This is a genomic window from Pseudomonas sp. TE3728 (assembly GCF_056279145.1).
The window spans coordinates 5,110,447-5,168,117 of record NZ_JBWBQT010000001.1 but is presented as its reverse complement, the minus strand read 5'-3'; the positions used below and the strand labels follow the sequence as shown (position 1 = coordinate 5,168,117).

Genomic DNA, 57,671 nt, shown 5'->3' with positions numbered 1-57,671 from the left:
TCGCGTGCAAGCCCTCGACGACTGATAGACGGAGCGCTGACTATTTTCGGACTTGCCGATTTACCCCTGATCAGCGTGATTGAATTGTTCAGCGGTCTGTTTTTACTGATCGCCGGTGCCGAATTGATGGTGCGCGCCGCCGTGCGCCTGGCCGCGCGACTGCATGTGCGGCCGCTGATCATCGGCCTGACCATCGTGGCCCTCGGCAGCAGCGCACCGCAGATGGCGGTCAGCCTGCAAGCCACCCTGGCGCAAAACGCCGACATCGCCGTTGGCAGCGTGATCGGCAGCAGCATCTTCAACATCCTCGTCACCCTCGGGCTCTCGGCGCTGATTATTCCGCTGCGGGTTTCGCGGCAATTGGTGCGCCTGGATATTCCGCTGATGATCGGCGCCAGCCTGCTGGTGTTCGTACTGGCATGGAACGAAGAGCTGAACCGGTTCGACGGCATGATGCTGCTGGCCGCGCTGGTGCTGTATCTGGGCTTGCTGCTGCGCCAGTCGCGGCACTCGGCCCGTCCGCCATCGGGCGCACATGACGCACTGCAGGCACCCTGGTTCGGCAGCCTGCTGATGATTGTCGCCGGGCTGGTGATGCTGGTGTTCGCCGGGCACTTGCTGCTCGGCGCCGCGGTGGCGGTCGCGACCGACCTTGGGTTGTCGGAGCGGATCATCGGCCTGACGATCGTCGCCGTCAGCACGTCCCTGCCGGAGCTGGCCACTTCGTTGATCGCCGCGTTGCGCGGTCAGCGGGACATCGCGGTAGGCAACGTAATCGGCAGCAATCTGCTCAACCTCTTGGGCGTGCTCGGGCTGACCGCATTGATCGCGCCGTCGCCACTGTCAGTCTCGCCGAACGCTTTGGATTTCGACCTGCCGGTGATGCTCGGTGTCGCGGTGCTGTGCCTGCCGGTGTTCTATTCCGGCTACCGCGTGACGCGCGCCGAAGGCCTATTGTTCTTGGGTTTGTACCTGGCCTATGGGCTGCACGTGGTGTCGTTCACCACCGGGATGCCACTGGCCGGCAAGCTTGAACACCTGATGCTGTTTTTCTTCCTGCCGGCGCTGGGGGCGTATTTGCTGTTCACCTCGCTACGCGCCTGGCGCCGACAACACCACAAGAGGGAATTGCCATGAGCACTGATAAAAAGTCTGGGGTTGAAGTCCGCCGCCAAGTGATGGGCGACGCTTTCGTCGACCGCGCCTTGGGCAACGCTACCGAGTTCACCCAGCCGCTGCAGGACTTCGTCAACGAACACGCCTGGGGCGGGGTCTGGAACCGTGAAGGTCTGCCGCTGAAAACCCGCAGCCTGATCACCCTCGCCGCGCTGACCGCGTTGAAGTGCCCACAAGAATTGAAAGGTCACGTGCGTGGTGCGCTGAACAACGGCTGCACCGTGGAAGAAATTCGCGAAGCGCTGCTGCATTGCGCGGTGTATGCCGGTGTACCGGCGGCGATCGATGCGTTTCGGGCGGCGCAGGAAGTGATTGATAGCTATCAGAAGCCGGAGTAACCGGCTCGCGTTTGTAGTGTTAGAAAGATTGCTATCGCGAGCAGGCTCGCTCCCACATTTTGATCTGTACCCAAAAAGTTGGACATCAATTCTCAGATCATTTGGAATGCATTCCCCTTGTGGGAGCGAGCCTGCTCGCGATGAGGCCCTGAAGAACACCGCAAAACCTTCGGTTAAATCCACCCACCCCACTGCAACAAAAAGATCCCGACGTTGGTGGTAACTGCCGCCATCAGCGTGGTAATCACGATGATCGCTGCCGCCAGTTCATGATTGCCATTGGCCTGTCGGGCCATGACGAAACTGGCCGCGGCGGTCGGGCTGCCGAAGTACAAAAACAGAATCCCCAATTCCGCCCCGCGAAAACCCCAGAGCCAGGCGCCAAGCGTCGCCAGCACTGGCAGGCCGATCATCTTCACCAGGCTTGAACTCAGTGCCATCGTGCCGCTTTTGCGCATCGCCGCCAGCGACAACGTGCCCCCGATGCAGATCAACGCCAACGGCAAGGTGGTTTGTGCCAGGTACTGGCCGGACGTTTCCAGCCACCCCGGCAAACTAATCTTGAAATACGCAAACGGCGTCGCCGCAAACACGCTGATGATCAGCGGGTTGACCATCACGCTCTTGCAGATGCTCCACGGGTCTGACTTGATCACCGGGCTGTAGACCGCCAGCACGATGGTCGAGAGCGTGTTGTAGAACAGGATCACCAACGCCGCGAGAATGGCCCCAAGGGAAATCCCGTAGTCGCCGTACATGCTCGCCGCCAGTGCCAGACCGATAACGCCGTTGTTACCGCGAAACGCGCCTTGGGTGTAGATGCCCCGGTCTTCCCGCGGGCATTTCCAGATCGCCCAGCCCCAGGCAATCGCAAAACACATCAGCGTGGCAATCGAGAAGTAGATCAGCAGCGCCGGTTGCAGCGCGGCATGCAGGTCGGCATGCAAGATGCCCAGAAACAGCAACGCCGGCATGGTGACGTTGAACACCAGGGCCGACGCGGTATGAATGAAGTTGTCGTTGATCCAGTCGATGCGCTTGAGCAGCGCCCCCAGAAACAGCATGGCAAACACCGGCGCGGTGATGTTCAGGGTTTCGAGGAAAATAGCCAGCATGCCGGGAGAACCTTGGGTGGACGTCGTTAGGGGGCTAATGATAAGCCACTGGGGACTCCGGCGTCTGGTAGACCAGCAGGCGATGAGTAACCTGTGGCGAGGGAGCTTGCTCCCGCTGGACTGCGCAGCAGGCCCATTTTGGGGCCGCTTCGCGCCCCAGCGGGAGCAAGCTCCCTCGCCACAGTCTCAGGTAATCGGCGCAGGATTGAACAAGGTAATGTCGTTATGCAGCTTATGCTGCTCCGCCCACGTCTGTTTCTTGCCGCTGGCCACGTCCAGGTAGTAGTGGAACAACTCCCAGCCAAGCTCTTCAATCGATGCTCGCCCGGTAGCAATTCGCCCGGCATCGATATCGATCAAATCCGGCCAGCGTTGCGCCAGTTCTGTGCGGGTCGACACCTTTACCACCGGCGCCATCGCCAACCCATAAGGCGTACCCCGCCCGGTGGTGAACACATGCAGGTTCATCCCCGCCGCCAACTGCAACGTCCCGCAGACAAAATCACTGGCCGGGGTCGCGCAGAAAATCAGCCCTTTGCGCTTGAATCGCTCGCCAGGGCCGAGCACCCCGTTGATCGCGCTGCTGCCGGACTTGACGATCGAGCCCAGCGACTTCTCGACAATGTTCGACAACCCGCCCTTCTTGTTCCCCGGCGTGGTGTTGGCACTGCGGTCCGCTTCGCCCTTGGCCAGGTAACGGTCATACCAGTCCATTTCCCGCACCAGTTCCTGAGCCACTTCCTCGGTTTCGGCGCGGGACGTCAACAGGTAAATCGCGTCGCGCACCTCGGTGACTTCGGAAAACATCACCGTCGCACCGGCCCGCAGCAACAGGTCCGAGGCGTAACCGAGCGCCGGATTGGCAGTGATGCCAGAGAACGCATCGCTGCCGCCGCACTGCATGCCGAGGATCAGCTCGGACGCCGGCACGGTTTCCCGACGACGCAGATCGAGCTTTTTCAAGCGGGCTTCGGCCAGTTCCATGATCTGCTCGATCATCTCGGTGAAACCGTGGCTGGAGTCCTGCAAGCGGTACAGCCACGGCTCGCTCAAATCCACCGAACTGTCGTTCTCGTGCATCACCTGCCCGGCCTGCAATTTCTCGCAGCCCAGGCTGATCACCAACGCTTCGCCACCCAGGTTCGGGTTGCGCGCCAGATTGCGCACGGTGCGGATCGGGATGTACGCGTCGGTGGCGGTGATCGCCACGCCGCAGCCGTAACTGTGGGTCAGCGCCACCACGTCATCGACGTTAGGGTACTTGGGCAGCAACTCATCCTTGATGCGTTTCACCGCGTGATCCAGCACGCCGGTAACGCACTGCACGGTGGTGGTGATGCCCAGAATGTTGCGCGTGCCGACGGTGCCGTCGGCGTTGCGAAAACCCTCGAAGGTGAAGCCTTCCAGCGGTGCCTGCGCGACCGGCACTTCGGTGGACAGCGGCAGGCTGTCCAGCGGCGGCGCGGTCGGCATGCGCAGTTGATCTTCCTTGACCCAGCTGCCGCGAGGAATCGGCTGCAACGCGTAGCCAATGGTCTGGCCGTAACGAATCACCTGGCCGCCCTCTGAAATGTCCTCGAGAGTGACCTTGTGGCTCTGCGGCACGAAATCCACGGTGACCAAACCATCGGGGAATTCGGTGCCGGCCGGTACGCCCTGATCGTTGACCACGATCACCACATTGTCCCGCTCGTGCAGGCGGATGTAGCGCGGCGAGTCGGAATGTTCAATCAACTGCATGACGCCGCTCCTCAGGAATGCGCTTCGGACAATTTATTGTTGGTTTCAGGACCGCTGACAGGCGGCTCTTTGAGTACCACACGTTTGATCGGGCCAACGATCACCAGATAGCTGAAGACGGCTACCAGCGCGTTGCAACCGACGAACACCAGCGCCCATTTGAATGAACCGGTGGAGCTGATGATGTAGCCGATAACGATCGGCGTGGTGATCGACGCAATGTTGCCGAAGGTGTTGAACAAGCCACCGCTGAGACCGGCGATCTGTTTCGGCGAGGTGTCGGACACCACGGCCCAGCCCAACGCGCCCACGCCTTTGCCGAAGAAGGCCAGGGCCATGAAGCCGACGACCATCCATTCCACGTCCACATAGTTGCAGGCCACGATGCTGCTGGACACCAACAGGCCGGCGATGATCGGCGCCTTGCGGGCGAAGGTCAGCGAGTGACCTTTGCGCAGCAGGTAATCGGAAATCACCCCGCCAAGCACACCACCGATAAACCCGCAGATCGCCGGCAGCGAGGCAATGAAACCGGCCTTGAGGATGGTCATGCCGCGCTCCTGCACCAGGTACACCGGGAACCAGGTCAGGAAGAAGTAGGTGATGCCGTTGATGCAGTACTGGCCCAGATACACGCCGAGCATCATGCGGTTGGTGAGCAGTTGGCGGATGTAGTCCCACTTCGGACCGTCGCCTTTTTTGCCTTTGCCTTTGTCCTGGTCCATGTCAACCATGCCGCCGTTGTCGGCGATGTGCTTGAACTCGGCGTCGTTGATCATCGGGTGCTGGCGCGGGCTGTAGATCACCTTCAGCCAGATCCCCGAGAAGATGATGCCGATCACCCCCATGACGATAAACACGTGCTGCCAGCCGAAGCTGTAAACGATCCAACCCATCAGCGGTGCGAACAACACGGTGGCGAAGTATTGCGCCGAGTTGAAAATCGCAGATGCTGTACCGCGTTCAGCTGTCGGGAACCAAGCCGCCACGATGCGTGCGTTGCCGGGGAAGGATGGCGCTTCTGCCAGGCCCACCAAAAAGCGCAGCATGAACAGCGCAACCACCGCCGTGGACATGCCGAACTCACCGACATACCCCTGCAGCACGGTGAACAGCGACCAGGTGAAGATGCTCAGCGCGTAGATTTTTTTCGAACCGAAACGGTCCAGCAGCCAGCCACCGGGAATTTGCCCGGCCACGTAGGCCCAACCGAATGCAGAGAAGATATAACCGAGGGTGACCGCGTCGATGCCGAGGTCTTTTTGCAGGCTGGAGCCAGCGATTGCGATAGTGGCCCGGTCGGCGTAGTTGATCGTGGTCACCAGAAACAGCATGAGCAGGATCAAATAGCGGACGTGAGTCGGCTTGGTCGATTGCATTGTAGATGTACTCCCACTGATTATTTTTATGCGCGGGTGAATCTTGGTGTTCCCCGTAGGGGCTGTAGGAGCTGTCGAGTGGAACGAGGCTGCGATCTTTTGATCTTCAAAAGCAAAGATCGCAGCCTCGTTCCACTCGACAGCTCCTACAATCCCGCGAGGGTTGCGGTATCGATGCCGATACCGCGGTGTTTCCTGTCAGGAGCCGATGTAGCTGGTCTTCACGACCGTGTAAAACTCTTGTGCATAGCGACCTTGCTCACGTGAGCCATAGGATGAACCTTTACGCCCACCAAACGGAACGTGGTAATCCACGCCGGCGGTCGGCAGGTTGACCATCACCATCCCGACCTGGGAGTGGCGCTTGAAGTGGTTGGCGTACTTCAGCGACGTGGTGGCGATACCCGCTGACAGGCCGAACTCGGTGTCGTTGGCCATGGCCAGCGCTGCCTCGTAATCGGCGACGCGAACGATGTTGGCCACCGGGCCGAAGATCTCTTCGCGGCTGATGCGCATCGCAGCTGTGCTGTCGGCAAACAGCGTCGGCGCGAGGAAGTAGCCTTCGGTGTCGCACGTCACCAGACCACCGCCACTGACCAGACGCGCACCTTCGGACTGGCCGATGTCGATGTACTTCATGTCCTGTTCAAGCTGAGCCTGCGAAACGACCGGACCAATATCAGTGCCGGTTTTCAGCGCGTGGCCAACCTTGATCGACTTCATGCGCTCGGCCACGGCTTCGACGAACTTGTCGTGAATCCCGGCGGTGACGATGAAGCGGCTCGAGGCGGTGCAACGCTGCCCGGTGGAGTAGAAAGCACTCTGTACCGACAGTTCGACCGCTTGCTTGAGGTCGGCATCATCGAGAATGATCTGCGGGTTCTTGCCGCCCATTTCCAGCTGAACCTTGGCCTGACGCGACACGCAGCTAACAGCGATCTGGCGACCCACGCCCACGGAACCGGTGAAGCTGATGCCATCAACTTTCGGGCTCTGCACCAGCGCATCGCCAACCACCCGACCGCTGCCCATCACCAGGTTGAACACGCCGGCCGGGAAGCCTGCGCGGGAGATGATTTCCGCCAGTGCCCAGGCACAGCCGGGTACCAGATCCGCCGGTTTCAGGACAACGCAGTTGCCGTAGGCCAGGGCCGGAGCAATTTTCCAGGCCGGGATCGCAATCGGGAAGTTCCACGGGGTGATCAGGCCGACCACACCCAATGCTTCGCGGGTCACTTCGACGTTGACGCCCGGACGCACCGACGGCAAATAGTCGCCGGACAGGCGCAGGCATTCACCGGCGAAGAACTTGAAGATGTTGCCGGCGCGGGTCACTTCGCCGATGGCTTCGGGCAGGGTCTTGCCCTCTTCCCGGGCCAGCAAGGTGCCGAGTTCTTCGCGACGGGCGAGGATCTCGCTGCCGACTTTATCCAGGGAATCGTGACGTGCCTGAATGCCCGAAGTGGACCAGGCCGGGAACGCGGCGCGAGCGGCGTCGATGGCGGCGTGGACCTGAGCCAGATCAGCCTTGGCGTAATCGCCGATGGTATCGGTCAGCTCGGAGGGGTTGATGTTGGCGCAGTAATCACTGCCCACCACCCATTCGCCATTGATGTAGTTGTCGTAACGCTTTGCATCAGCCACTTGAAGATCTCCTCACGCAAGAAGCCGCTGATTGCTCAGCGGCCTTGGTTTTATCGAGTGTTATTGCGCACCTTGCTTGTCGATCAGCGCGGCGAGCATTTCGTACTCTTCGCCCGTCAGATCGGTCAGCGGCGCACGCACAGGACCTGCGTCGAAGCCTGCAATTTTTGCCCCGGCCTTGACGATGCTCACGGCGTAACCGGCCTTGCGGTTACGGATGTCCAGGTACGGCAGGAAGAAGTCGTCAATGATCTTGCCGACGGTGGCGTGATCTTCGCGAGCAATGGCGTGGTAGAAATCCATCGCGGTTTTCGGGATGAAGTTGAACACCGCCGAGGAGTAAACTGGCACACCCAGCGCCTTGTAGGCCGCAGCGTAGACTTCAGCGGTCGGCAAACCGCCCAGGTAGCTGAAGCGATCACCGAGGCGGCGACGGATCGACACCATCAACTCGATATCGCCCAGACCATCCTTGTAACCGATCAGGTTCGGGCAGCGCTCGGCCAGACGTTCCAGCAAAGGAGCGGTCAGGCGGCAGACGTTGCGGTTGTAAACCACCACGCCGATTTTTACCGATTTGCATACCGCTTCAACGTGGTCGGCAACACCATCCTGGCTGGCTTCGGTCAGGTAGTGCGGCAGTAGCAACAGGCCTTTGGCGCCCAGACGCTCGGCTTCCTGAGCGTATTCGATGGCCTGGCGGGTGGCGCCGCCTACGCCGGCAAGAATTGGCACGCTGGTAGCGCAAGTGTCGACGGCAGTCTTGATGATTTCCGAATATTCGCTGGCCGCCAGAGAGAAGAACTCACCGGTGCCGCCCGCGGCGAACAATGCCGAGGCGCCGTATGGGGCCAGCCATTCGAGACGCTTGATGTAGCCCGCGCGATGGAAATCGCCCTGAGCATTGAAGTCGGTGACCGGGAATGACAGCAGACCGGAAGAGAGGATGGACTTCAGTTCTTGTGGATTCATTATTCGAACACCCTGGGTAGCAACGTTGTGTGAGAAAACCGTTCAGCCTTCGCCGAAGTTGTAGGTCATCGTACAACTTAAAATACAACCGTCAACTGCATTTCATCGCGAGCCGCAAAATTTGCGTCGGAAAAAGTAATCCCTTGACGTAGGAAATTTCTCATCTATGATCCAGACAGCTGTATATACATACAGCTAAATCTGAATCTACCTACGACATATCAAGGAGCTAGAAATGTCAGGTCTATACGCACAACCGAAGGAAAATACCCGACAGATCATCGCCGATCTGGATGATCTGTTTACCGAGCACGGCATCGCCCTTTCTGGCAATGGCGACACTTTGAAGCTGCTCGCGGGCAGCCATCACACTCACAAAAATCAGCAACCCACCTCCCCGAAAAAAACGCTGAAAGGCCCGCAACTGCGGTTCGAGGGAGCTGAACACACCGCTATCGGCGACAGCACCTTGTTGCGTTTCATCAAGGACGCCCCCGCTATTCCAGCCTCACAGGTAGAGCTGCATCTACCCAATGGGTTGGCGCTGACCTACGGCCAGGTCATCGCACTGGGAGGCGATTTTTATGGAATTCCCGATCAACCGATCAACGAAGGCGCGACACTCGCCGAGCGAATCCAGCGCTTTAGCAACGCCTTCAACTCCCTGGCGGTACTGCCGGCCTCAAACGCCGAGGCGAAGTTGATCCTCGGTGTCATGCAGAAAGAAATCGCCGCCATCAATCAAGCGATCAGGGACGGAAAACAGCCTCATGAGGCTTATGACGCCCTAGGTGATACGTTGTCGGAAGAGTGGAACAAGATCACCGGTGGCGGCAGTTTCGTTTCGGCGCTATTCCCTTTGGGGCGTTATCTGAAACTGGCCGCCAACAATGCTGACCACTTTGCCGAATGGGCGTTGCTGGCCTACATCGCCGGGCACACGGCAGCGCTGCTACAAGCAGTGCTGGCCCACAACAGCGGCGATGAAAAGCAGTTGGAACTGGCCTATGCGATGAACGCTTTTGCCGATCACTCTTTGACCGACCTGTATTCCGCCGGTCACCTGCGAGTACCGCGCAAACAGTTGGCGGCAGTGGTCACGCCCAGTGACCTCGGCTCGTTGATTACCCGCTTCATGCACGATGAAGACAGCAAGTTCGGCCTCAACGTGAGCAATGGCAACGGCGATCGCTGGCACGCCTATGGCGACAAGCGCTACTTCGACGCGATCGACAGTGCCAATCGCGCCCAGGTGAATCAGGCCGTTCAGGTGTCTGCGGATGAAGTATTCGCGGCGTACCTCAGCGGCACTGCTCCGTCGGCCGGCAGCTTTGCTGCGTTGAAAAGGCTGCCCGACCTGCAAGCGGTTCTGAACCCGGCCGGCAATTTCTCGCCACTGTTCAAGGTCGAGGGCAACAAGGTATTGCGGCGCAAGGACGTCAACAACCTGAACGATACCGCCACCATGGACGACTGGTGGGGCTGGAGCACGTATCTGCTGCTCAAGGACTACCAACCAACTGGCGTGCTGAATTCAGCGGCCAATGCCTGATAAGGAGATCACTGATGACTATCAAATTGAAACTGGAACTCGCTTCTGGCCAGTCGCTGAAAGGCGCGCCGCTGGAGTTGCTGTCGAAAGGCTTGCCGATTGCCCGGGCGCTTGTGGATGAACGCGGGCATGCGGTTTTCGATGCCAAACCTGGGGCTGCTGAGTTGGCGGTGAGGGTGGATCGTTCGATTTTGAGGACTGGCTGACATATTCCAGGAAGGCCACTGACCTCATCGCGAGCGGGCTCGCTCCCACATTGGATCTGCGTGTGATCGCATTATTGTGATCGACACCAATCCCTGTGGGAGCGAGCCTGCTCGCGATGGCTATCTGTCGAACAACAAATCATTCAACCTGAAACCTATCCCCGCTGCGCCTGCGCCTCTTCATGCGCCTGGCGCAACCGCTCGCGGCTATTCGTCAGGTGCAAACGCATCGCCGCCCGCGCTGCATCCGAATCCTGACGCGCAATCGCATCGTAAATCTCTTCATGCTCACGGCTCAGACGATTCATGTAGTGCTGCTGATCGTCATGGGCCAGGCGCGCGGAGTTCAGGCGCGTTCGCGGAATGATGCTGGTGCCCAGGTGGGTCATGATGTCGGTGAAGTAGCGGTTGCCGGTGGCCAGGGCAATTTGCAAGTGGAACTGGAAATCGGACGCCACGGCATCGCTGGCGTGGGAGACGCTTTCGTTGAGGGCGTCCAGCGCCGCTCGCATCAACGCCAACTGCTCAGGGCTGCGGCGTTGTGCGGCAAGGCCGGCGGATTCCACTTCCAGGCTGATGCGCAATTCAAGAATTGCCAGCACATCGCGCAAGGTCACCACGGTGGCCGGATCAATACGGAAACCGCTCGGGCTCGGGGTATCGAGCACGAAGGTGCCGATGCCATGACGGGTTTCGACCTGGCCTGCGGCCTGCAAACGGGAAATCGCTTCGCGCACCACGGTGCGACTGACGCCATGGGCATCCATGATCGCCGACTCGGTGGGCAACTTGTCGCCACGCTTGAGGTGACCGTCGCGGATCTGCTCGGACAGCACCGTCACCAGTTCCTGAGCGAGGCTGCGGCGCTTGCGAGGGAGGCGAGGTGCGTCGATCGGGTTTTCCATGGTGAACGTCTGTCTCAAAAATTCGGCTGAATCCGCATCATAGCTCAACACGGTTGTACGATCACCGTCGGCGCACATTCCCCTGTAGGAGCTGCCGAAGGCTGCGATCTTTTGACCTTGTTTTTAGATCAAAGTCAAAAGATCGCAGCCTTCGGCAGCTCCTACGGGTGTGTGGTGTTCAGGCGGTCACGGTCTGATCCACCAAGTGGCCATTCTCGATACGCACATGCCGTGGATGGAAGCGCTTCAAGCTGCTGCGATGCCCGACGCTGACGATGCTCAGCCCCGGCAACTCATCGATCAACGCCTGATACAACGACGCTTCATCTTCTTCGTCCATCGCCGAAGTGGCTTCGTCCATGTACAGCCATTGCGGCGCATAAAGCAGCGCGCGGGCGAAGGCCAGACGTTGTTGCTCGCCCGGCGAAAGCATGCGCTGCCAGTGGTTGGCTTCATCCAGACGCGAAACCAGGTGCGGCAAGCGGCAGGTTTCCAGCACGTGGACGTAGCGCTCGTGCGGGTAGGTGTCGCCGGGCTGTGGATAACTCAGCGCCTCGCGCAAGGTGCCAATCGGCAGATAGGGTTTTTGCGGCAGGAACAAATACCGTCCCGTCGGCAGACGGATGCTGCCGTGGCCGGCCGGCCAAAGGTGCCCCATCGCCCGCAGCAAAGTCGATTTGCCGCTGCCAGAACGACCGCTGAGCATGACGCGCTCGCCCTCCTCCACGGTCATGTCGGCGTTGGTCAGCAGATGACGACCGTCAGCGAGGTCGAGGCCAAGGTTGTGCACCATCAACGCCGAGCCTTGATTCTGCACGTCGATGGCTGGCGAACGCTCTTCGTTGTCAGTCATTGCCTGGCGGAAACTCAGCAGACGATCACAAGTGGCACGCCACTCGGCGAGGTCCTGGTACGCGCTGATGAACCAGCTGAAGTTCTCCTGCACGTTGCCGAACGCGGAGTTGATTTGCATCAGCTCACCGAGCTCGATCTTGCCGGCGAAGTAACGCGGCGCAGCGACCATGAACGGGAAAATAATTGCGATCTGGGCATAACCGGAGGTGAAGAAGGTCAGGCGCTTGGACACTTTCATGATGTCCCAGAAATTGTGCCAGACCAGGCCAAAGCGACTGCTCAGACGACGGTTCTCGTTCGGCTCGCCGTTATACAGCGCAATGCTCTCGGCATTCTCACGGACCCGCACCATGGAGAAACGCAGGTCGGCTTCGAAACGTTGCTGGTTATTGTTGAGGCCGATCAAGCGCCGACCGATCACATGCGTCAGCCAACTACCGACCGCGGCGTAAACCAGTGCGCACCAGAACATGTAGCCGGGGATCGTGAAACCAAACACTTCGATGCTGCCCGACACGCCCCACAAAATGATCGAAAACGACACCAGGCTGACGACGTTACGGATCAAACCAAGGCCCAGGCCCAAGGTATTGGTAGTGAACTTGTTGAGGTCTTCGGAAATCCGCTGGTCCGGGTTATCGGTGTAACCGCCCTGCTCCAGCTGGTAGTAATTCTTGTTGCCGAGCCAACGGGCGAAATGCTTTTCGGTGAGCCAGGCTCGCCAGCGAATGGTCAGCATCTGAGTCAGATAAAGTCGGTACACCGCGCCGAGAATCGCCACGGCAGCGATGCCGCAAAAATACAGAATCAACTGCCAGAACGCCGCGTCATCCTTCCTCTGCAGGGCGTTGTAGAAATCCTTGTACCAACTGTTGATCCACACTGAAATCGCCACGCTGAACAATGACAGCGCGATCACCGCGATCAGCAACGTCCAGGCCTTGCCCTTCTCTTCGCTGCGCCAGTAAGGCGTGGTCATCGCCCAGACTTTGCGAAAAAACTGCCCGCGCACAGCATCATTGACCGCGGAATATTCAGCGTTCTGATTCATGGATAAGGCTCGATAAAGAAAAGAACACACACGAGCCGATCATAAATGATCGGCCCGGCTTGTAACGAGGTGTGACAACAATTGTTCAGCGCCGGTTCAGCGACGGACCGGACGCTTCTGCAGTTTGCGCTGCAGCGTGCGGCGGTGCATGCCCAAGGCGCGGGCAGTGGCGGAGATGTTGCCTTCGTGCTCGGTCAATACGCGCTGGATGTGCTCCCACTGGAGGCGGTCCACCGACATTGGGTTTTCCGGCACCAGCGTGTCGAGGTCGGCGTGCTCGGAGAGCAACGCGGCCAGCACGTCATCGGCGTCCGCCGGTTTGCACAGGTAATTGCAGGCGCCACGCTTGATCGCCTCGACGGCGGTGGCAATGCTCGAGTAACCGGTGAGGATCACCACGCGCATTTCCGGGTCGAGTTCCAGCAGTTTGGGCAACAACACCAAGCCAGAATCGCCGTCCATTTTCAGATCCAGGGCGGCGTAATCCGGTATGTCGGCCTGAGCGATGGTCAGGCCTTCTTCGGCGGACCCTGCGGTACTCACGCGAAAACCACGGCGGGCCATAGCGCGAGCCATCACGCGGGTGAAGGTTGCGTCGTCGTCTACCAGCAGCAAATGCGGCAGTTCTTCGCCTTCGACTTGGATCTCGTCACTCATGTTCGTCTCCTCGGGCGACACGGGGCAGGCGCAGCTCGGTAAGCGTGCCACCTTCCTCATGACTGTAGAGTTTCACTGAGCCGCCGGCGCGTGTCACGCTGGCCTTGCTCAAAAACAGGCCCAGGCCGAAACCTTTGCCCTTGGTGGTAAAAAACGGTTTGCCAATCTGCTCGGCAATGGCCAGTGGCACACCGGCGCCATGGTCGCGAATGCTGATGGTCAAGTCCTCGGCATTCCAGTCCAGCGTCACTTGCAAGCCTTCGGGGCACGCATCGGCGGCGTTGTTCAGCAAATTCAGCAGGGCCTGGGTCAGGTCCGGCGGCGGTGCCATGCGCGGCACGGTCCCCTGGCCCAGGCGCTGGAAGCGATAACTGGCTTCCGGACGCATCAAGTGCCAGCGGTTCAGGGCTTCGTCGAGCCAGTCGGTGACGTCCTGCATCTCCACCGCCAAGCGACGATTGGCTTCCGCCGCCCGGACCAACTGCTGCAAGGTCTCTTTGCAGAGTTTGACCTGATCCTGCAGCACGCTCAAATCGTCCTGCAACAGCGGGTCTGGATGGTCCTGGCGCATTTCCTTGAGCAGCACGCTCATGGTCGCCAGCGGTGTGCCCAGCTCATGGGCGGCACCCGCCGCCTGGGTCGCGACGGCCAGCAATTGCTGATCGCGCAGGCCTTCTTCGCGACGAATGGCACGCAATTCTTCCTGACGACGCAGCTCTTCGGCCATGCGGGCGGCAAAGAACGTGATCACCGCCGCCGCCAGGGCAAAGCTCAGCCACATGCCGTAGATCTGCAGGTTTTCCCGGGCGATCGGGAACGTTTCCAGCGGGTAGAACTGCGCCAGCAGCAACGTATAAAGCGCCAGCGCGATACCCGACAGAATCACCGAATAACGCCATGGCAGCGTCACGGCGGCGATGGTCAATGGCACCAGGTAATAAGAGACGAACGGATTGGTCGAGCCGCCGGAGAAGTACAGCAAGGCACTGTGGATAAACAGGTCACAGGCCAGTTGCACGGCGTATTCGAGCTCGGTCACCGGCCACGACGTGCGCAGACGAACCGCCGTGAACGCGCACAGCAGCATCGAGCAACCCAGGGTCATTGCCAGTTGCACCCATGGCAACGGTAACAGGTCGAACCAGTAGGCCAGCCCCACAGAACCGGCCTGAGCGGCCAGCACCAAGGTGCGGATGAACGTAAGCCGCCAGAGGTTCTGACGAGTGGCGGAAGTAATTTGAACGGGGGCGAGCATGAGCTCTCCTGATGAGCGCTCCAGGCGGATCGCACGGAGTATAACCAAGCCGCGGGCCTGAGAGGCAAAAGTGCGGCAAACGACCACAGTGACCAGCCATCTATCTGCGACGAATAACCCTGTGGCGAGGGAGCTTGCTCCCGCTGGACTGCGAAGCAGGCCCAAACCAGTCAGCCGGGGCATCCGGCAAACCGTGCACTCAGGTTTTACGACTGCTGCGCAGCCGAGCGGGAGCAAGCTCCCTCGCCACAAAAGCCCTTCAGCAACTCACCAGCCTTCTATCTGTATAGAAGTTGTAACTGTGCGAACCGGACCATTGAAGCTAGAGTCTGATGGTTTCACGCAGGTTCGGACCTTAACCCCTGCGCATCGTCCAAGGAGCTTTTCATGCACACATTGCGCCGCAGCGCCGCCCTTCTTACCTTAAGCGTTGGCACCGTCGCCAGCCTTCCGGCCCTGGCCGTCGACGAACTGCATTACAACCAGATCTCCCTGCGCGCCGAAGTCAGCCAGGAAGTGGCCCGCGACCTGATGATCGTGACCCTCTACACCGAAGAGCAAAACAGCGACCCGGCCAAACTCGCCGCCGACGTCAGCACCACCATGAACAAGGCGCTGGCACAGGCCAAAGAAGTCAAAGACATCACCCTGCGTCAGGGCAGCCGCAACAGCTACCCGATCTACGACACCAAAGGCCAGAAAATCATCGGTTGGCGTGAACGCGCCGAACTGCGCCTTGAAAGCTCGGACTTCGCCGCCCTCTCCAAGCTCACCGGCGAACTGCTCACCGACCTGAAAATGGGCGGCATGGACTTCGCTATCGCCACCCCAACCCGCAAAGCCAGCGAAGACGCCCTGCTCAAAGAAGCCGTGAGCGCCTTCAAGTCCCGCGCCCAACTGGCCACCGACGCCCTGGGCGGCAAGAGCTACAAAATCGTCAACCTGAACCTCAACAGCAACGGTTATCCACAACCGTACATGCGCGGACCGATGATGATGAAAGCCGCTGCCGGCATGGATTCGGCACCGGTGACGCCAGAAGTTGAAGCCGGGACCAGCCAGGTCAGCATGACGGCGGATGGGGCGATTGAAGTGTTGATGCCTTGATTCGATAAGTCTGTACAAAAAACGACGATCACCGAAGTGATCGCCGTTTTTTATTGCCCATCGTAGGCCAGTCGGCTTTTTTGGCGAACAATCTGCCGCCATCGCGAGCAGGCTCGCTCCCACATTTGATCTGTGTCGTACATAAAATCCATGTACACCCTCAATCCCTGTGGGAGCGAGCCTGCTCGCGATGAACGATAACGCGGTCTACGCCGGATCGACGTTATCCAACGCCCGGTTCACTGCCAACTCCGCGAGCATGATGACCTGTTGGATTGCCATCGCCGTATGGCGCTGCGGGCCGATCAGGTTGTTGGCGAAATCGCTGGCCAGGACACTTGCCGAGGCCAACGATTCACAGGCGTGGGCCAGAAGGCTTTCGGTGCCGGCATCCGGGGCGACCATGAACATGGTGCTGGGGCGGCGGGGTTTTTCGGCGTATTGCGCTGGGGGATCAAGGTAGTAGTCGAGGGCGCGCTTTATGGCTTCGCGGTCTTTGAGTAATTCTTCGGCACACAAAGCTTCGGCGTTTGGGTTGGTTTTATTGAAGTTCGAATCGGAATTATCGTTGTCCATCTACAGCTCCTAATCTCAATTGGAGCCATCACTAGCCATTATGGTCGTGAGGGCTTTCGCCCTACTCATTTCAGGTTTCCACACCTGCTCGCTGGTTTTGCAGCGAGAGCCAAAGATTAGAAGGCCCACTTCCGACCGACAACCTGAAAATTGCGTGGGAAAGGTCTGAGTTCTGGCACACCCGTTAAACATTCAAAAGCGGAACGCGGAGCGTCCCTGGCGGCGTTCCCACGCGGGAGCGTGGGAACGATCAATCTCACGTCTGACGCCGAATGCTCATCTGACACAGATTTACTGTAGGAGCTGCCGAGTGAAACGAGGCTGCGATCTTTTGATCTTAAAAAACAAGATCAAAAGATCGCAGCCTTCGGCAGCTCCTACGCGAGGTTGTGTATACCCGCGATAGATTGGTCGGCTGTCAGGCCGCCTTCGCGGTCAGCCTCGCTCCTACAGTGGAGCGGTGTGCTCCCGCCCCTCGCCACTCGTTGCAAGCCAAGGTGTCCACCGACAAACAACAGCGGGTCAACCTGTACCAGGCACAGCACAAGTGCCGATTAACCGATTGCGAATTCGACAGTGTTCCAGCCACTGCGCAAGGAAGTCACCGACTTCAAGATCAGCCCGTTCGGCCTTACCCCCTTCTATGGAGTGGGTATAAATAAGTAACACCAGGCGCCAACCGGGTGCGCCAGACGCCTCGATTGCCCCGTGTCGGTGCGCGATTTGCACCGTAAAAAACCTGCGCAAACGGTCAAATGCGCGAGTATTTATACATATGCGACATTAAGGTACGTTCGTGCCACTGTTTAAGGTTTGGAGCCATTCAGGATCTTGCATTGGGTATGGCCCCTGCATAAGTATCCGCAGGTCGACTCACGAGGTCGTCCTCTAATTCCAAAAATGACAACAAATCATGAGGCCACCATGCTTAAACACGCGGTCATTCCGTTTTTAGTCGGCGCAAGCTTATTAGCCAGCGCACCTTTCGCCCAAGCGGCGACTAACCTGGTGTTTTGCTCCGAAGGGAGCCCGGCCGGTTTCGATCCTGGTCAGTACACCACCGGAACCGACTTCGACGCCTCTGCAGAGACCATGTTCAACCGCCTGACCCAGTTCGAGCGCGGCGGCACCGCCGTTATTCCCGGCCTGGCGACCAAGTGGGACATTTCCGATGACGGCCTGACTTACACCTTCCACCTGCGCGAAGGCGTCAAGTTCCACACCACCCCGTACTTCAAGCCAACTCGTGAGTTCAACGCCGACGACGTGCTGTTCACCTTTAATCGCATGATTAACAAGGATGATCCGTTCCGTAAGGCGTACCCGACTGAATTCCCGTACTTCACCGACATGGGGATGGACACCAACATCACCAAGATCGATAAAGTCGACGACCACACCGTCAAGTTCACCCTCAAAGAAGTGGATGCCGCGTTCATCCAGAACATGGCCATGAGCTTCGCCTCGGTCCAGTCCGCCGAGTACGCCGCCCAGCTGCTCAAGGAAGGCAAAGCCGCCGACATTAACCAGAAGCCGGTCGGTACTGGCCCGTTCGTGTTCAAGAGCTACCAGAAAGACTCCAACATCCGCTACACCGGGAACAAGGACTACTGGAAGCCTGACGACGTGAAGATCGATAACCTGATCTTCGCCATCACCACCGACCCGTCGGTACGCATCCAGAAGCTGAAAAAGAACGAGTGTCAGATCACCCTGTTCCCTCGTCCGGCCGATCTGAAAGCGTTGAAGGAAGACAAAACCCTGAAGGTGCCTGACCAGGCCGGTTTCAACCTGGGTTACATCGCCTACAACGTGATGGACAAGATCAAGGGCAGCGATCAGCCAAACCCGATGGCTCAGTTGAAAGTGCGTCAGGCACTGGACATGGCCGTCAACAAGCAGCAGATCATCGATTCGGTTTACCAGGGTGCTGGCCAACTGGCCGTCAACGCCATGCCACCGACCCAATGGTCTTATGACACCACCATCAAGGACGCGCCGTACAACCCTGAGAAAGCCAAAGAACTGCTCAAGGAAGCCGGCATCAAGGAAGGCACCGAGATCAACCTGTGGGCAATGCCGGTGCAACGTCCCTATAACCCCAACGCCAAACTGATGGCCGAAATGCTCCAGTCCGACTGGGCCAAGATCGGTATCAAGGCCAAGATCGTCACCTACGAATGGGGCGAGTACATCAAGCGCTCCAAAGGTGGCGAAAACGGCGCGATGCTGATTGGCTGGAGCGGCGACAACGGTGACCCGGACAACTGGCTGAACGTGCTGTTCGGCTGCGACTCGCTGCAAGGCAACAACTTCTCCAAGTGGTGCGACAAGAAGTTCGACGGCATCGTCAAGGAAGCCAAACGCACGACCGATCAGGCCAAGCGCACCGAACTGTACAAGCAGGCGCAACACGTCCTCAAAGATGCTGTTCCAATGACACCTATCGCTCACTCGACGGTGTTCCAACCCATGCGCAACAACGTGCAGGACTTCAAGATCAGCCCGTTTGGCTTGAACTCCTTCTACGGCGTTAGCGTCAGCAAATAAGAAAAGGCAGCGGCGACGTTTTCAGCGACGCCGCTGCTTTTTTCTGCCGAGAAGATAGGAATTTGCCTACATCCTAATCCGCTGTCTGACGCAGCCAGGGGTTAGGACGCGTTGCCTTTTCCTACGAGTCTTTAGGACTCAGCGCATTTACTGCCAGACCCACGGCACCTACCGTCGGGATCTGACCAGCGATTGCGTGGCTATCGGTTTGCTGCCCGTATTGGTTTGAGCTCAATGCAGCCACCCCCTCCCCAGACGGGGACGCGGCGCATTGAATAAACACTACAAAAAGAGGGAGCGTCATGCGCCATACCTTGGTTTTATCCGCATTGCTGGGCACCGGCCTGCTGGCCGTCACTTCCGTTAGCCAGGCCGCCAATAACAGCCTGGTGTTCTGCTCCGAAGGCAGCCCCGCCGGTTTCGACACCGCGCAATACACCACGGCGACCGATAACGACGCCGCCGAGCCGCTGTACAACCGATTGGCAGAATTTGAAAAAGGCGCCACCAACGTCGTACCGGGCCTGGCAACGAGCTGGGATATTTCCGAGGACGGCCTCAAGTACACTTTTCACCTGCGCGAAGGGGTGAAATTTCATACCACCAAATACTTCACGCCGACCCGCGATTTCAACGCCGATGACGTGCTTTTTACCTTCAATCGCATGCTCGATCCGCAGCAACCCTTCCGCAAGGCCTATCCAACCGAGTTCCCGTATTTCAACGGGATGAGCCTGAACAAGAACATCGCCAAGGTCGAGAAGACCGGGCCGCTGACCGTGGTGATGACGCTCAACAGTGTCGACGCCGCGTTCATCCAGAACATCGCCATGAGCTTCGCCGCGATCCTGTCCGCCGAATACGCCGATCAGTTGCTGGCCTCCGGCAAGCCGAGCGACATCAACCAGAAGCCGATCGGCACTGGCCCGTTCGTGTTCAAGAGTTACCAGAAAGATTCCAACATCCGTTACAGCGGCAACAAGCAGTACTGGGACCCGAGCCGGGTCAAGCTCGACAACCTGATTTTCGCCATCAACACCGACGCCTCGGTGCGCGTGCAGAAGCTCAAGGCCAACGAATGCCAGATCACCCTGCACCCACGCCCCGCCGACGTGACCGCGCTGAAAAACGATCCGAAACTGCAATTGATCGAAAAGCCCGGGTTCAACCTTGGTTACATCGCCTATAACGTGCGGCACAAGCCGTTCGACCAGCTCGAAGTGCGCCAGGCGCTGGACATGGCGGTTAACAAGCAAGGCATTCTCAACGCCGTCTATCAAGGCGCCGGTCAACTGGCAATGAACGCCATGCCACCGACTCAATGGTCCTACGACGAGACGATTAAAGACGCCGCCTACAACCCGGAAAAGGCCAAGGAATTGCTCAGGGCCGCCGGCGTCAAGGAAGGCACCGAAATCACCCTCTGGGCCATGCCGGTTCAGCGTCCGTACAACCCCAACGCCAAGTTGATGGCCGAAATGCTCCAGGCGGATTGGGCGAAGATCGGCCTCAAGGTCAAGATCGTCAGCTACGAATGGGGCGAGTACATCAAGCGCACCAAGAACGGCGAGCACGACATCAGCCTGATCGGCTGGACCGGTGACAATGGCGACCCGGACAACTGGCTTGGCACGCTTTACAGCTGCGATGCCATTGGCGGCAACAACTACTCCATGTGGTGTGATCCGGCTTACGACAAGCTGATCAAGCAGGCCAAAGTCGTCACTGACCGTGACCAGCGCACGGTGCTCTACAAACAGGCGCAACAGTACCTCAAGCAGCAGGTGCCCATCACGCCAGTCGCCCACTCGACGGTCAACCAACCGTTGAGCGCCAAAGTCGAAGGATTCAAGGTGAGTCCTTTCGGTCGTAACGTGTTCTCGGGCGTCAGTATCGACCAATAACCGATTAGCCAGAATCGCTGGGGGCGGCTTCCGCCCTCACGCAAGCGTATTGCCGTAATTCGCCAATCCGGCCTATAGCAAACGTTTGCTTTGCGTGAAATGAGTTCAAACCAAATAGCCGGATCACCAAAAAAAGACCGGCATAAAAAAAAGAAAACAAGGAGCTTCACCCATGAAACTGAGCAGCACCGCGTTATTGGCCTTGGCCATCAGCAGCGTGACCGCCACGGCGTACGCAGAATCCCAAAGCCAGGCGTTCACGCCGGTTACCGTTAAAGAGAAAAGTGCCCAGAGTGAAGCCACAGGCTTTGTCGAAGGCCAATCGATCACCGGCAGCACGCGTAACTGGTATGCCAATGAGCAACTGAAACGCGGCGCCACGTTCAGCTACAAGAAAAACGGTGTATCGACCCCGACTGATCGTCGTATCAACTGGGTTCAGGGCACTATCCTCAAGTACAACTCCGGTTTCACCGAAGGCACCGTAGGTTTCAGCACCGAAGTGGCGGCCTACAACGCTATTGCTCTGGATCGTGATCGCAAGGATCTGGCGTCCAATAATGGTGGCGCACCGGGTACTCGTTCTGGCGCGGGCAACAACCGCACACTGACCGAGGAAGGTGGCGACGCCGTCGGCCAGTGGAGCAAGCTGGGCCTGGCCAACGTCAAGGCCCGCGTGTCCAACACCACCCTCACTGCCGGCCGCCAGAACTTCAGCAGCCCGATGGTCGATGTCATCGGTAACCGTGCGTTGCCTTCGAGCTTCCAGGGTGTGAGCCTGCACAGCGAAGAGTTGGAAAACCTGAGCTTCGACGTCGGCACATTCGATCGCAACTCTCCACGAACCGAACAAAGCCAACGCAAGTTCCGCACCGAATACGCCAACGGCATCGTTGAAACCGATCACGTCCATACGGCCGGTATCACTTACACGCCATTTGCCAGCCTGACCACCAGTCTGTGGGGCACCCAGGCTGAAGACCTGTGGAACCAGTACTACTTCGGCGCCAGCCATGTGCTGGGCGACAGCTCGATCCTGAGCCTGACCACTGGCCTGAACTACTACAAAACCCAGGAAGAAGGTAAAGCCCTTATCGGCAAGATCGATAACGACACCTACTCCCTGTCGTTCGGCCTGACCCACCAGGCTCACAGCCTGACCTTCTCTTACCAGGAAATTAACGGTAACGAGTACTTCGACTACCTGCATGAAACCAACGGCATCTACCTGGCCAACTCCCTGCTGTCGGACTTCAACGGCCCGAACGAGAAGTCCTTCCAGATTGCCTACGGTCTGAACATGGCCGAATACGGCGTACCGGGCCTGAAGTTCAACATCTACCAGGCTCGCGGCTGGGGCATCGACGGCACTCACTACACCGGTAACGAAGGCGTAGCAGGCAAGGGTTACGACGGTATCCAGTCCCAGGACGGCGAACACCACTATGAATACGGCATCGGTGCCTCGTACGCCGTGCAGAGCGGTCCGCTCAAGGCCACCGCTATTCGTGCCACCTACACGGCTCACCGCGCCAGCGAAAACCAGGCGGATGGCAGCATCAACGAGTTCCGTCTCGTGACCACCATCCCGTTCAATATTTTGTAAAACCCATGCCGGAGGCTGACTCATGATGAGTCGGCCGTCTGGCTTTTCTGTTCAACCGATTGCAGAGGGCTCTAGATGAAAATGCTTCCCCTACGAGCGGCCATCGCTGCCGCGTTGCTGAGTGTCGCCGTCGGCGTCTCGGCCAAACCCTTGGTGGTCTGTACCGAAGCCAGCCCGGAAGGCTTTGATATGGTCCAGTACACGACTGCAGTCACAGCCGATGCGGTGGCCGAAACCATCTTCAATCGTCTGGCGGACTTCAAGCCCGGCACCACTGAAGTGATCCCGGCACTGGCCGAGTCCTGGGACATCAGCGACGACGGTCTGACCTACACGTTCCACCTGCGCAAAGGCGTCAAGTTTCACACCACCGATTACTTCAAGCCAACCCGCGACATGAATGCCGACGACGTGGTCTGGAGCTTCCAGCGACAGCTGGACCCCAAACACCCATGGCACAAACTGTCGAGCGTGGGCTTCCCGTACTTTGAAAGCATGGGCTTCAAAGAGCTGCTCAAAAGCGTCGAGAGAGTCGACGACAACACGGTCAAATTCACCCTGACCCGCCGTGAAGCGCCGTTCCTGGCCGACATCGCCATGGCCTTCTCCTCGATCTACTCCGCCGAGTACGCCGATCAGTTGCTCAAGGCCAACAAGGCCGGCGACCTGAACAACAAGCCAATCGGCACCGGCCCGTTCGTCTTTCAGCGTTACGCCAAGGATGCTCAGGTCCGCTTCAAGGCCAACCCGGACTACTTCCGTGGCAAGCCACCGGCTGAAGCGCTGGTCCTGGCGATTGCCACCGACAACAACGTGCGCCTGCAAAAGCTCAAGGCCAACGAGTGCCAGATCGCGCTGTATCCGAAACCGGATGACATCCCGAGCATCAAGAAAGACACCAACCTGAAGGTTGATGAACTGAACGCAATGACCGTGTCCTATGTCGCCATGAACACCGCCCGTCCGTACATGAGCGACGTGCGCGTGCGTAAAGCCATCGACATCGCCTTCGACAAGGCTGCGTACGTCAACGCGTTGTTCGGCAAGGGCAATGCGACCGTGGCGGTCAACCCGTACCCGGACACCCTGCTGGGCTACAACCACAAACTGACCAACCCGCCCCGTGATCTGGACAAGGCTCGCGCCCTGCTCAAGGACGCCGGCGTACCGGAAGGCACCACGTTTACCCTGTTCACCCGTAACGGCGGCGGCCCGACCAACCCGAACCCGATGCTCGGCGCACAGATGATGCAGGCCGACCTGGCCAAGGTCGGGATCAAGATCGATATTCGGGTCATGGAATGGGGCGAAATGCTCAAGCGCGCGAAAAACGGCGAGCACGACATGGTGTCCGCCGGCTGGGCTGGCGACAACGGCGACCCGGATAATTTCCTGACGCCTATGCTCAGTTGCGAAGCGGCCAAGAACGGCGAAAACTACGCTCGCTGGTGCAATGAAAAGTTCCAGGCGCTGATCGACGAAGCACGGGCTAAAGTGGACCCGGACGAACGCACGGCGCTCTACGAACAAGCCCAGGCCATTTTCAATCAGGACCAGCCGTGGATCAGCATGGCGCACACCCGTATGTTCACTGCAATGCGCACCAACGTAGAGGGCTATCACATTAGCCCCCTCACCACGAATAACTTCGCCACCACCCAGGTGAAGTAGATAAGAAACGCCCGGCATCGCTGACCCCAGCGCTGCCGGGCACGCCTAACCGGCTGATGAGGTACACCACACGATGTTTAGTTTTATTGCCCGCCGATTGGGGTTATTGATCCCCACGTTCTTCGGCATCACCTTGCTGACTTTCGCGTTGATTCGCATGATTCCAGGCGACCCCGTGGAAGTAATGATGGGCGAACGTAGAGTCGACCCCGAAATGCATGCTCAGGCAATGGAACGCCTAGGTCTGAACAAACCCCTGTATGCCCAATACCTGGATTACATCGGCAAGTTGGCCCACGGCGATCTCGGCGAATCCCTGCGTACCCGTGAAAGCGTCTGGACCGAGTTCAGCTCTCTATTCCCCGCGACCCTGGAACTGTCCATGGCCGCCCTGTTATTCGCCGGCATCCTGGGCCTTCTGGCCGGGGTGATCGCGGCACTCAAGCGAGGATCCCTGTTCGACCACGGGGTGATGGGCATCTCCCTGGCGGGATACTCGATGCCGATCTTCTGGTGGGGCCTGATCCTGATCATGTTCTTCTCGGTGAGCCTGGGCTGGACCCCGGTGTCCGGGCGGATCGACCTGCTCTACGACATCGAGCCGCGCACCGGTTTCATGCTGATCGATACGCTGCTGGCCGATGACGTCGGGGCCTTCTTCGATGCCCTGCATCACCTGATCCTGCCGGCCATCGTGCTCGGTACCATCCCGCTGGCGGTGATCGCGCGGATGACCCGCTCGTCGATGCTCGAAGTGCTGCGTGAAGACTATATCCGTACCGCCCGCGCCAAAGGCCTGTCTCCATCGCGCGTGGTGTTCGTTCACGGCTTGCGTAACGCACTGATTCCGGTACTGACCGTGGTCGGCCTGCAAGTCGGCACGCTGCTGGCCGGTGCGGTCCTGACCGAAACCATTTTCTCCTGGCCCGGCATCGGCAAATGGCTGATCGAAGCCATTGGCGCACGGGACTATCCCGTGGTGCAGAACGGCATCCTGTTAATCGCCTGCCTGGTGATCCTGGTCAACTTCGTGGTGGACATCCTCTACGGCTTTGCCAACCCACGCATCCGTCATCAGCGCTGAGATCAAGACCATGACCACTCTCATTACACCGGTAGCAGTCGATCAAAGCCTGCTGTATCCGTCCCCGTATAAAGAATTCTGGCACGCGTTCTCCAGGAACAAAGGCGCCGTTGCTGGCCTGATGTTCATGCTGCTGGTGATTTTCTGCGCGATCTTCGCGCCGTGGGTTGCACCGCATGACCCAAGCGAGCAATACCGCGACTTCCTGCTGACCCCGCCGTCCTGGCTGGAAGGCGGGCAGATCCAGTTCCTGCTCGGCACCGATGAACTGGGTCGTGACCTGCTGTCGCGGCTGATCAACGGTTCGCGCCTGTCCCTGCTGATCGGCTTGTCGTCGGTGGTGATGTCGCTGATTCCGGGCATCCTGTTGGGTCTGTTCGCCGGGTTCTTCCCGCGCGTGCTCGGCCCGACCATCATGCGTCTGATGGACATCATGCTGGCCCTGCCGTCCCTGCTGCTGGCCGTGGCGATTGTCGCCATCCTCGGCCCTGGTCTGATAAACACCATTATTGCCATCGCCGTGGTTTCGCTGCCGTCTTATGTTCGTCTGACCCGCGCCGCGGTGATGGGCGAATTGAACCGCGACTACGTGACCGCCGCGCGCCTGGCCGGTGCCGGTCTGCCACGCCTGATGTTCGTCACCGTGCTGCCCAACTGCATGGCGCCGCTGATCGTTCAGGCCACCTTGAGTTTTTCTTCGGCAATTCTCGATGCCGCGGCACTGGGCTTCCTCGGCCTTGGCGTACAACCGCCAACCCCTGAGTGGGGCACCATGCTGGCTTCGGCTCGCGACTATATCGAACGCGCCTGGTGGGTGGTGAGCTTGCCTGGTTTGACCATTTTGCTCAGCGTGCTGGCAATCAACTTGATGGGCGACGGCCTGCGCGATGCGCTGGACCCGAAACTCAAGAACGCCGCCTGAGGAGATTCAAATGTCACTGTTAGAAATCAAGAATCTCAACGTTCGCTTCGGCGACGCCAACGCCGTTCCGGTGGTCGACGGTCTCGACATTACCGTGGACAAGGGCGAAGTGCTGGCCATCGTTGGCGAATCGGGTTCCGGCAAGTCCGTGACCATGATGGCGCTGATGGGTCTGATCGAGCATCCGGGGATCGTCACCGCCGATGCCCTGAATTTCGACGGCAAGAACATGCTCAAGCTCAGCAACCGTCAGCGTCGGCAAATCGTCGGCAAAGACCTGGCCATGGTCTTCCAGGACCCGATGACCGCGCTGAACCCAAGCTACACCGTCGGTTTCCAGATCGAAGAAGTGCTGCGCCTGCACCTGAAAATGTCCCGCAAGGACGCCCGCAAGCGTGCCATCGAACTGCTGGAAAAAGTGGAAATCCCGGGCGCCGCCAGCCGTATGGATGCCTATCCGCATCAACTCTCCGGCGGCATGAGCCAGCGTGTTGCAATCGCCATGGCGATTGCCGGCGAACCGAAACTGCTGATCGCCGACGAACCGACCACCGCGCTGGACGTAACGATTCAGGCGCAGATCATGGACCTGCTGCTGGCCCTGCAGAAAGAGCAGAACATGGGCCTGGTGCTGATCACCCACGACCTCGCGGTCGTGGCCGAAACCGCCCAGCGCGTGTGCGTGATGTACGCCGGCCAAGCGGTTGAAGTCGGTCAGGTACCACAACTGTTCGACATTCCGGCGCACCCGTACAGCGAAGCACTGCTCAAGGCGATTCCGGAACACAGCCTGGGCGCCGCGCGCCTGTCGACATTGCCGGGCATCGTTCCCGGTCGCTACGACCGCCCGCAAGGCTGCCTGTTGTCGCCGCGCTGCCCGTACGTGCAGGACAACTGCCGCACTCAGCGTCCGGCCCTTGACCCGAAAAGCAACAGCCTCGCCCGCTGCTTCTACCCGCTGAATCAGGAGGTGGCGTAATGGCCATCGTACTTACCGCCCGCAACCTGACCCGTCACTACGAAGTGTCCCGTGGCCTGTTCAAGGGTCATGCGACCGTGCGCGCCCTCAACGGTGTGTCGTTCGAACTGGAAGCCGGCAAGACCCTCGCCGTTGTGGGCGAATCGGGTTGTGGCAAATCCACCTTGGCCCGGGCCCTGACGCTGATCGAAGAACCGTCCTCCGGCTCCTTGAAAATCGCCGGGCAGGAAGTCACGGGTGCCGACAAGGCTCAGCGCAAGCAACTGCGCAAAGATGTGCAGATGGTGTTCCAGAGCCCGTACGCGTCGCTGAACCCACGACAGAAAGTCGGTGATCAGCTCGCCGAACCGCTGCTGATCAACACCAACCTGAGCGCCTCGGAACGTCGCGAGAAAGTCCAGGCGATGATGAAACAGGTGGGCTTGCGGCCTGAGCATTACCAGCGCTACCCGCACATGTTCTCCGGCGGTCAGCGCCAGCGGATTGCCCTGGCCCGCGCGATGATGCTGCAACCGAAAGTGCTGGTGGCGGACGAACCGACCTCGGCGCTGGACGTGTCGATCCAGGCGCAGGTGCTGAACCTGTTCATGGATTTACAGCAAGAGTTCAACACCGCTTACGTGTTCATCTCCCACAACCTGGCGGTGGTGCGCCACGTCGCCGATCACGTGATGGTGATGTACCTCGGCCGTCCGGTGGAAATGGGCCCGAAAGAGGACATCTACACTCGCCCTCTGCATCCCTACACCCAGGCGCTGTTGTCGGCCACTCCGACCATCCACCCGGACCCGGACAAGCCGAAAATCAAAATCGTCGGCGAACTGCCAAACCCGCTGAACCCGCCGTCCGGCTGCGCCTTCCACAAGCGCTGCCCGTACGCGACCGAGCGCTGCACCACAGAAGAACCGCTCCTGCGCCTGGTCGACACTCGCCAGGTGGCTTGTCACTACGCCGAGCAATTCCTCGACGGCGTGGCGTAAAAACGGCCTGAAAAAAATGAGAGCGAGCTTGCTCGCGAAGTCGGTGCTTCAGTCACCATCTCTGTCGACTGACAGATTGCTTTCGCGAGCAAGCCCGCTCCCACAGGGACCGAGTTGACCAGACCCCTTCCACCAGATTGCGTATCAGTCCGGCGAGGGGTTTTCTTTTGTCCGTGATTTACGTTTGCGTGTCTTCCTCATCCTCTTCCTCATCGGCGTCTGGATCATCATCGCCTGATTCGGTCGCAGCGATCATCAGCTCGCTGTGCACGCCTTGCCCGTTCAAGGCCTGTGTTTCGTGGTTCTCACATTCCGCCCACGCCACCGCCGATGTGCCGAGGGACAGCAGCACCAAAACCTTAAGCAACAACACAATGCGTTGATAAATACTCATAGCCGATTCCATCCTTTTCTTGGGTGACGCTTGCATGCCTGAAGGTACTGAGTGAAATCTAGTTCCGATTGACCGGGTTCTCCAGACAGCACGCTACCGGGTAGCAGAAAATGTCGTGGGCGGGGAGATTGCTTTGGAATAGGGGTTATGCCGAAAAGGTCAAAAACAAAAATCAAAAGATCGCAGCCTTCGGCAGCTCCTACAGGTGTACTTGATTCCGTGTAGGAGCTGCCGAAGGCTGCGATCTTTTGATTTTCCAAAAAAAAGGCGAAGCCCGAAAGCTTCGCCTTTTATATCCCCAAGCACCTTTATCGATTAATGATGCTCACGCGTCGCCCTGAATTTCACATCCGGCCAACGCTCTTCCATCAGCGCCAGGTTGACCCGCGTCGGAGCCAGGTAGGTCAGGTGACCACCACCATCGACCGCGAGGTTTTCCACCGCCTTGACCCGGAATTCCTCGAACTTCTTCTTATCGTCGCAATCAATCCAGCGCGCGGAATAAACAGTGATCGGCTCGTACGAGCACTCGACCTTGTATTCCTCTTTCAAACGGCTGGCGACCACGTCGAACTGCAGCACACCGACGGCACCCAGGATGATGTCGTTGCTGCGCTCGGGGAAGAACACCTGAGTGGCGCCTTCTTCGGCCAGTTGCTGCAAGCCCTGACGCAGTTGCTTGGATTTCAGCGGATCACGCAGACGCACACGACGGAACAGTTCCGGGGCGAAGTGCGGAATGCCGGTGAAGCCCAGGACTTCGCCTTCGGTGAAGGTGTCGCCGATCTGGATGGTGCCGTGGTTGTGCAAACCGATGATGTCGCCAGCGAAGGCTTCTTCCAGCTGCTCACGCTCGGAGGAGAAGAAGGTCAGCGCATCGCCGATCCGCACGTCTTTGCCGGTGCGCACGTGACGCATTTTCATGCCTTTTTCGTACTTGCCGGAGCAGATCCGCATGAAGGCGATACGGTCGCGGTGTTTCGGGTCCATGTTCGCCTGGATCTTGAACACGAAACCTGAGAATTTCTCTTCAACCGGTTCCACGGTGCGCTCGTTGGCGACACGGGCCAGCGGTTTCGGCGCCCAGTTGACCACGGCGTCGAGCACGTGATCGACACCGAAGTTGCCCAATGCAGTACCGAAGAATACCGGTGTCAGTTGGCCGTCGAGGAATTCCTGTTGATTGAATTCGTGGCAGGCGCCCTGCACCAGTTCCAGCTGATCCACGAAGCGGTCGTACTCGTCGCCCAAGTGCGCGCGGGCTTCATCGGAGTCGAGCTTCTCGATGATTTTCACGTCGGTGCGCTCGTGGCCGTGACCAGCGGTGTAGACGATGATGTAGTCGTCGGCGAGGTGATAAACGCCCTTGAAATCGCGGTAGCAGCCGATCGGCCAGGTGATCGGCGCAGCCTTGATCTTCAGGACCGCTTCGATTTCGTCGAGCAGTTCAATCGGGTCGCGAATGTCACGGTCGAGTTTGTTGATGAAGCTGACGATCGGCGTGTCACGCAGACGGCAGACGTCCATCAGGGCGATGGTCCGTGGCTCAACGCCCTTACCGCCGTCGAGGACCATCAATGCCGAGTCCACTGCCGTCAGAGTGCGGTAGGTATCTTCGGAGAAGTCTTCGTGGCCCGGGGTGTCGAGCAGGTTGATCATGTGATCGCGATACGGGAACTGCATGACCGACGTGGTAATCGAGATACCACGCTGCTTTTCCATTTCCATCCAGTCGGAGGTGGCATGGCGGTCGGATTTTCGAGATTTCACCGTGCCCGCAATCGCAATCGCCTTGCCCATCAGCAAGAGCTTCTCGGTGATGGTGGTTTTACCGGCATCGGGGTGGGAAATAATGGCGAAAGTGCGGCGTTTCGCGACTTCGGCGGCCTGTTTGGTCATGGGAAATCGCCTGGCAGGTGATTCAAAAAAGGGCGGCGAGTATAGCTTAAAAAGTAACCTACGAACCACCATCCGTAGGGCTTCCCGAACACCGCACCCCTGTAGGAGCTGCCGAAGGCTGCGATCTTTTGATCTTGTTTTTTTCAAGACCACCGAAGATCAAGATCAAAAGATCGCAGCCTTCGGCAGCTCCTACGGTGGCTAAATGCTGTTAATTATGGAACCTTTTAAAAGGTGGAGGCGTCCACTCCCCTGTTACGGCTATTCGTCAGGGTCGAAAAATCAGCAAGTTAGCCTGACGAGGCTGCGCTTATGGCTCGATTTCATGCCGTTTCACCGGCACTGATAGAGCTGCTTTTCGCGAACACTGTCTTCGGCAGCCAGGAATGGCATTGCCACACGAAGCGGTGTCCGCCGACTGAAAAAAGGAGTCCGCCTGTGGCTATTCGCTATGGCAAGGGGCTGATAGGAGGTGCGGTTGTCGTCGCCCTTCTGGCCCTGCTGATCCACTGGATTGGCATCAACACGATCGAACAGTACCGCGACGATTTGTTGTTTTACCTGCAAGCTCATCTGATTCTCGTCCTCGTTTCCATGCTGGCCGCCCTTGTAGTGGGCATACCCGCCGGTATCTTCCTCAGCCGCCCGACCATGGTTGGCCGCGCCGAACGCTTCATGCAGATCTTCAACATCGGCAACACCGTGCCGCCTCTCGCCGTACTGGCCATCGCCCTGGGTATCCTCGGCATCGGCAGCGGCCCTGCGATCTTCGCCTTGTTCCTCGCCTCACTGTTGCCGATTGTGCGCAACACCTATGAAGGGCTGAAAAACGTCCAGGGTTCACTCAAGGAAGCAGCCGTCGGCATCGGCATGACACCGACTCAGGTGCTATGGCGGGTCGAACTGCCGAACGCCGTGCCGATCATCATTGGCGGCGTGCGCGTGGCACTGGCGATCAACGTCGGTACCGCACCGCTGGCGTTCCTGATTGGCGCCAACAGCCTGGGCAGCCTGATTTTCCCCGGCATCGCCCTGAACAATCAGCCGCAACTGCTGCTCGGCGCGGCCTGCACCGCCCTGCTGGCCTTGCTGCTCGACGGACTGGTGACACTCGCCAGCCGCCTCTGGCTCGAACGCGGCTTGCGCCCGTCTTAAGCCTCGGCAAAGGAATTAACATGAAAAAAATCTGCTTATTTTTAGGCTGCGCCCTGCTGTTCGCAGGATTTGCCCAAGCCGCTGAAAAACCGGTGATCCGCATCGGCGCCCGGGTGTTCACCGAACAAACCCTGCTGGCGGAAATCACTTCCCAATACCTGCGCACCAAGGGTTATGACACCCAAGTGACCGGCGGTCTGGGCAGCAACCTGGCCCGCAGCGCCCACGAAAGTGGTCAGCTGGACTTGATGTGGGAATACACCGGCGTGTCGCTGGTGGCTTACAACCACATCACCGACAAGCTCGATAGCGCTCAGTCCTACGCCCGGGTGAAAGAACTCGACGCAAAAAAAGGCCTGGTCTGGCTCACCCCGTCGAAGTTCAGCAATACCTACGCCCTGGCACTGCCGGAAAACACCGCAAAAGCGTATCCGCAGATCAACACCATCAGCGAGCTGAACACAGTGCTGCAGGCTGAGGCGAAGACCAATCACCTCGTCGCCCTGGACACCGAGTTCGCCAACCGTTCCGACGGTCTCGATGGCATGGTGGATCTCTACGGCATGAACCTGACCCGCAACAACATTCGCCAGATGGATGCCGGGCTGGTCTACACCGCCCTGCGCAATGGCCAGGTGTTTGCCGGTCTGGTCTACACCACCGACGGTCGTTTGAACGCCTTTAAGCTCAAGTTGCTGGAAGACGACAAGCACTACTTCCCGGACTACACCGCCGCGCCGGTGGTGCGTCAGGTTTACCTCGACGCCCACCCGAAACTCGCCGAAGAGCTCAAGCCGCTGGCCGAACTGTTCGACGACGCCACCATGCGCCGGCTGAACGCGCGGGTCGATGTCGATCACGAAAGTCCTTCATCCGTTGCCGCCGATTTCCTGCGCCAACATCCATTGAACTAAGGAGGAAAAGACATGGAATTTCTCAACGCCTTTTCCCATCTCGATTGGCCGCAGGTTTTGCACCTGACCTGGCAGCACATCACCCTGGTTGGCATCGCCGTGACCCTGGCGATTGTGGTCGGCGTGCCGTTGGGCATCCTGATGACCCGCTTCCCGACACTGGCCGGCCCGTTGCAAGCCAGCGCTACGGTGTTGCTGACCGTGCCATCGATTGCGCTGTTCGGCCTGCTGCTGCCGTTCTACTCGAAATTCGGCCAGGGCCTCGGCCCGATGCCGGCGATCACCGCAGTGTTTCTGTACTCGTTGCTGCCGATCATGCGTAACACCTACCTGGCGCTGACCGGCGTGGAACCTGGCATTCGCGAAGCAGCGCGCGGTATTGGCATGACCTTCGGCCAGCGCCTGCGCATGGTCGAATTGCCGATTGCCGTGCCGGTGATCCTCGCCGGTGTGCGCACCGCCGTGGTGATGAACATCGGTGTGATGACCATCGCCGCGACCATCGGCGCCGGTGGCCTCGGTGTACTCATTCTCGCTTCCATCAGCCGCAGCGACATGTCGATGCTGATTGTCGGCGCCGTGCTGGTCAGTCTCCTGGCCATCTTCGCCGACCTGCTTCTGCAATGGTTGCAACGCACGCTGACTCCAAAAGGATTGCTCAAATGATCGAACTTCAAAACCTCAGCAAGACCTTCCAAAGCAACGGCAAAGATGTGAAAGCCGTGGACTCGGTAAGCCTGACCGTCAACGAAGGGGAGATCTGTGTGTTCCTCGGGCCATCGGGCTGCGGCAAAAGCACCACGCTGAAGATGATCAACCGCCTGATCAAGCCAACCTCGGGCAAGATCCTGATCAACGGCGAAGACACCACTGACCTCGACGCCGTCACCCTGCGTCGCAACATCGGTTATGTGATCCAGCAGATCGGTCTGTTCCCGAACATGACCATCGAGGAAAACATCACCATCGTTCCGCGCCTGCTGGGCTGGGACAAACAGAAATGCCACGACCGCGCCCGCGAGTTGATGAGCATGATCAAGCTCGAACCCAAGCAGTATCTGACTCGCTACCCGCGTGAATTGTCCGGTGGCCAGCAGCAGCGGATCGGCGTGATTCGCGCGCTGGCGGCGGATGCGCCGCTGTTGTTGATGGACGAGCCATTCGGCGCGGTCGACCCGATCAACCGCGAGATGATTCAGAACGAATTCTTCGAGATGCAACGGGCATTGAACAAGACCGTGATCATGGTCAGCCACGACATCGACGAAGCCATCAAACTTGGCGACAAGATCGCGATTTTCCGCGCGGGCAAACTGCTGCAGATCGATCACCCGGATACGCTGCTGGCGCACCCGGCGGACGACTTTGTCAGCAACTTCGTCGGCCAGGACAGCACCCTCAAGCGCCTGTTGCTGGTGAAAGCCGAAGATGCAGCGGACAACGCGCCTTCGGTGAGCCCGGAAACGCCAGTGGCCGATGCGCTGGAATTGATGGACGAACTGGACCGTCGCTACGTGGTGGTGACCTGTGCCGAGAACAAGGCCTTGGGCTACGTGCGCCGTCGCGACCTGCACCGTCAGACCGGCACCTGCGCGCAATACCTGCGCGAGTTCAACGCCACCGCGGCGTACGACGAGCATTTGCGCATCCTGCTGTCGCGCATGTACGAGTTCAACCGCTCGTGGCTGCCGGTGATGGATGCCGAGCGGGTGTTCCTGGGTGAGGTGACTCAGGAATCGATTGCCGAGTACTTGAGCTCCGGTAAGTCTCGTGGGGGCAAGACCAGTATTGTTTCGCCGGCCGAGACTGCTGTCGCCTGATCTGACGTCTTCGCGGGCAAGCCTCGCTCCTACAGGTTCTCCGCCGTACCTGTGGGAGCGCGGCCAAGTTGTTCAATCAGGAGGAGATAGCCTGATCGGCGGGAATGAACTGGAAGATCGCATCAGCAGTGGTCGTTTGCGGAAACGTTATACGGATCATCGGGATCCAGATGCCGGTTTGCGTCTTGAAGTCTCGCTGGTCATATTGCGCCCCCGCCTTACCGGCATCGTTGATATAGAAAACCGCCTCGACCGGGAGGGTTTTACCCATATTCTGAGCCCATTTGGCCATGCGGAATTCGTTCTGCGTATTGAATGCAAAGGTGCCACCCATCCCCTGTGCTTTAATCGCTTCATTGAAGGCAGTGGTTGCCCCCTGGTCTAAAGCGTCGCGAACATCAAATCCGCACAATTTGCCATACTTGGACGGATGGCTATTGTAATGAGTCATGTATTGAGCTGCGGTGTTAATGCCTTGAGACTGACAGGGCCTTCCGGAAGGAACGCCGGGAACTTGTCCGCACCCCCTGTTGTTCTCGACTGTTTGTTGCCCCATCCACCGGAAAGAAACAGAGTATTTCCGGATCCATCTTATCGACAGGAGAAAAAAATATCGGATAAAAAATAAAGCCATTATTGTAGCCAAACACCAGTTTGTTAAACTTGGCATCCGCCCGCAGATAGGAAAACGAAACCCCGGTAGCTGCGGGATTCGGGTTCCAGAAGTGAAATTGGGTGGAGTGTTGGGTGGCACGTAACAGCACGCCCGAACACAGGAAGGCCGGTGCAGAAGGGTTATTGCCGCACATGTTCGCCTTATTGCGGTAACGTTCCGTGAGGTATTGCGCGGTCACCGGGCCGGATGCCGCGCCTAATGTACCAACCGCGGAAGACTGGATAACTTGCTCATCGGAACCCTGCACCTTGACCGGTGCAACTTCTTGAGTCGCACAGCCAGCCAGCACCAATGCCATTAACCAGACAATTATTCTATTCATCTTCATGCACTCCCTGCGACTAATATTCAAGGTAGAAAAAAACACACAGCACCACAGCGACAGCTGTCCATTTTGATGGCGTGCCCGAAAGAGCCCACAGGTAAAATAAAAGTGTTGTTACCTTAATAAGATCGCAGCCATCCCACACCTGCTAGAAATAACAGTAATGATGCCTTGGCCATAATTGTTCGAGATTAAAACCCACCACTTATAACCACTCGTCGATCACTGCACCCCGACGAAAAATAAAGGATCAGGGGAACATCAACCTGTCATGTGGGTCGGTTACATCAGAGGCTGAGCGGGACCGCACGACGGAAGCGTGCAAAAACGCGACATTTTTTGTTGATCTCAAGCTCCTCACGCCCTAAAGTTCGCGCCGAACGTCCATGCTGGAAACGATCCATCCGGCTCAAGTACTGACGACGAGACAGCAAGGCCAAGGGAAAGCACCGCCTCCCATGGCCTTTTTGCTTTCGGCGACATGCCTTGGGAAGTAGGCGAACCAAAGTGGGGATACGGAGGGCGTTCATTTGCACCCATTGATAATTTCAGTTTGCCAGTAGGAGTTCCCAGCATGTCGATCAACGTCGAAGACTATTTCGCGCGCGATACCTTCCAGAAAATGAAGGCGTTCGCCGACAAACAAGAAACCCCGTTCGTGGTGATCGACACCGCGATGATCAGCCAGGCTTACGACGACCTGCGCGCCGGTTTCGAATTCGCCAAGGTCTACTACGCAGTCAAGGCCAACCCGGCCGTTGAAATCATCGACCTGCTCAAAGAAAAAGGTTCGAACTTCGACATCGCCTCGATCTACGAGCTCGACAAAGTGATGAACCAGGGCGTCGGCCCGGATCGCATCAGCTACGGCAACACCATCAAGAAATCCAAAGACATTCGCTACTTCTACGACAAGGGCGTGCGTCTGTACGCCACCGACTCCGAAGCCGACCTGCGCAACATCGCCAAGGCAGCTCCGGGCTCGAAAGTCTACGTGCGCATCCTGACTGAAGGCTCGACCACCGCTGACTGGCCACTGTCGCGTAAATTCGGCTGCCAGACCGACATGGCCATGGACCTGCTGATCCTTGCTCGCGACCTGGGCCTGGTGCCTTACGGCATCTCGTTCCACGTTGGTTCGCAGCAGCGCGACATCAGCGTCTGGGACGCGGCGATCGCCAAGGTCAAAGTGATCTTCGAGCGTCTGAAAGAAGAAGACGGCATCCACCTGAAGCTGATCAACATGGGCGGTGGCTTCCCGGCCAACTACATCACCCGCACCAACAGCCTGGAAACCTACGCTGAAGAAATCATCCGTTTCCTCAAGGAAGACTTCGGCGACGACCTGCCGGAAATCATCCTCGAGCCAGGCCGTTCGCTGATCGCCAACGCTGGCATCCTGGTCAGTGAAGTGGTGCTGGTCGCGCGTAAATCCCGTACCGCCGTCGAGCGATGGGTGTACACGGATGTGGGCAAATTCTCTGGCCTGATCGAAACCATGGACGAAGCCATCAAGTTCCCGATCTGGACCGAGAAGAAAGGCGAGATGGAAGAAGTGGTCATCGCCGGTCCAACCTGCGACAGCGCCGACATCATGTACGAAAACTACAAGTACGGCCTGCCGCTGAACCTGGCGATCGGTGACCGTTTGTACTGGCTGTCGACCGGTGCGTATACCACCAGCTACAGCGCTGTTGAGTTCAATGGCTTCCCGCCACTGAAATCTTTCTACGTATAAGCGCTACACGCAGAAATCAAAAAGCCCATGACCTGTCATGGGCTTTTTTGTGTCTGCGATGATCGTTCCCACGCTCTGCGTGGGAACGATCAAAAGATCGCAGCCTTCGGCAGCTCCTACAGGTTCAGCTCTGCGCAGCGTTGCGTGTAGTCTTCGGCCAACTTGCGAATTTGCGGATTCACCGCGTTCAACAGTGCTTTGCTCGCCACCCGCAAGAAATTCAGATTCCCGCCATCCAGTGCCTTGTGCAGCCAAGCCAGCGCCTCGTCTATCTTGCCTTCATCCGCCAACACCGCTGCATAACTGAATTGCCCACGAAAATCCCCGCCGATCGCCGAGCGTCGATACCAGTCACGGGCTGCTTGCGGATCTGCCGGGCAAACCCGGCCTTCTTCCAGATAACGCCCCAGCAGGTTCATCGACTTCGCATGGCCCAATTCAGCTGCTTGCCGATACAGACTCAGCGCTTGCACCTGATCCCCGATCACTCCACGACCAGTAGCCAGCAGATTGGCGTAGTTGTACATCGCCCAATCCAGTCCGGCTTCAGCGGCAACACGATAATGCCCAGCGGCTATCGAAGCATCGGCGGTGCAACCCCAGCCATGTTCATGACAACGGCCGAGCATGTTGCGCGCCATAGAGTGTCCACCCTGGGCGGCGATCTCGAACCAGCGCAGCGCCAGCGGCTGATCCTGAGCGATGCCACGGCCGTCCAGCAGGATCTGCCCGAGCAACGCCTGAGCATCGAGCACGCCTTCACGGGCGGCGATCAGGATCGCCTGAGCCGCTCGCGCCGGGCTTTCTTCGAGCATCGATTTGAGGCGGTCGCCGTCGAGGATTTCCTCGCGACGCAACCGAAAGTCCGTCACTTACACCTCGACCCAGCGACGCAACAGGTTGTGATAGGTGCCGGTCAGGCGGATCAATGAAGGATGGTCGGGCATGTCCTGGGTCAGTTGCTGAATCGCCCCGTCCATCTCGAACAGCAAGGCGCGCTGGCTGTCTTCACGCACCAGGCTTTGCGTCCAGAAAAACGAGGCGTAACGGGTGCCGCGAGTGACGGCGTTGACCTTGTGCAGGCTGGTGCCGGGATACAGGACCATGTCGCCTGCCGGCAATTTCACGCGCTGAGTACCAAAGGTGTCCTGGACTTCCAGTTCGCCGCCGTCGTACTCCTCCGGTTCACTGAAGAACAGCGTCGCCGACAGGTCGGTGCGCACACGCTCGATGCTGCCCTTGGGCTGACGCACGGCGTTGTCGATGTGGAAGTCGAAACTGCCACCGGCCGTGTAGCAGTTCAGTAACGGAGGGAAGACCTTGTGCGGTAACGCGGCCGACATGAACTGCGGATTTTTCCACAACCGTTCAAGCATCGCCGCACCGATTTCCTTGGCCAACGGATGCCCTTCCGGCAGTTGCAGATTGTGCTTGGCCTTGGCCGACTGGTAACCGGCGGTGATTTTGCCATCGGCCCAATCCGCCAGCGTCAGGGCTTCGCGAATGCGCTGCACTTCTTCTTTCGCGAACACGCCGGGAATGTGCAGCAACATGGAAAGACCACCTGAAGGCGAAGGGGCGCCAATGGTATTGATTCTTATTGCCCGTGTAAAACCCGTGCGACGAATGAAACCGCAAAAACCGTAAAGGTAAATTGTAAAGAATGTAAATTCGTCGCGAATAGTAACGTTTCGCAATTGATACAAATACGTATTTACTCTACATTCCGCGGCCTCAAATCCTTGGGGAGGGGAATTCACATGTCACGCCAACAACTACAATTAACGGTCGGTTCACCGCGTTTGCTCGCGTCTGCAATTGGCGTGGCGATCACTGCCGGCTCTGCGGGCCACATGGTTTTCGCGGCCGAGAAGACCGACGAAAAAGCACCGAACAATGCGATTTCCCTGGACGCGACCAGCGTTGTGGGCGAGCAGGATGACACCTCCTACAAGACCGATACTTCGGTTTCCAAGAAGTACACCGCGCCACTGCGCGAGACGCCGAAAAGCGTCACCGTGATCCCTCAACAAGTGATTCGCGACACCGGCGCCACCAGCCTGGTCGACGCCCTGCGCACCACTCCAGGCATCACCTTCGGTGCCGGCGAGGGCGGTAACCCGGCCGGCGATCGTCCGATCATTCGCGGCTTCAACGCCGAAAGCGACACGTTCGTCGACGGCATGCGCGACCCTGCGTCCCAAAGCCGCGAGATCTTCAACGTTGAATCGATCGAAGTCAGCAAGGGCCCGGGTTCAGCCTTCACCGGCGCCGGTTCCACCGGTGGCAGCCTGAACCTGGTGAGCAAGACCCCCAAGCTGGGCAATTCCTACAACGGCGGCTTCACCTGGGGCTCGGACCAGACCCAGCGCACCACCCTTGATCTGAACCAGCAGATGACCGACACCTCGGCCTTGCGCCTGAACCTGATGAAGCACGAAGCCAACGTCGCCGGCCGTGACACCGTGGATGTCAGTCGCTGGGGTGTGGCGCCGTCCTTCGCCTTCGGCCTGGGCACCGATACCCGCTTGACCGTCGGCTACTACCACGTCGAGACCGACGACATGCCCGACTATGGCATCCCGTTGACGTTGAGCCCCAACCGCAGCAAGTACAACGTCGATAAACCTGCACATGTCGATCGCGACAACTTCTACGGCCTCACCGGTCGCGACTTTCGCCAGACCACCAATGACAGCGGCACCCTCAAGATCGAACACGATCTGAATGAAGACCTGACCGTGTCGAACAGCTTCCGCATGTCCCGTTCGACCCTGGACTACATCGTCACCAACCCGGACGACAGCAAGGGCAACGTGGTCAATGGCAACGTGTACCGGGGTGCGAAGAGCCGTAACTCGACGTCCAGCGGCTGGATCAACCAGACCGACCTGAGCGCCAAGTTCAACACCGGCGCCATCGAGCACAGCCTGGTGACCGGTCTGGAGTTTTCCTATCAGGACACCCACAACCGTCCGTACAGCCTGACCTCCACCGCGAGCGGCACTCGATGCAACCGCGCCCTGTTCAACTCCGGCGACTGCACCAGCCTGTACAACCCGACGCCTGGGGATAACTGGAATGGCAGGATCACCGACAGCGCCGCGTTCACTGACACCAACACCAAAACCGCCGCGGCCTACGTGTTCGACACCCTGAAGTTCAACGAGCAATGGTCCCTGAACCTGGGCCTGCGTTATGACAACTACCAGGTCGAATCCAGCGGCCACGCCAACGCCAGCAGCACAGCGCCAGCGAATGACTTCTCCCGTGCGAACACCAGCGACCTGGTGAACTACCAGATCGGCGTGGTCTACAACCCGTTGCCTAACGGCAGCATTTACGCGGCCTACTCGACCTCCAGCAACCCGGCCGGCGAAACCAGCGGCAATGGTGGCCTGGAACTGGCCGCGAACAACAGCCGTCTGGATCCGGAAAAGAACCGCAACTACGAAATCGGCACCAAGTGGGACTTCTTCGGTGACGACCTGTCGCTGACCGCTGCACTGTTCCGCACCGAGAAAACCAACGCGCGGATCAACGATCCGGACGGTGGCACCACGCAAGTGCTGGACGGCGAACAGCAAGTCAATGGTCTGGAGCTGAGCTACGCCGGCAAGCTGACCCGTAACTGGAGAGTCTTCGGCGGCTACACCTACATGGACAGCGAAGTGGTCAAAACCACCCTCGCCGCCGATGAAGGCAACCACATGCCAAGCACGCCACAGAACAACTTCACGTTCTGGTCGACCTACGACCTGGTGCCGGACAAGTTGACCATCGGTGCTGGTGCGACCTACGTCGATTCCCAGTTCGGCAACGTCGCCAACTCGGTGGAGATCCCGTCTTACTGGCGTTACGACGCGATGGCCAGCTACCGCCTGACCAAGAACGTCGACCTGCAACTCAACGTACAGAACCTGACCGACGAGCGTTACTTCGACCAGATCCTCCAGAACCACTACGCCCACGTGGCGGCGGGCCGTACCGCCCTGCTGAGTGCCAACTTCCACTTCTAACCCAAACACTGTAGGAGCTGCCGAAGGCTGCGATCTTTTGATCTTGATTGTTGTCAGAGCTGAAATCGCTAAAGATCAAAAGATCAAAAGATCGCAGGCTTCGCCAGCTCCTACGTTGGCATTAGGCAAAAGCCCCGTTCATCTAAGTGAACGGGGCTTTTGTGTGTAAAAAAGAATGCTTCTCGACAACTCACGGCATAATGCGCGCCGTGATGATGACTTTTGAACGAACAAGGCGAGCGACGTGTTGAAGAAATCCCTGTTCCAGTTGCACTGGTTTTTCGGCATCAGCGCCGGACTGGTCCTGGCCCTGATGGGCATCACCGGGGCGGCGGTATCGTTCCAGGATGAAATCCTGCGGGCGTTGAACCCCTCTGTGCTGCACGTCGAAAAGCAGATTGCCGGCGTACTGCCGCCTGCCGAGCTGGTAGAAAAAATCGAAGGCGCTTCAGGCAAGAAAGTCTCGATGCTCTGGGTCGAGACCGACAGCGGCAACGCCGCGCGGGTGATCTTCACGGCGCCACCCGGTGAACGTCGCGGGCCGATGCGTTACTTCGACCCGTACACCGGCGAGTTCATGGGCGACGTCACCGGCCAGGATTTCTTTGGCCTGATGCTGCAACTGCACCGGGTCCTGGCCATGGGCGATATCGGCCGGCAGATCACCGGCGCTTGTACCCTGATTCTGCTGTTCTTCTGCCTGTCCGGCCTGTACCTGCGTTGGCCACGCCAGTGGAAAAGCTGGCGCGCCTGGCTGACCCTCGACTGGAGGAAAAAGGGACGCAGCTTCAATTGGGATTTGCATTCGGTGGCCGGCACCTGGTGCCTGGTGTTCTATCTTTTGGCAGCACTGACCGGGCTATCCTGGTCGTACGAGTGGTACAACAAAGGCCTGACCCGGCTGCTTTCCGATTCGCCGCAGAACGAACGGGTCCGCAGTGGTCGCGGTCCTGCGCCAAGCGGCCCGGCCCCCACTGCCGATTACGCGGCGATATGGAGCAGCATCTACAGCGCCGCCGGCCCAGGGCTTGCCTCCTACAACGTGCGTATGCCGCCCGTGGCCGGGCAACCGGCAACGGTGTTCTACCTGCTGAAGAATTCCCCCCACGACCAGGCACGGAACCAGCTCACCCTCGATCCGGCGACCGGCATCGTCAGCCGTCATGACCGCTACAGCGACAAGAGCCTCAAGGCGCAACTGCTGACCAGCATCTATGCGCTGCACGTCGGCAGTTATTTCGGGATGATCGGGCGGATTATCCTGACCATCGCCGCGCTGACCATGCCGCTGTTTTTCATCACTGGCTGGTTGCTGTACCTGGACCGTCGACGCAAGAAACGCCAGATCAAGGACGCCCGCAAAGGCCTCGCACAACCGGGCGGTGATGCACCGGCATGGCTGATCGGCTTCGCCAGCCAGAGCGGGTTCGCCGAACAACTGGCTTGGCAGACCGCCGGACAACTGCAGGCCGCCGGGTTGCCGGTGAAGGTTCAACCGTTGGCCAATGTCAGCGAACAGGACCTGCAGGATTCCAGCAACGCGCTGTTTGTGGTCAGCACCTTCGGCGACGGTGAAGCGCCGGACAGCGCCCGAGGATTCGAACGCAAAGTACTGGGGCGTGCGCTGAGCTTCGACAGTCTTAACTATGCCGTGCTCGGCCTCGGTGACCGTCAGTATCAACACTTCTGTGGCTTCGCCCGTCGCTTGCACACTTGGCTGGGCGAACACGGCGGCAAGACTTTGTTCGCCCCGGTGGAAGTCGACAGCGGCGACCCCTACGCCCTGCGCCACTGGCAACAGCAACTCGGCCTGCTGACGGGCCAGGCGCCGGTGGATACCTGGCAAGCGCCGAGCTACGACAACTGGACCCTGACCCGCCGCGAATTGATGAACCCGGACAGCAGTGGTTCGCCCGTGTATTTGCTCGGCCTCAGCGCCCCCACCACCAGCAGCTGGCTGGCCGGGGATCTGGTGGAAGTGCTGCCGCGCAATTGTCCGTGGGCCATCGAGCATTTCCTCGACGGCCTGGGGATCGACGGTCGGGCCACGGTTGAGTTCGATGGCCTGTCGCAAACGCTGGAACAAGCCCTGGCCAGCCGCCAACTGCCCGAGAACCGCGCGCATCTGGTCGGTCTGCATGCACAAGCGCTGGCAGACGCCTTGGTGCCGTTGGCCATGCGCGAATACTCCATCGCCTCGATCGCCGCCGACGGCGTGCTGGAATTGATCGTGCGTCAGGAATTGCATGCCGACGGCAGCCTGGGCGTTGGTTCCGGTTGGCTGACCGAACACGCGCCTGTGGGTAGCAGCATCAGTTTGCGGGTACGCCGCAACAGTGGTTTCCATCTACCGAACGAACCCGTGCCGATGATTCTGCTGGGCAACGGCACCGGGCTGGCCGGGCTGCGCAGTTTGCTCAAGGCGCGGATTGCCGACGGGCAGCAGCGTCACTGGCTGCTGTTCGGTGAGCGTCATCGCGAGCACGACTACCTATGCCGCGCGGAACTGGAAGAGTGGTTGATCAACGGTGATCTGACGCGACTGGATCTGGCGTTCTCGCGAGATCAGGCCGAGAAGATCTATGTGCAGGATCGCCTGCGCGAGTCTGCCGATGAATTGAAAAAATGGCTGGCCGATGGCGCCGTGATTTACATCTGCGGCAGTTTGCAGGGGATGGCTTCAGGGGTGGATCACGCGCTCAATGAATTGCTCGGCATTGAAGAAGTCGACCGCTTGATCGAACAAGGCCGCTACCGCCGCGACGTCTACTGACACCGCACAGCCAATGTGGGAGCGAGCCTGGTCGCGATGACGGTTTTACATTCAACAAATAAGTTGGCTGTCAGACCGTAATCGCGAGCAGGCTCGCTCCCACATTGGTTTGGTATCGTTCATGAAAAGCTTGCTGTCATCACACCGGCTGCAACTTACGCTCAAACACCCCCACCCCATCCAGATCCCGCAACACCACACTCATCTCCCCCGTCTGCCCATCGATGTTCACCTCGCCAAAAAACTGAAACCCGGCAAACGGCGAGGTGTTCTGCGCCGGTGGTGCTTTCTCGAACACCACTTCGGGGCCGAAGGTTTTATCCAGCGCATTTGGCCCGAAGCTTCCCGCATTCAACGGCCCCGCGACAAATTCCCAGAACGGTTCGAAGTCCTGAAACGTCGCGCGATCCGGGTGGTAATGGTGCGCCGCGCAGTAATGCACATCCGCCGTGAGGAATACGAAATTACGCACCTGCTGCGCCCGCAAAAAACCGAGTAATTCAGCGATCTCCACTTCACGGCCCTGAGCCGGGCCAGGGTCACCATTGGCCACCGCCTCCCACCGCGCCACACCGGGGCTGACTTCACCGTCGGGTACGCCGAGACCGATGGGCATGTCGGCGGCGATGACTTTCCATTGGGCTTGGGAGCCTTTCAATTCACGTTTGAGCCAGTCCAATTGTTCGCGACCGAGAAACGGTTTGGCCGCACCGAGGTTGTCGTCATTGGCTTCGCGATAACTGCGCATGTCGAGCACGAACACATCCAGCATCGGCCCATAACTCAGCTTGCGATAAATCCGCCCGCCGTCATCGGCACTCTGCAAGCGCATCGGCGCGTATTCCAGCCAGGCCTGACGCGCACGGCCCACCAGGCTGTGGATATCTTTGCTTTTGTAACGCTCATCCAGTTGTTTGCCCGGCGACCAGTTGTTCACCACTTCGTGGTCGTCCCACTGCCAGATCTGTGGGACCTCGGCATTGAAGCGGCGGATGTTTTCGTCCATCAGGTTGTAGCGGTAATTGCCGCGATAGTCGTCGAGGGTTTCGGCGACTTTGCTCTTGGCTTCGCTGGTGAGGTTGCGCCACACCCGGCCACTTTCGGTGGTCAGTTGCGCCGGCACCGGGCCGTCGGCGTAGATGGTGTCGCCGCTGTGGATAAAAAAGTCCGGCAGGCGCAGACGCATGGCTTCGTAGATGCGCATGCCGCCGATGTCCGGGTTGATGCCGAAGCCCTGTCCGACCGTGTCGCCGCTCCAGACAAACCGAATATCCCGCCGAGCGGTTGGCACACTGCGCAGATGACCGAACCAGGGTTCACTGGCGACACCGCTCTGGGCGTCTTCGAACGTCACGCGGTAGAAAATCGCCTGATCGGCGGGCAGGCCAGTGAGTTCGACCCGGGCGGTGAAGTCGGTGCGGGCATCGGCCAATGGCGAAACGAATCGACGAGGATTACTGAACAGGCTGCGGGTGTCCCATTCCACCACCATTCGCGCCGCACGGTCGCAACGGCTCCAGATGATCGCCCGGTCGCCCATCAGGTCGCCGGACTGCACGCCATCGGTGAGTTGCGGCCGATCCTTGACCGAAGCAATCACCGCCGGCGCCAGGCCGGGCATCAACAGCCCGGCCCCAACGGCTTGCATGACGCGACGGCGGCCGAGGTCGAATTCGCTCATGGTGTTCTCCCTGAAAAAGGAAAACTTAAGCATGGCTGTGTGAATCCGGCATGACACAAAAAGGATCGCAGCCTTCGGCAGCTCCTACAGGTTCGATGTGCGCCGCAATATCACGGTCGAACACAATCCCGGGTAGGAGCTGCCGAAGGCTGCGATCTTTTGATCTATGCCTTGACCGGTTCCAGCGCCAACTCCACCGTCTCAGGCCGTTTGAGCACCGAGTACGTCACCGCCGTCAGCAAACTCCCGGCCACGATCGCCAGCAGATACAACAGTGCATGGTTGATCGCATTCGGAATCAGCATCACGAACAACCCACCGTGGGGTGCCATGAGTTTGCAGCCGAAATACATCGACAACGCGCCGGTCAGCGCACCGCCGGCGATGCTTGCCGGAATAACCCGCAGCGGGTCTTTCGCCGCAAACGGAATCGCCCCTTCGGAGATAAAGCACAGCCCCAACACCAGTGCCGCTTTACCGGCCTCGCGTTCAGTCTGGGCGAACTTGCGCCGGGCGATGAGTGTGGCGATGCCCAGGCCAATCGGCGGCACCATACCAGCTGCCATGGTCGCGGCCATCGGTGCATAACTTTGCGACGCCAGCAGCCCCACCGAAAACGCGTAAGCGGCTTTGTTGATCGGCCCGCCGAGGTCGACGCACATCATGCCGCCCAGCAGCACACCCAGCAGAATGGCGTTGGTGGTGCCCATGCTGTCGAGGAAGTGCGTGAGCCCTGCAAGCATCCCGGCCACCGGTTTGCCGACCACGTAGATCATTACCAGACCGGTGAACAGACTCGCCAGCAACGGAATGATCAGGATCGGTTTCAGCGCCTCAAGACTTTGCGGCAAACGCGCATAACGGTTGATCGCCTGGGCGGCATAACCAGCGATGAAACCGGCAATGATCCCGCCGATGAAACCGGCACCCAGGGTGCTCGCCAGCAAACCACCGATCATCCCCGGCGCCAGGCCCGGGCGGTCGGCGATCGAGTAGGCGATATAGCCCGCCAGCAACGGCACCATCAGTTTGAACGCGGTGTCGCCGCCGATCTGCATCAGCGCCGCCGCGAGCGTGCCTTCCTCCTTGAACGCGGTGATGCCGAACACGAAGGACAAGGCAATCATCAGACCGCCCGCCACCACCATCGGCAACATGTACGAGACACCGGTCAGCAGGTGTTTGTAGATGCCGGTCTTCTCTTGCTTGGCCGGGCCTTTGGCGCCGGTCGAAGCGCTTTCCTGCTTGCCTTCGGCCAAGGCTTTGTTCAGCGTTGCTTCGGCCTGTTTCAGCGCAATGCCGGTGCCGCAACGGTAGATTTTCTTGCCAGCGAAACGCTCGGTGGCAACGTCAATATCTGCCGCCAACAGCACCACGTCAGCATCGGCAATCGCCTCTGCGCTGAGTGGATTGCGCGCGCCGACTGAGCCTTGGGTTTCCACTTGCAGATCGTAGCCCAGACGCTTGGCCGCTTGCTGCAAGGCTTCGGCGGCCATGAAGGTGTGGGCGACGCCGGTCGGGCACGCGGTGACAGCTACCAGGCGTGGCGCGCTTTTAACGGCAGCGGCAGGCTCGGCGGCGACTTCGGGCGCAATATAAACCTCAGCCTCCTCCACCCCACGACGCAGCACCGCTTCGACATCTTGCAGGGCCTGGGCCGGGGTACTCTGGAATACGCGTTTGCCGACGAATCGCGACATATCCACCGGCGCACTGGTGACCAGCAACACCCACTCGGCGGCTTCGATGGTCGCAGCCGACAGCTGGCGTTCGGGATGGGCCGCATCAACGACTTCGACACTGGTGCTCCAGCCTTGACGCTGGGCCGCTGCATCGAGCAGACGAGCGCACAGCACACTGGTGACCATGCCGTTCGGGCAGGCCGTAACAATGGCTAACTTCATTGCAAACCCTCTTATTGTTCTGTCAGGGGGCGCAGGCGCACGCCCTGTTCAAGGTGCGCCAGTTGCGCCGCATCGCCGATACCAAAACCGATCTGGGTAACGGCCATGGCCGCAATCGCGGTGGCGGTGCGCAAGGTTTGTTCGGGCGTATCGGCACTGAGCAAACCGTGCAGCATGCCCGCCAGCAACGAATCCCCCGCCCCAACGGTGCTGATCACGCTGACCTTGGGCGGCGTGGCATGCATGGCCGAGCCGACACTGAACCAGTTCACCCCGTCGGCACCGTCGGAAATCACCACGTGTTCGATGCCATGCGCATGCAAGCGGCTCGCCGCCTCGGCTTGGGCCCCCACGGAAACCACCTCGCAACCCAGCGCTTCAGCCAATTCTTCGGTGTTGGGTTTGATCAGCCACGGGCCGGCCGCCAGACCTGCGCGCAAGGCTTCACCGCTGGTGTCGAGCGCCACTTTCAAACCGCGCTTTTTCAAGCGCTGGATCAGTTCCCGCAACCACTGAGGATTCACGCCACGGGGCAGACTCCCGGCCACGACGACCGCGTCATGCCCTGGAGCAATCTGGTCGAGTCGATCGAGCAAAGCCTGCTGCGCCGCTTCACTGACCCTCGGCCCCGGGCCGTTGATGTCGGTGATGCGCCCATCGCTTTCCGCCAGTTTGATGTTGCTGCGGGTCTCGCCGGGAACGCGGACAAACGCGTCGGTAAAACCGCGTTTGGCAAACAGGGTTTCGAACGCCTGAAGGTTATCTTCCCCGAGAAAACCGCTGACGGTCAGCTGATGCCCGAGGTCGGCCAGCACCTGCGCCACGTTCACCCCTTTGCCGGCGGCGTGGGTGTGCATTTCGTCGCTGCGATTGACCTGACCGGGGGTAAGTAGCGGCAATTGGACGGTGAGGTCCAGCGCCGGGTTAAGGGTCAGGGTTAAGATCTTGGCCATTACAGGGCCTCCACTAATGCACGGACTTCGTTCGCGCTGCCCACGGCCAGGGCCTGTTGAGCAAGGGTTTGAGTCTGGGTCAGGCTGAGTTCACGAATGCGCGCCTTGACCTCGGCAATGCTGCGGCCCGACACGCTCAACTCATCCACACCCAGGCCCACCAGCACCGGTACCGCCAGCGGATCGGCCGCCAGTTCACCGCACACGCCGACCCACTTGCCATGAGCATGAGCCGCACGCACGGTGATGTCGATCAGTTGCAGCACCGCCGGATGCAAGCCGTCGGCCTGGGCCGACAAGGTCGGATGACCACGGTCGATGGCCAGGGTGTATTGCGTCAGGTCGTTGGTGCCGACGCTGAAGAAATCCACTTCCTTGGCCAGCACCGGCGCCAGCAAAGCGGCCGACGGCACTTCGATCATGATCCCCAGCTGCAGGTCCGCAACCGGGATTTCCAGGCGCAGACGTTCGGTTATGTCCCGAGCCTGACGCCACTCCTCGACGCTGCCGACCATCGGGAACATGATCCGCAATGGACGGTTATCGGCCGCTCGCAGCAAGGCGCGCAACTGCGCTTCCATGACCTGCGGGCGTTGCAGGGTCAGGCGAATGCCACGCACACCTAGGAACGGGTTTTCTTCTTTCGCGATCGGCCAGTACGGCAGCGGTTTGTCACCACCGACGTCGAGGGTGCGCACCACCAGCGGTCGACCGGCCAGGCCATCGAGCACACGACGGTATTCGACTTCCTGAGTCGCCTCGTCCGGCGCTTGCGAGTGGGCCATGAAAATCAGCTCGGTGCGCAGCAGGCCAATCCCTTCGGCGCCCTGCTCCACCGCACTGGTGACGCCAGCGCTTTCACCGATATTGGCGAACACTTCCACTGCGTGACCATCGGTGGTCAGCGCCGGTTGATGGCGTTGTTCGGCGGCGGCTTTCAGGCGCAGTTCGCGGGTGTCGCGCTCTTCGGTGGCGCGCTGCAAGGTCGCGGCATCGGCGTCCACGTGCAGGCGGCCACGTTGACCATCGATCAACAGCGGCGTGCCCGGCTTCAGCAGCAACACCGCAGCACCGGCGCCCACCAGTGCCGGAATACCCAAGGCACGCGCGACAATGGCGCTGTGGGCCGTGGCGCCACCGCGAGCGGTGAGGATGCCGGCCACACGCGTAGGATCAAGACGTGCCACGTCGGACGGGCCGACTTCGTCCATCACCAGAATGTACGGCTGCTCCGGCTCCGCAGGCGTTTCGACGCCACTCAATTGCGCCAGCACCCGACGGCCAATGTCGCGCAAGTCGGCGGCACGTTCGGCGAGCAAGGTGTCCTGCAGCGATTCCTGTTGTTTGGCGGCGGCTTCAATCACCGCCATCCACGCCGCTTCGGCGCTTTCGCCTTGCTTGAGACGGGTGTCGACTTCGTCGGTCAGTTCCGGGTCGTCGAGCATTTCCTGATGGGTGATAAAAATCTCGCGAATCGCTTTGGCCTTGCTGCGCTCGATCAGGCCTTCGATGTCGCGACGCACATCCGCCAACGCTTGCTTGAGACGTTCACGCTCGATGGCGGCGGACTCACCGCGCAGCGGGTAATCGATAACTTGCAGCACCTGAATATGCGCCGGGCCGATGGCGATACCCGGCGCGGCAGCAATCGCCTGAATCAGGCTGCCGGAGGCCGGTGCAAGCAGCACTTCGGCAACATCGGCGATCACTTCGCGATGTTGGCTCACTGCCGGCAGCGGCTCGACTTCTTCACCGAGGCCTTCTTCAATGGCCGCCAGCAAGGCGGGCAAGGCGTCGGCAGCGATGGTTGGTTCGGCGATGAATTCCAGCACCTGACCGCGACGGGCGCCGAGGCTGAGCAGTTTGCTCAAACTCTTCACCGACACCGCACTGTCGTGGCCATCGACGATGCGTACGCGGATTTCGCCTTCAAAACTTTTCGCCAGTTGCGCGAGGATCTTCGCCGGACGCGCATGCAAACCGTGGGCGTTGGCCAGGGCAATGCGTGCGCTCGGCCAATCCGCCGGCACTTCACCGCCGAGGACTTCCAGCACCGCGCGGCTGCTGGTGGCACGGCCCAGCTCATGACCACGGCCTTCGATCAGCAACGCGCAAAGGCGTTCGAGCAGCGCCTGATGGGCTTCACCGAGGCTGGCCAGGCAGAACAGACCGCTCAACGGCTGACCGAGGTAGCGCATGGGTTTGTCCGGGGTAACGAACGCCAGGCCCGGACGCTTCACCGTTTGTTCGCTGTGCAGCCACCACAGGCCATCGCCCAGCGGCAGCGCGTCGACCTGCTGCAAGACGCCGGCAAAACCGTTGCTCACGCAATCGGCCTGACGCAGCAAGCGGGCACCGCGCCAGACCAGTTCTTCGAAGTCATCGGCGGAGACTCCGAGGCCGATCATCTGTGCGTCCAGCGCCAACTCTTGCGGAGCGCCTTGCAGCAGTTTCAACAAGGCCTCGGCGGAACTAGCGCGACGCAGAGCCTGGCCCAGATCGGTTTCACCGAGGGCGCGGGTCAGCAGTTGCAGCAGGCGCAGGTGTTCATCGGATTTGGCGGCGATACCAATCGCCAGGTAAACGATCTGGCCATCACCCCAGTCCACGCCGTCAGGAAACTGCATCAGCCGCACGCCAGTGGAAAACACCAGGTCGCGGGTTTGCGGGGTGCCGTGGGGGATGGCAATACCTTGACCGAGAAAGGTCGAGCCCTGGGCTTCCCGGGCCTGCAAGCCCGCAAGGTAACCATCCGCCACCAGGCCATCGGTCACAAGTCGGTCAGCGAGTAATTGCAGGGCGGTGGCTTTATCCACAGCCGACTGGCCCATGGATATCTGCTCTATGGTGAGCTCGAGCATGCTTTCTCCTTTTTGGCGCCGTGTGACGCCAGGTATTGTTTTGATTGATTCAGCTTAGGCCCTTGGGAGCGCCTTTTCAGGGGCAGTTTTGGCGGTTTCGCGGCAGAACCGACCAAAGCGACCTATAACGTAGAAAATACGCCTGCTGAAACGTTTAATCTAGAATGTTAGGCACGTTACTCGATAATGTCTCATCCTTGAAGTCCAATTGTCGGATGTGCTGCCACAATGATCGCCTGCCGAATCGGGTAGGATTGGCGAAAATGCCGGGCACGCTCGAATAAACAAGGAAATACCGGGTTGAAACTCAGTGATATTGCACAGTTGGCCGGCGTCTCCGTGACCACCGCCAGTTATGTCATCAACGGCAAGGCCGAACAGCAACGTATCAGCAGCGCCACCGTCGAGCGCGTGCGAGCAGTTGTCGAACAACACGGCTTCACACCCAACCCTCAGGCCGCCGGACTGCGCAGTCGGCACACCCGCACCCTGGGCTTCATTCTGCCGGACCTGGAAAACCCCAGTTACGCGCGAATTGCCAAACTGCTGGAACAAGGCGCCCGGGCTCGCGGCTATCAGCTGCTGATCGCCAGCTCCGACGATGCGCCAGACAGCGAACGGCAATTGCTGCAACTGTTCCGCGCCCGCCGCTGCGATGCGCTGATCGTCGCCAGTTGCCTGCCGGCCGGCGATGACAGTTATCGCCAGTTGCAGGCCAAAGGCATTCCGATCATCGCCATCGACCGGGTGATGGAGCCTGAGCACTTTTGCTCGGTGATCAGTGACGACCGCGAAGCCAGTCTGCAGCTTACCCGCAGCCTGCTGGACCCGTTACCCAAGCAGATCGCGCTGATCGGTGCCCGTCCCGAATTGAGTATCAGCCAGGAACGGGCGGCGGGTTTCAAGGAAGCGCTGAACGGCTTCAAAGGCGAGGCGCTGATCGAACACGGCGAGTCGTTCAGCCGTGAGTGCGGCAAGCAATTGATGGAAGAATTGCTTCAGCGCCTGGGCCATTTGCCGGATGCGTTGGTAACCACCTCCTACGTGCTGCTTCAGGGCGTGTTCGATGCCTTGCATGACTTCCCGCTGAAAACCCGCCCGCTACGCCTGGGCACTTTCGGTGATACGCAATTGCTCGACTTCCTGCCGCTGCCGGTCAACGCCATGTCCCAACAGCATCAGCTGATCGCCGACAAGGCGCTGCAACTGGCGCTGGCGGCCATTGAACAGGCCGATTACCAACCCGGCGTGCAGGCCATCGCGCGGACCTTCAAGCAGCGAATTCATCAGGACTGAGCCGTGGAACTGATCGACACCCACACTCATCTGGATTTCCCGGATTTCGACGTGGATCGTCAGGCGCTGCTGGCCGAGAGCCGCGCCCTCGGCGTGCGGCGGATGGTGGTGCTGGGGGTTTATCAGGCCAATTGGCGGCGGGTCTGGGATCTGGTGCAAAGCGATCCCGATCTGCATGCGGCGTTCGGTTTGCACCCGGTGTATCTGGACGACCATCGCCCTGAGGATTTGACCGAACTCGGTGATTGGCTGACGCGTCTGGCGGGCCATCGGCAGCTATGCGCGGTGGGTGAGATCGGTCTGGACTACTTCATCGAAACCCTGGATCGTGAACGCCAGCAAGTGCTGTTCGACGCCCAACTGCAACTGGCGGCAGACTTCAATCTGCCGGCGCTGATTCATGTACGACGCAGCCATGCGGCGGTGATTGCCACGCTCAAACGGTTTCGCTTGAAACGCGCGGGGATCATTCATGCCTTCGCCGGTAGTCAGGAAGAGGCTCGCGAATACATCAAGCTGGGTTTCAAACTCGGCCTCGGCGGCGCCGCGACCTGGCCGCAGGCCCTGCGCATGCACCGTGTGCTCGCCGGTTTGCCCGTTGAGTCGGTGGTACTGGAAACCGACTCCCCGGACATGGCCCCCGCCATGTTTCCCGGCCAACGTAATAGCCCGGCTCATTTGCCGGCGATCTGCGCGGCACTGGCCGCCATCATGGCCGTCAGCCCCGAACGACTGGCTGCCGCCAGCACGGCCAATGCCTGTGAGCTGTTCAACTGGCGTTAGTCACCGCACACATCCCCTGTGGGAGCGAGCCTGCTCGCGATGGCGGTTTAACATTCGACATTGATGTCGCCTGATACACCGCTATCGCGAGCAGGCTCGCTCCCACATTTGTTCCGAGGTGCTTTTTAAACCCGGAACGCGCTGATCAATTGCTTGAGTTCCACCACCTGCGCCGACAACGCCCGGCTGGCATTTTCGGTCTGGTGCGCACCGTCGGCGGTGCGCTCACCGGCACGGTTGATCTCGACGATGTTCTGGTCAATGTCGTGAGCCACAGCAGTCTGCTGCTCTACCGCAGCGGCGATCTGCTGGTTCTGGTCGACGATCATGCCGACGGCACCGAGGATGTTTTCCAGCGCCTGCTGGACCTTTTCCGACTGCCCGACCGTGCCGTTGGCCATCTGATGGCTGGTGCCCATCGCCTTGACCGCCGCCCCGACACCGCTGTGCAGTTTGGCAATCATCTGCTCGATTTCTTCGGTCGATTGCTGGGTGCGTTTGGCCAGGGTCCGGACCTCGTCCGCCACCACCGCAAAACCACGGCCCTGCTCGCCTGCGCGCGCGGCTTCGATGGCCGCGTTGAGGGCCAGCAGGTTGGTCTGCTCGGCGATGCTTTTAATCACTTCCAGCACACGGCTGATGGATTGACTGTCGCTGGCCAGTTGATTGATCACCCGCACCGACTGATCGATCTCATTGGCCAGCGCAGCGATGCTGCCCTGCTGGGACTCCACCAGCCCGCGCCCGCTGATGGTCTCGTCGTTAACACTGTGGGCGCTGCTGACGGCCGCCGCGGCACTGCGCGCCACCTCCAGAGACGTGGCTGACATCTGGTTCATCGCGGTGGCGACCTGCTCGATCTGCGTGCGTTGCCCCGCTACCGCCTGATTGCTTTGGGCGGACACGTTTTCGACCTGGCCGGCCTGGCGCTCGACCTCACTGACGGTCTGGCCAACCCGCTCGATCAGGTCATGGATTTTCTTCACGGTGCCGGTGAACACCTCGCCCAACTCGCCCAGTTCATCGCGGCTGTTGGCGCTGAAGGTCACGGTCATGTCGCCGGCCGCCACTTTATCCATCACCGCGCCAAGCCGCTTGAGGGTGGTGCGGGTCGAGGCGTAAAAACCGCCATAAAGGTAAAAAATCAACACAAACACCACCGTCAGCGCCACTGCCTGCAGGATCATGTGGGTGCGGTGCTGCTCCAGCCGCTGCTGCAACTGGGTACCGAGAAACTTCAGGGTGGCTTCGTTGAGTTGGTAGGTCTGGTCGATCAGGCCTGTGACCTGATCGTAAAAGGCCTGCCACGGTGCATCGAGGGTATCAGCCATCACCACCTGCTCTTCGAACAGTTCACTGGCCTTTTTCAGAGAGGCCTTGCTGCTTTCTGCCTGGGCGGCCAGGGTTTCGTGCGCCGCTTTACTGGAGCCCAGAGCGTCCTGCAATTTCAGACCGTATTCGGCCTGAAGCTTTTCGATCTGCGCCAGTAACTCATCGAAACGGGTGCTCGACGCCGAATTGAGAAAGCCCTGCCCCAACGAGTAAGAACCCATCGCCCGGCCTTCACCGAGCGTCTGGGTGACAGCTGGCGTGACGTTGGTGATGAGTTCGCTCAGCTGGCGCATGTCGCTCTGGCTGTCGCGGCTCAGTCCGGCCTGACTGGCAATGATCTGGCTGAAAATCTGCGCGTTTCCGAGCAACTTGCCGATCAGCGCACTTTTGCTTTGCAGGGAGGTTTCCGTTTGCTGGGCCTTGAACGCGGCGATCATTTCATCGCGCTTGCCATCGAAAAAGGTGATTTGTTCCGGGTCAGTGGTCATCGCCGCCAGCCCTTGCAAACGGGTCAGCACGCTTTGCTCCAGAGCGCTGATATTCGACTCGACATGACCGGCCTTGCCGGACTGGCCAAGGGTGACGTTGATCTGCACCAGGTTGTTCAGGGTTTCCAGATCCCGGCGCAGGCTCAGGCCGCTGCCCAGCAGGTCGAGGCTCTGCAGCTCGACCCGTGTGCCCTGGAATTCGCGATAGGAATCGCGCACCAGATAGAAGTTGGTCACCAGCATCGGCACGAGGAACAGCACGCTGATCAGGCTGAACTTCATGCCGAAGCTCAGGCGGTTCATCAGCGCGACGGCGGGATAGAGCAAGCTCTTCACTGTGAAGTCTCCCTTTGAATTCTTATTTTTATGGCAGGCGCGCAGAGACAGCAGATAGCCACTATTGGCGCTATCTCTGTATAGCCTAAATCGGCGGAGGGTTTTGTAACTTAAGGTTAACGAAAAAGATCGCAGCCTTCGGCAGCTCCTACAGATTCACACGATCCCTGTAGGAGCTGCCGAAGGCTGCGATCTTTTCGATTCAAAGCAGAAATCAGGACAAAACAGTCCACAACGCAAACCCGGCATACCAAAGCACCGCAGCGCGCAGCAGCAGTTCCCAGATCCGGTCGAGGCTGTTGATACCGTCCGGCCCGACCATCGGCGCCGGAATTTCACCGGCCACCAACCCGACTTTCTCGATCAGTTGAGCGGCGCTGATGTTCCAGTTCAGCAGCTCGTGCAGCATCACCCGGCCGACCGCGACAAAGTTGCCGACCAGCGCAAAACTCGCTGCTAGCAGTCGCACCGGTACCCAATCGAATGCATGACGCAGCTGTGCCGCTCGCTCGACCACGGCCGGGTTCTGCCCGTGCTCCTCGGCCAGCGCCAGCAGTCGATAGCTCAACGCGGCAACCGGGCCCAGCAGGAAGTACCAGAAGATCACCGCGAAAAAGCTCTGATAGGCCTGCCACAGCAGATGCCCTTCAACTCGCTCCAGCAGTTGCTCGCCGCTGTCGGCGCAAATATTCAGGTCGCGTTTGGCCACATGAGCGGCGGCTTGCAGGTCTTCCCGGCGCCAGGCATCGCGAAACGGCCCGAGGCCGGCCAGCAGATCACCTCGGCCCAGACTGTAAATCACCACCAGCAGGTGCACCGGTAACGCCAGCAAACCGTAGGCTACCGGCTCCAGCACCACCAACAGCAAACCCAGCAGCGCCACCGGCAACAACACCAGCACCACCAGTATCAGCCACGGACGATTTGTCATGCGTGGGTTGGCTTCAAGCTTGTTCAGCTCGCGCACCCAACCGCCATCACGTTGAACCTGATGGCGCAGGGCCGAGAACTTCTCGATCCACACCGCCAACAGCAGCACCAGAAAACTCATTGTTACTCCTTTTTTTCCAGAGCAGCTTTTGCCAGAGCCACACGATAGCGTGCCCAGTCAAACGCCGGTCCCGGATCAGTCTTGCGCCCGGGTGCGATGTCGCTATGCCCGCAGATGCGTTGTGCGGTGATATCCGTAAAGGCGCTTTGCAGCTGTCGGGTCAGGGCCGTCAACGCTTGATATTGGGCGTCGGTGAACGGCAGATCATCCGTGCCTTCGAGCTCGATGCCCACGGAAAAATCGTTACAGGTTTCCCGTCCTTCGAAACACGAGACGCCAGCATGCCAGGCGCGCTCAAGACAAGAGACAAACTGAGTGACGGTGCCGTCACGTTCAATCAGAAAGTGCGCAGACACCCGCAGGTCGGCGATTCCTGCATAGTAGGGATGTTCCGTGACATCCAGACGATTCTGGAAAAATTCCTGCACCTTGCCGGTCAGAAACTGCGCTGGCGGCAGACTGATGTTGTGGATCACCAGCAGGGAAATTTCGCCCTCGGGGCGCGCATTGAAGTTGGGCGAGGGGCATATGCGCACGCCCTGACACCAACCGCTCGCGGGGTCCAACTGCATACAGGTTCCTTCAACGACGACTGTGTTGGTGCCCAGTATGCCGCGATAGACCCTCGGCGCGCGATCACTTGCCGCGATTGAGACGCCGCAGGTTGCCCAACACCGACTCCAGCGCCCGGTCGAACAGCAAGGTGTCGTCCAGCGTTCGCACCGCGCCACGCCGAAACTCCAGGGCCAGACCGGTGCGACTGTGCTCCAGCACTTTCATCCCGGTACGGTTGACGAAGATGTACTTGCCGGTGGCTTCAATGATCGCCGCCAGCTTGCAGCGCAGGGTGTTTTCCTCATCTTCCTGAAACTCGACCCAGCAGCCCAGGCGCAACTGATCGACTTGAAGCAAAGCGACATCGTCCTGTGGCAAACGCATCGATGCGGTCTCGACCGGGCCTTCGTCAGCGCTGCGAAGCACGATTTGCTGCTGCACCTGGACCATCATCGGTGCGTCAACAGCCATGCTTTTCTGGCCCGGACGTTCGA

The 57,671-nt window shown here is 59.5% G+C and carries 47 protein-coding genes and 2 pseudogenes (2 of these 49 only partly in view); 24 read left to right on the top strand and 25 right to left on the bottom strand.

The window, feature by feature from the left end; translation table 11 throughout:
- The 3 genes in view from ACZ89R_RS22560 to ACZ89R_RS22550 are tightly spaced (at most 50 nt apart) and all read left to right on the top strand, a layout consistent with a single transcriptional unit that may run on beyond the window.
- Positions 1 to 25: the final stretch of a septal ring lytic transglycosylase RlpA family protein gene (locus tag ACZ89R_RS22560; protein ID WP_048396578.1), read on the top strand. Its footprint begins 350 nt before the window's first position; the window shows 25 of its 375 coding nt (coding positions 351–375); the start codon falls outside the window, past its left edge; its stop codon occupies positions 23 to 25.
- A 50-nt stretch (positions 26 to 75) separates the two neighbouring features.
- A complete protein-coding gene (locus tag ACZ89R_RS22555; RefSeq protein WP_429544532.1) occupies positions 76 to 1,137 on the top strand; it encodes a calcium/sodium antiporter in 1,062 nt (353 codons plus the stop codon).
- Positions 1,134 to 1,514 (top strand): carboxymuconolactone decarboxylase family protein, encoded by a 381-nt coding sequence (locus ACZ89R_RS22550; RefSeq protein ID WP_253553289.1) that lies wholly within the window; start codon positions 1,134 to 1,136, stop codon positions 1,512 to 1,514. Before ACZ89R_RS22555 ends, ACZ89R_RS22550 begins: the two co-directional genes overlap by 4 nt.
- A gap of 173 nt (positions 1,515 to 1,687) precedes the next feature.
- Here ACZ89R_RS22550 and ACZ89R_RS22545 read toward each other — a convergent pair whose 3' ends face one another.
- From ACZ89R_RS22545 to kdgD, 5 genes are all read right to left on the bottom strand, one after another.
- Positions 1,688 to 2,629, bottom strand: coding sequence for an AEC family transporter (locus ACZ89R_RS22545; RefSeq protein WP_429544533.1), 942 nt, complete (start codon positions 2,627 to 2,629; stop codon positions 1,688 to 1,690).
- A 186-nt stretch (positions 2,630 to 2,815) separates the two neighbouring features.
- Complete coding sequence (gene garD, locus ACZ89R_RS22540; RefSeq protein WP_429544534.1) at positions 2,816 to 4,369, bottom strand: galactarate dehydratase; 1,554 nt, start codon at positions 4,367 to 4,369, stop codon at positions 2,816 to 2,818.
- Positions 4,370 to 4,380: 11 nt separating this feature from the next.
- Positions 4,381 to 5,748 carry an MFS transporter gene (locus ACZ89R_RS22535; protein ID WP_008015294.1) on the bottom strand — a complete coding sequence of 456 codons (1,368 nt, stop codon included), beginning with the start codon at positions 5,746 to 5,748 and terminating at the stop codon, positions 4,381 to 4,383.
- 198 nt (positions 5,749 to 5,946) lie between these two features.
- Entirely contained in the window at positions 5,947 to 7,392 is a 1,446-nt protein-coding gene (locus ACZ89R_RS22530) for an aldehyde dehydrogenase family protein (RefSeq protein WP_429544535.1), read from the bottom strand.
- A 60-nt stretch (positions 7,393 to 7,452) separates the two neighbouring features.
- The gene (kdgD, locus tag ACZ89R_RS22525) at positions 7,453 to 8,364 is read right to left on the bottom strand and encodes a 5-dehydro-4-deoxyglucarate dehydratase (protein ID WP_192346260.1); all 912 of its coding nucleotides are present in this window, start codon (positions 8,362 to 8,364) and stop codon (positions 7,453 to 7,455) included.
- A gap of 235 nt (positions 8,365 to 8,599) precedes the next feature.
- Between kdgD and ACZ89R_RS22520 the strand changes: the two genes are divergently transcribed.
- Both ACZ89R_RS22520 and ACZ89R_RS22515 read left to right on the top strand, forming a co-directional pair.
- Positions 8,600 to 9,916, top strand: a complete 1,317-nt coding sequence (locus ACZ89R_RS22520) for a phospholipase (protein ID WP_429544536.1) — start codon at positions 8,600 to 8,602, stop codon at positions 9,914 to 9,916.
- Positions 9,917 to 9,930: 14 nt separating this feature from the next.
- The gene (locus ACZ89R_RS22515; protein ID WP_429544537.1) at positions 9,931 to 10,122 is read left to right on the top strand and encodes a hypothetical protein; all 192 of its coding nucleotides are present in this window, start codon (positions 9,931 to 9,933) and stop codon (positions 10,120 to 10,122) included.
- A 155-nt stretch (positions 10,123 to 10,277) separates the two neighbouring features.
- Here ACZ89R_RS22515 and ACZ89R_RS22510 read toward each other — a convergent pair whose 3' ends face one another.
- From ACZ89R_RS22510 to ACZ89R_RS22495, 4 genes are all read right to left on the bottom strand, one after another.
- Positions 10,278 to 11,027 carry a FadR/GntR family transcriptional regulator gene (locus ACZ89R_RS22510; protein WP_032836338.1) on the bottom strand — a complete coding sequence of 250 codons (750 nt, stop codon included), beginning with the start codon at positions 11,025 to 11,027 and terminating at the stop codon, positions 10,278 to 10,280.
- Between the two features lie 178 nt (positions 11,028 to 11,205).
- Positions 11,206 to 12,933: an ABC transporter ATP-binding protein/permease gene (locus ACZ89R_RS22505; RefSeq protein WP_429544538.1), complete on the bottom strand. Its 1,728-nt coding sequence runs from the start codon at positions 12,931 to 12,933 to the stop codon at positions 11,206 to 11,208.
- Between the two features lie 96 nt (positions 12,934 to 13,029).
- On the bottom strand, positions 13,030 to 13,590 hold the full coding sequence (locus tag ACZ89R_RS22500) for a response regulator transcription factor (RefSeq protein WP_007901386.1): 561 nt from the start codon (positions 13,588 to 13,590) through the stop codon (positions 13,030 to 13,032).
- A complete protein-coding gene (locus tag ACZ89R_RS22495; protein WP_008067291.1) occupies positions 13,583 to 14,845 on the bottom strand; it encodes an ATP-binding protein in 1,263 nt (420 codons plus the stop codon). The genes ACZ89R_RS22500 and ACZ89R_RS22495 overlap by 8 nt, the downstream gene beginning before the upstream one ends.
- Before the next feature lie 387 nt (positions 14,846 to 15,232).
- On the opposite strand from ACZ89R_RS22495, the gene ACZ89R_RS22490 reads away from it, so the two are divergent.
- Positions 15,233 to 15,952 (top strand): SIMPL domain-containing protein, encoded by a 720-nt coding sequence (locus ACZ89R_RS22490; RefSeq protein WP_429544539.1) that lies wholly within the window; start codon positions 15,233 to 15,235, stop codon positions 15,950 to 15,952.
- A 207-nt stretch (positions 15,953 to 16,159) separates the two neighbouring features.
- Here ACZ89R_RS22490 and ACZ89R_RS22485 read toward each other — a convergent pair whose 3' ends face one another.
- Positions 16,160 to 16,528 (bottom strand): DUF6124 family protein, encoded by a 369-nt coding sequence (locus ACZ89R_RS22485; RefSeq protein WP_429544540.1) that lies wholly within the window; start codon positions 16,526 to 16,528, stop codon positions 16,160 to 16,162.
- Positions 16,529 to 17,016: 488 nt separating this feature from the next.
- On the opposite strand from ACZ89R_RS22485, the pseudogene ACZ89R_RS22480 reads away from it, so the two are divergent.
- The 9 genes and pseudogenes from ACZ89R_RS22480 to ACZ89R_RS22440 form a co-directional block, all read left to right on the top strand.
- Positions 17,017 to 17,194, top strand: a pseudogene (locus ACZ89R_RS22480) (ABC transporter substrate-binding protein); the annotation flags it as partial.
- 258 nt (positions 17,195 to 17,452) lie between these two features.
- Positions 17,453 to 19,078 (top strand): ABC transporter substrate-binding protein, encoded by a 1,626-nt coding sequence (locus ACZ89R_RS22475; RefSeq protein WP_218398666.1) that lies wholly within the window; start codon positions 17,453 to 17,455, stop codon positions 19,076 to 19,078.
- 302 nt (positions 19,079 to 19,380) lie between these two features.
- Positions 19,381 to 20,982: an ABC transporter substrate-binding protein gene (locus tag ACZ89R_RS22470; RefSeq protein ID WP_123498933.1), complete on the top strand. Its 1,602-nt coding sequence runs from the start codon at positions 19,381 to 19,383 to the stop codon at positions 20,980 to 20,982.
- A gap of 172 nt (positions 20,983 to 21,154) precedes the next feature.
- Positions 21,155 to 22,588, top strand: a complete 1,434-nt coding sequence (locus tag ACZ89R_RS22465) for an OprD family porin (RefSeq protein ID WP_429544541.1) — start codon at positions 21,155 to 21,157, stop codon at positions 22,586 to 22,588.
- Between the two features lie 75 nt (positions 22,589 to 22,663).
- Complete coding sequence (locus tag ACZ89R_RS22460) at positions 22,664 to 24,259, top strand: ABC transporter substrate-binding protein (protein WP_429544542.1); 1,596 nt, start codon at positions 22,664 to 22,666, stop codon at positions 24,257 to 24,259.
- Positions 24,260 to 24,332: 73 nt separating this feature from the next.
- Positions 24,333 to 25,343 carry an ABC transporter permease subunit gene (locus ACZ89R_RS22455; protein ID WP_007900379.1) on the top strand — a complete coding sequence of 337 codons (1,011 nt, stop codon included), beginning with the start codon at positions 24,333 to 24,335 and terminating at the stop codon, positions 25,341 to 25,343.
- A 10-nt stretch (positions 25,344 to 25,353) separates the two neighbouring features.
- Positions 25,354 to 26,265, top strand: a complete 912-nt coding sequence (locus ACZ89R_RS22450) for an ABC transporter permease subunit (protein WP_095631254.1) — start codon at positions 25,354 to 25,356, stop codon at positions 26,263 to 26,265.
- A 10-nt stretch (positions 26,266 to 26,275) separates the two neighbouring features.
- Positions 26,276 to 27,244: an ABC transporter ATP-binding protein gene (locus ACZ89R_RS22445; RefSeq protein ID WP_008067269.1), complete on the top strand. Its 969-nt coding sequence runs from the start codon at positions 26,276 to 26,278 to the stop codon at positions 27,242 to 27,244.
- Entirely contained in the window at positions 27,244 to 28,224 is a 981-nt protein-coding gene (locus tag ACZ89R_RS22440; RefSeq protein WP_429544543.1) for a peptide ABC transporter ATP-binding protein, read from the top strand. Before ACZ89R_RS22445 ends, ACZ89R_RS22440 begins: the two co-directional genes overlap by 1 nt.
- A gap of 178 nt (positions 28,225 to 28,402) precedes the next feature.
- Here ACZ89R_RS22440 and ACZ89R_RS22435 read toward each other — a convergent pair whose 3' ends face one another.
- Together ACZ89R_RS22435 and ACZ89R_RS22430 are read right to left on the bottom strand one after the other, a co-directional pair.
- Positions 28,403 to 28,618 (bottom strand): hypothetical protein, encoded by a 216-nt coding sequence (locus ACZ89R_RS22435; protein WP_192346291.1) that lies wholly within the window; start codon positions 28,616 to 28,618, stop codon positions 28,403 to 28,405.
- 315 nt (positions 28,619 to 28,933) lie between these two features.
- A complete protein-coding gene (locus tag ACZ89R_RS22430) occupies positions 28,934 to 30,517 on the bottom strand; it encodes a peptide chain release factor 3 (RefSeq protein ID WP_123498922.1) in 1,584 nt (527 codons plus the stop codon).
- Positions 30,518 to 30,955: 438 nt separating this feature from the next.
- Between ACZ89R_RS22430 and ACZ89R_RS22425 the strand changes: the two genes are divergently transcribed.
- From ACZ89R_RS22425 to ACZ89R_RS22410, 4 genes are read left to right on the top strand one after another with little or no spacing between them, the layout of a single operon-like run.
- Positions 30,956 to 31,672 carry an ABC transporter permease gene (locus tag ACZ89R_RS22425; protein WP_192346293.1) on the top strand — a complete coding sequence of 239 codons (717 nt, stop codon included), beginning with the start codon at positions 30,956 to 30,958 and terminating at the stop codon, positions 31,670 to 31,672.
- A gap of 20 nt (positions 31,673 to 31,692) precedes the next feature.
- Positions 31,693 to 32,586, top strand: coding sequence for a glycine betaine ABC transporter substrate-binding protein (locus ACZ89R_RS22420; RefSeq protein ID WP_429544544.1), 894 nt, complete (start codon positions 31,693 to 31,695; stop codon positions 32,584 to 32,586).
- A 12-nt stretch (positions 32,587 to 32,598) separates the two neighbouring features.
- A complete protein-coding gene (locus ACZ89R_RS22415; protein ID WP_063341568.1) occupies positions 32,599 to 33,252 on the top strand; it encodes an ABC transporter permease in 654 nt (217 codons plus the stop codon).
- Positions 33,249 to 34,406 carry an osmoprotectant ABC transporter ATP-binding protein OsmV gene (locus tag ACZ89R_RS22410; RefSeq protein ID WP_429544545.1) on the top strand — a complete coding sequence of 386 codons (1,158 nt, stop codon included), beginning with the start codon at positions 33,249 to 33,251 and terminating at the stop codon, positions 34,404 to 34,406. The genes ACZ89R_RS22415 and ACZ89R_RS22410 overlap by 4 nt, the downstream gene beginning before the upstream one ends.
- A 76-nt stretch (positions 34,407 to 34,482) precedes the next feature.
- Here ACZ89R_RS22410 and ACZ89R_RS22405 read toward each other — a convergent pair whose 3' ends face one another.
- Together ACZ89R_RS22405 and ACZ89R_RS22400 are read right to left on the bottom strand one after the other, a co-directional pair.
- Entirely contained in the window at positions 34,483 to 34,857 is a 375-nt protein-coding gene (locus ACZ89R_RS22405) for a hypothetical protein (RefSeq protein ID WP_429544546.1), read from the bottom strand.
- 16 nt (positions 34,858 to 34,873) lie between these two features.
- On the bottom strand, positions 34,874 to 35,404 hold the full coding sequence (locus ACZ89R_RS22400; RefSeq protein WP_429544547.1) for a putative periplasmic lipoprotein: 531 nt from the start codon (positions 35,402 to 35,404) through the stop codon (positions 34,874 to 34,876).
- A gap of 577 nt (positions 35,405 to 35,981) precedes the next feature.
- Here ACZ89R_RS22400 and ACZ89R_RS22395 point away from each other — a divergent pair.
- On the top strand, positions 35,982 to 37,145 hold the full coding sequence (locus ACZ89R_RS22395) for a type III PLP-dependent enzyme (protein WP_123355945.1): 1,164 nt from the start codon (positions 35,982 to 35,984) through the stop codon (positions 37,143 to 37,145).
- A gap of 116 nt (positions 37,146 to 37,261) precedes the next feature.
- On the opposite strand, the gene ACZ89R_RS22390 is transcribed toward ACZ89R_RS22395, so the two are convergent.
- Positions 37,262 to 37,960, bottom strand: a complete 699-nt coding sequence (locus tag ACZ89R_RS22390; protein WP_429547821.1) for a tetratricopeptide repeat protein — start codon at positions 37,958 to 37,960, stop codon at positions 37,262 to 37,264.
- A 57-nt stretch (positions 37,961 to 38,017) separates the two neighbouring features.
- Positions 38,018 to 38,698 (bottom strand): Fe2+-dependent dioxygenase, encoded by a 681-nt coding sequence (locus ACZ89R_RS22385; RefSeq protein ID WP_429544548.1) that lies wholly within the window; start codon positions 38,696 to 38,698, stop codon positions 38,018 to 38,020.
- Between the two features lie 207 nt (positions 38,699 to 38,905).
- Here ACZ89R_RS22385 and ACZ89R_RS22380 point away from each other — a divergent pair, with 207 nt between their 5' ends.
- Positions 38,906 to 41,164 (top strand): TonB-dependent receptor, encoded by a 2,259-nt coding sequence (locus ACZ89R_RS22380; protein ID WP_429544549.1) that lies wholly within the window; start codon positions 38,906 to 38,908, stop codon positions 41,162 to 41,164.
- A 244-nt stretch (positions 41,165 to 41,408) separates the two neighbouring features.
- On the top strand, positions 41,409 to 43,937 hold the full coding sequence (locus tag ACZ89R_RS22375) for a PepSY domain-containing protein (RefSeq protein WP_429544550.1): 2,529 nt from the start codon (positions 41,409 to 41,411) through the stop codon (positions 43,935 to 43,937).
- A gap of 139 nt (positions 43,938 to 44,076) precedes the next feature.
- Here ACZ89R_RS22375 and ACZ89R_RS22370 read toward each other — a convergent pair whose 3' ends face one another.
- The 4 genes from ACZ89R_RS22370 to ptsP form a co-directional block, all read right to left on the bottom strand.
- On the bottom strand, positions 44,077 to 45,618 hold the full coding sequence (locus ACZ89R_RS22370; RefSeq protein WP_429544551.1) for an alkaline phosphatase D family protein: 1,542 nt from the start codon (positions 45,616 to 45,618) through the stop codon (positions 44,077 to 44,079).
- Positions 45,619 to 45,782: 164 nt separating this feature from the next.
- Positions 45,783 to 47,522 (bottom strand): PTS fructose-like transporter subunit IIB, encoded by a 1,740-nt coding sequence (locus tag ACZ89R_RS22365; RefSeq protein ID WP_429544552.1) that lies wholly within the window; start codon positions 47,520 to 47,522, stop codon positions 45,783 to 45,785.
- Positions 47,523 to 47,533: 11 nt separating this feature from the next.
- Entirely contained in the window at positions 47,534 to 48,475 is a 942-nt protein-coding gene (pfkB, locus tag ACZ89R_RS22360; protein WP_429544553.1) for a 1-phosphofructokinase, read from the bottom strand.
- On the bottom strand, positions 48,475 to 51,336 hold the full coding sequence (ptsP, locus tag ACZ89R_RS22355) for a phosphoenolpyruvate--protein phosphotransferase (RefSeq protein ID WP_429544554.1): 2,862 nt from the start codon (positions 51,334 to 51,336) through the stop codon (positions 48,475 to 48,477). Before ptsP ends, pfkB begins: the two co-directional genes overlap by 1 nt.
- A 300-nt stretch (positions 51,337 to 51,636) precedes the next feature.
- On the opposite strand from ptsP, the gene cra reads away from it, so the two are divergent.
- Entirely contained in the window at positions 51,637 to 52,632 is a 996-nt protein-coding gene (gene cra / locus ACZ89R_RS22350) for a catabolite repressor/activator (RefSeq protein ID WP_007900424.1), read from the top strand.
- A 3-nt stretch (positions 52,633 to 52,635) separates the two neighbouring features.
- Positions 52,636 to 53,415 carry a TatD family hydrolase gene (locus ACZ89R_RS22345; RefSeq protein WP_429544555.1) on the top strand — a complete coding sequence of 260 codons (780 nt, stop codon included), beginning with the start codon at positions 52,636 to 52,638 and terminating at the stop codon, positions 53,413 to 53,415.
- Positions 53,416 to 53,540: 125 nt separating this feature from the next.
- Here the strand turns inward: ACZ89R_RS22345 and ACZ89R_RS22340 are convergent, their stop codons facing one another.
- The 5 genes and pseudogenes from ACZ89R_RS22340 to ACZ89R_RS22320 all read right to left on the bottom strand — a co-directional run.
- Positions 53,541 to 54,245: a methyl-accepting chemotaxis protein gene (locus ACZ89R_RS22340; RefSeq protein WP_476241498.1), complete on the bottom strand. Its 705-nt coding sequence runs from the start codon at positions 54,243 to 54,245 to the stop codon at positions 53,541 to 53,543.
- A gap of 153 nt (positions 54,246 to 54,398) precedes the next feature.
- Positions 54,399 to 54,602, bottom strand: a pseudogene (locus ACZ89R_RS22335) (HAMP domain-containing protein); the annotation flags it as partial.
- Positions 54,603 to 55,785: 1,183 nt separating this feature from the next.
- Positions 55,786 to 56,622 (bottom strand): regulatory signaling modulator protein AmpE, encoded by an 837-nt coding sequence (gene ampE / locus ACZ89R_RS22330; RefSeq protein WP_063341580.1) that lies wholly within the window; start codon positions 56,620 to 56,622, stop codon positions 55,786 to 55,788.
- A 2-nt stretch (positions 56,623 to 56,624) separates the two neighbouring features.
- Positions 56,625 to 57,194 (bottom strand): 1,6-anhydro-N-acetylmuramyl-L-alanine amidase AmpD, encoded by a 570-nt coding sequence (gene ampD, locus ACZ89R_RS22325; protein WP_429544556.1) that lies wholly within the window; start codon positions 57,192 to 57,194, stop codon positions 56,625 to 56,627.
- Positions 57,195 to 57,258: 64 nt separating this feature from the next.
- A protein-coding gene (locus ACZ89R_RS22320; RefSeq protein ID WP_429544557.1) for a DUF1631 domain-containing protein crosses the window boundary here: on the bottom strand, positions 57,259 to 57,671 show its 3' end. The gene runs 1,795 nt beyond the window's last position; only the last 413 of its 2,208 coding nucleotides appear in the window; its start codon lies off the right edge, out of view — the gene reads right to left on this strand; the stop codon is at positions 57,259 to 57,261.

Excerpts from the sequence above, each read along its gene's own strand:
- ACZ89R_RS22550 (WP_253553289.1), top strand. The coding sequence starts at position 1,134 with ATGAGCACTGATAAAAAGTCTGGGGTTGAAGTCCGCCGCCAAGTGATG.
- ACZ89R_RS22545 (WP_429544533.1), bottom strand. The coding sequence starts at position 2,629 with ATGCTGGCTATTTTCCTCGAAACCCTGAACATCACCGCGCCGGTGTTT.
- garD (WP_429544534.1), bottom strand. The coding sequence starts at position 4,369 with ATGCAGTTGATTGAACATTCCGACTCGCCGCGCTACATCCGCCTGCAC.
- ACZ89R_RS22535 (WP_008015294.1), bottom strand. The coding sequence starts at position 5,748 with ATGCAATCGACCAAGCCGACTCACGTCCGCTATTTGATCCTGCTCATG.
- kdgD (WP_192346260.1), bottom strand. The coding sequence starts at position 8,364 with ATGAATCCACAAGAACTGAAGTCCATCCTCTCTTCCGGTCTGCTGTCA.
- ACZ89R_RS22520 (WP_429544536.1), top strand. The coding sequence starts at position 8,600 with ATGTCAGGTCTATACGCACAACCGAAGGAAAATACCCGACAGATCATC.
- ACZ89R_RS22515 (WP_429544537.1), top strand. The coding sequence starts at position 9,931 with ATGACTATCAAATTGAAACTGGAACTCGCTTCTGGCCAGTCGCTGAAA.
- ACZ89R_RS22510 (WP_032836338.1), bottom strand. The coding sequence starts at position 11,027 with ATGGAAAACCCGATCGACGCACCTCGCCTCCCTCGCAAGCGCCGCAGC.
- ACZ89R_RS22505 (WP_429544538.1), bottom strand. The coding sequence starts at position 12,933 with ATGAATCAGAACGCTGAATATTCCGCGGTCAATGATGCTGTGCGCGGG.
- ACZ89R_RS22500 (WP_007901386.1), bottom strand. The coding sequence starts at position 13,590 with ATGAGTGACGAGATCCAAGTCGAAGGCGAAGAACTGCCGCATTTGCTG.
- ACZ89R_RS22495 (WP_008067291.1), bottom strand. The coding sequence starts at position 14,845 with ATGCTCGCCCCCGTTCAAATTACTTCCGCCACTCGTCAGAACCTCTGG.
- ACZ89R_RS22490 (WP_429544539.1), top strand. The coding sequence starts at position 15,233 with ATGCACACATTGCGCCGCAGCGCCGCCCTTCTTACCTTAAGCGTTGGC.
- ACZ89R_RS22485 (WP_429544540.1), bottom strand. The coding sequence starts at position 16,528 with ATGGACAACGATAATTCCGATTCGAACTTCAATAAAACCAACCCAAAC.
- ACZ89R_RS22475 (WP_218398666.1), top strand. The coding sequence starts at position 17,453 with ATGCTTAAACACGCGGTCATTCCGTTTTTAGTCGGCGCAAGCTTATTA.
- ACZ89R_RS22470 (WP_123498933.1), top strand. The coding sequence starts at position 19,381 with ATGCGCCATACCTTGGTTTTATCCGCATTGCTGGGCACCGGCCTGCTG.
- ACZ89R_RS22465 (WP_429544541.1), top strand. The coding sequence starts at position 21,155 with ATGAAACTGAGCAGCACCGCGTTATTGGCCTTGGCCATCAGCAGCGTG.
- ACZ89R_RS22460 (WP_429544542.1), top strand. The coding sequence starts at position 22,664 with ATGAAAATGCTTCCCCTACGAGCGGCCATCGCTGCCGCGTTGCTGAGT.
- ACZ89R_RS22455 (WP_007900379.1), top strand. The coding sequence starts at position 24,333 with ATGTTTAGTTTTATTGCCCGCCGATTGGGGTTATTGATCCCCACGTTC.
- ACZ89R_RS22450 (WP_095631254.1), top strand. The coding sequence starts at position 25,354 with ATGACCACTCTCATTACACCGGTAGCAGTCGATCAAAGCCTGCTGTAT.
- ACZ89R_RS22445 (WP_008067269.1), top strand. The coding sequence starts at position 26,276 with ATGTCACTGTTAGAAATCAAGAATCTCAACGTTCGCTTCGGCGACGCC.
- ACZ89R_RS22440 (WP_429544543.1), top strand. The coding sequence starts at position 27,244 with ATGGCCATCGTACTTACCGCCCGCAACCTGACCCGTCACTACGAAGTG.
- ACZ89R_RS22435 (WP_192346291.1), bottom strand. The coding sequence starts at position 28,618 with ATGAGTATTTATCAACGCATTGTGTTGTTGCTTAAGGTTTTGGTGCTG.
- ACZ89R_RS22430 (WP_123498922.1), bottom strand. The coding sequence starts at position 30,517 with ATGACCAAACAGGCCGCCGAAGTCGCGAAACGCCGCACTTTCGCCATT.
- ACZ89R_RS22420 (WP_429544544.1), top strand. The coding sequence starts at position 31,693 with ATGAAAAAAATCTGCTTATTTTTAGGCTGCGCCCTGCTGTTCGCAGGA.
- ACZ89R_RS22415 (WP_063341568.1), top strand. The coding sequence starts at position 32,599 with ATGGAATTTCTCAACGCCTTTTCCCATCTCGATTGGCCGCAGGTTTTG.
- ACZ89R_RS22410 (WP_429544545.1), top strand. The coding sequence starts at position 33,249 with ATGATCGAACTTCAAAACCTCAGCAAGACCTTCCAAAGCAACGGCAAA.
- ACZ89R_RS22405 (WP_429544546.1), bottom strand. The coding sequence starts at position 34,857 with ATGACTCATTACAATAGCCATCCGTCCAAGTATGGCAAATTGTGCGGA.
- ACZ89R_RS22400 (WP_429544547.1), bottom strand. The coding sequence starts at position 35,404 with ATGAATAGAATAATTGTCTGGTTAATGGCATTGGTGCTGGCTGGCTGT.
- ACZ89R_RS22395 (WP_123355945.1), top strand. The coding sequence starts at position 35,982 with ATGTCGATCAACGTCGAAGACTATTTCGCGCGCGATACCTTCCAGAAA.
- ACZ89R_RS22390 (WP_429547821.1), bottom strand. The coding sequence starts at position 37,960 with ATGCTCGAAGAAAGCCCGGCGCGAGCGGCTCAGGCGATCCTGATCGCC.
- ACZ89R_RS22385 (WP_429544548.1), bottom strand. The coding sequence starts at position 38,698 with ATGTTGCTGCACATTCCCGGCGTGTTCGCGAAAGAAGAAGTGCAGCGC.
- ACZ89R_RS22380 (WP_429544549.1), top strand. The coding sequence starts at position 38,906 with ATGTCACGCCAACAACTACAATTAACGGTCGGTTCACCGCGTTTGCTC.
- ACZ89R_RS22370 (WP_429544551.1), bottom strand. The coding sequence starts at position 45,618 with ATGAGCGAATTCGACCTCGGCCGCCGTCGCGTCATGCAAGCCGTTGGG.
- ACZ89R_RS22365 (WP_429544552.1), bottom strand. The coding sequence starts at position 47,522 with ATGAAGTTAGCCATTGTTACGGCCTGCCCGAACGGCATGGTCACCAGT.
- pfkB (WP_429544553.1), bottom strand. The coding sequence starts at position 48,475 with ATGGCCAAGATCTTAACCCTGACCCTTAACCCGGCGCTGGACCTCACC.
- ptsP (WP_429544554.1), bottom strand. The coding sequence starts at position 51,336 with ATGCTCGAGCTCACCATAGAGCAGATATCCATGGGCCAGTCGGCTGTG.
- ACZ89R_RS22340 (WP_476241498.1), bottom strand. The coding sequence starts at position 54,245 with ATGTCAGCCACGTCTCTGGAGGTGGCGCGCAGTGCCGCGGCGGCCGTC.
- ampE (WP_063341580.1), bottom strand. The coding sequence starts at position 56,622 with ATGAGTTTTCTGGTGCTGCTGTTGGCGGTGTGGATCGAGAAGTTCTCG.
- ampD (WP_429544556.1), bottom strand. The coding sequence starts at position 57,194 with ATGCAGTTGGACCCCGCGAGCGGTTGGTGTCAGGGCGTGCGCATATGC.